This is a genomic window from Bogoriella caseilytica (assembly GCF_003752405.1).
GTDB lineage: Bacteria > Actinomycetota > Actinomycetes > Actinomycetales > Actinomycetaceae > Allobogoriella > Allobogoriella caseilytica.
Genome location: NZ_RKHK01000001.1, coordinates 2,338,796 through 2,393,811, shown reverse-complemented (window position 1 = coordinate 2,393,811; position 55,016 = coordinate 2,338,796). Strand labels below are relative to the sequence as shown.

General features: G+C 69.6%; 56 protein-coding genes (2 of these 56 running past the window's edge). 20 read left to right on the top strand and 36 right to left on the bottom strand.

The window, feature by feature from the left end:
- The 3 genes in view from moaA to EDD31_RS10730 are tightly spaced (at most 59 nt apart) and all read right to left on the bottom strand, a layout consistent with a single transcriptional unit that may run on beyond the window.
- A protein-coding gene (gene moaA / locus EDD31_RS10740) for a GTP 3',8-cyclase MoaA (RefSeq protein WP_123304150.1) crosses the window boundary here: on the bottom strand, positions 1–45 show its start. 1,098 nt of this gene lie to the left of the window's left edge; the window shows 45 of its 1,143 coding nt (coding positions 1–45); its start codon is at positions 43–45; the stop codon falls past the left edge of the window.
- A 59-nt stretch (positions 46–104) separates the two neighbouring features.
- Complete coding sequence (locus EDD31_RS10735; protein WP_342768045.1) at positions 105–767, bottom strand: GDSL-type esterase/lipase family protein; 663 nt, start codon at positions 765–767, stop codon at positions 105–107.
- Positions 764–4,564 carry a multifunctional oxoglutarate decarboxylase/oxoglutarate dehydrogenase thiamine pyrophosphate-binding subunit/dihydrolipoyllysine-residue succinyltransferase subunit gene (locus EDD31_RS10730; RefSeq protein ID WP_211336192.1) on the bottom strand — a complete coding sequence of 1,267 codons (3,801 nt, stop codon included), beginning with the start codon at positions 4,562–4,564 and terminating at the stop codon, positions 764–766. The genes EDD31_RS10735 and EDD31_RS10730 overlap by 4 nt, the downstream gene beginning before the upstream one ends.
- Positions 4,565–5,008: 444 nt before the next feature.
- Between EDD31_RS10730 and EDD31_RS10725 the strand changes: the two genes are divergently transcribed.
- Together EDD31_RS10725 and EDD31_RS10720 are read left to right on the top strand one after the other, a co-directional pair.
- Entirely contained in the window at positions 5,009–5,926 is a 918-nt protein-coding gene (locus tag EDD31_RS10725; RefSeq protein ID WP_170163276.1) for a M23 family metallopeptidase, read from the top strand.
- Positions 5,927–5,929: 3 nt separating this feature from the next.
- Complete coding sequence (locus EDD31_RS10720) at positions 5,930–6,730, top strand: glycerophosphodiester phosphodiesterase family protein (RefSeq protein WP_148058931.1); 801 nt, start codon at positions 5,930–5,932, stop codon at positions 6,728–6,730.
- On the opposite strand, the gene EDD31_RS10715 is transcribed toward EDD31_RS10720, so the two are convergent.
- The 4 genes from EDD31_RS10715 to EDD31_RS10705 form a co-directional block, all read right to left on the bottom strand.
- Positions 6,722–7,165, bottom strand: a complete 444-nt coding sequence (locus EDD31_RS10715; RefSeq protein ID WP_123304146.1) for a molybdenum cofactor biosynthesis protein MoaE — start codon at positions 7,163–7,165, stop codon at positions 6,722–6,724. The two genes, EDD31_RS10720 and EDD31_RS10715, sit on opposite strands and share 9 nt — an antisense overlap.
- A 95-nt stretch (positions 7,166–7,260) precedes the next feature.
- Entirely contained in the window at positions 7,261–7,338 is a 78-nt protein-coding gene (locus EDD31_RS15130) for a 50S ribosomal protein bL37 (RefSeq protein WP_425453727.1), read from the bottom strand.
- Between the two features lie 80 nt (positions 7,339–7,418).
- On the bottom strand, positions 7,419–7,757 hold the full coding sequence (rsrA, locus tag EDD31_RS10710) for a mycothiol system anti-sigma-R factor (RefSeq protein ID WP_123304145.1): 339 nt from the start codon (positions 7,755–7,757) through the stop codon (positions 7,419–7,421).
- Positions 7,754–8,410: a sigma-70 family RNA polymerase sigma factor gene (locus EDD31_RS10705; protein WP_123304144.1), complete on the bottom strand. Its 657-nt coding sequence runs from the start codon at positions 8,408–8,410 to the stop codon at positions 7,754–7,756. The genes rsrA and EDD31_RS10705 overlap by 4 nt, the downstream gene beginning before the upstream one ends.
- Before the next feature lie 198 nt (positions 8,411–8,608).
- Between EDD31_RS10705 and EDD31_RS10700 the strand changes: the two genes are divergently transcribed.
- Genes EDD31_RS10700 through hisN form a run of 4 tightly spaced genes read left to right on the top strand, consistent with a single transcriptional unit; the run spans position 8,609 to position 12,346 of the window.
- Entirely contained in the window at positions 8,609–9,142 is a 534-nt protein-coding gene (locus EDD31_RS10700; protein WP_123304143.1) for a DoxX family protein, read from the top strand.
- Entirely contained in the window at positions 9,139–10,431 is a 1,293-nt protein-coding gene (gene aroA / locus EDD31_RS10695) for a 3-phosphoshikimate 1-carboxyvinyltransferase (RefSeq protein WP_123304142.1), read from the top strand. The genes EDD31_RS10700 and aroA overlap by 4 nt, the downstream gene beginning before the upstream one ends.
- Positions 10,432–10,433: 2 nt before the next feature.
- A complete protein-coding gene (gene rsgA, locus EDD31_RS10690) occupies positions 10,434–11,510 on the top strand; it encodes a ribosome small subunit-dependent GTPase A (protein ID WP_123304141.1) in 1,077 nt (358 codons plus the stop codon).
- A 23-nt stretch (positions 11,511–11,533) separates the two neighbouring features.
- Positions 11,534–12,346 carry a histidinol-phosphatase gene (gene hisN / locus EDD31_RS10685; protein ID WP_123304140.1) on the top strand — a complete coding sequence of 271 codons (813 nt, stop codon included), beginning with the start codon at positions 11,534–11,536 and terminating at the stop codon, positions 12,344–12,346.
- 48 nt (positions 12,347–12,394) lie between these two features.
- Here the strand turns inward: hisN and EDD31_RS10680 are convergent, their stop codons facing one another.
- On the bottom strand, positions 12,395–13,363 hold the full coding sequence (locus tag EDD31_RS10680) for a hypothetical protein (protein WP_123304139.1): 969 nt from the start codon (positions 13,361–13,363) through the stop codon (positions 12,395–12,397).
- 165 nt (positions 13,364–13,528) lie between these two features.
- On the opposite strand from EDD31_RS10680, the gene EDD31_RS10675 reads away from it, so the two are divergent.
- Together EDD31_RS10675 and EDD31_RS10670 are read left to right on the top strand one after the other, a co-directional pair.
- A complete protein-coding gene (locus EDD31_RS10675) occupies positions 13,529–14,716 on the top strand; it encodes an exonuclease SbcCD subunit D (protein WP_123305429.1) in 1,188 nt (395 codons plus the stop codon).
- Positions 14,716–17,865 carry an AAA family ATPase gene (locus tag EDD31_RS10670; protein ID WP_123304138.1) on the top strand — a complete coding sequence of 1,050 codons (3,150 nt, stop codon included), beginning with the start codon at positions 14,716–14,718 and terminating at the stop codon, positions 17,863–17,865. Before EDD31_RS10675 ends, EDD31_RS10670 begins: the two co-directional genes overlap by 1 nt.
- A gap of 18 nt (positions 17,866–17,883) precedes the next feature.
- Here EDD31_RS10670 and EDD31_RS10665 read toward each other — a convergent pair whose 3' ends face one another.
- From EDD31_RS10665 to EDD31_RS10655, 3 genes are all read right to left on the bottom strand, one after another.
- Positions 17,884–18,345: a DUF6912 family protein gene (locus EDD31_RS10665; protein ID WP_123304137.1), complete on the bottom strand. Its 462-nt coding sequence runs from the start codon at positions 18,343–18,345 to the stop codon at positions 17,884–17,886.
- Positions 18,346–18,425: 80 nt separating this feature from the next.
- A complete protein-coding gene (locus tag EDD31_RS10660; protein WP_123304136.1) occupies positions 18,426–19,712 on the bottom strand; it encodes a CpaE/TadZ family protein in 1,287 nt (428 codons plus the stop codon).
- Positions 19,709–20,425, bottom strand: a complete 717-nt coding sequence (locus EDD31_RS10655; RefSeq protein WP_148058930.1) for an SAF domain-containing protein — start codon at positions 20,423–20,425, stop codon at positions 19,709–19,711. Before EDD31_RS10655 ends, EDD31_RS10660 begins: the two co-directional genes overlap by 4 nt.
- Positions 20,426–20,556: 131 nt before the next feature.
- Here EDD31_RS10655 and EDD31_RS10650 point away from each other — a divergent pair, with 131 nt between their 5' ends.
- Positions 20,557–20,778, top strand: coding sequence for a helix-turn-helix domain-containing protein (locus EDD31_RS10650; RefSeq protein ID WP_123304134.1), 222 nt, complete (start codon positions 20,557–20,559; stop codon positions 20,776–20,778).
- Positions 20,779–20,796: 18 nt separating this feature from the next.
- Here the strand turns inward: EDD31_RS10650 and EDD31_RS10645 are convergent, their stop codons facing one another.
- Positions 20,797–21,318: a hypothetical protein gene (locus EDD31_RS10645; protein WP_123304133.1), complete on the bottom strand. Its 522-nt coding sequence runs from the start codon at positions 21,316–21,318 to the stop codon at positions 20,797–20,799.
- Between the two features lie 140 nt (positions 21,319–21,458).
- Here EDD31_RS10645 and EDD31_RS10640 point away from each other — a divergent pair, with 140 nt between their 5' ends.
- Positions 21,459–22,265 (top strand): LysM peptidoglycan-binding domain-containing protein, encoded by an 807-nt coding sequence (locus tag EDD31_RS10640; RefSeq protein ID WP_148058929.1) that lies wholly within the window; start codon positions 21,459–21,461, stop codon positions 22,263–22,265.
- Positions 22,262–22,660, top strand: coding sequence for an Rv3235 family protein (locus tag EDD31_RS10635; protein WP_148058928.1), 399 nt, complete (start codon positions 22,262–22,264; stop codon positions 22,658–22,660). The genes EDD31_RS10640 and EDD31_RS10635 overlap by 4 nt, the downstream gene beginning before the upstream one ends.
- Before the next feature lie 2 nt (positions 22,661–22,662).
- Here EDD31_RS10635 and EDD31_RS10630 read toward each other — a convergent pair whose 3' ends face one another.
- The 8 genes from EDD31_RS10630 to mtrA all read right to left on the bottom strand — a co-directional run bounded on the left by EDD31_RS10630 (position 22,663) and on the right by mtrA (position 33,570).
- Positions 22,663–23,340, bottom strand: coding sequence for an FMN reductase (locus tag EDD31_RS10630; protein WP_123304130.1), 678 nt, complete (start codon positions 23,338–23,340; stop codon positions 22,663–22,665).
- On the bottom strand, positions 23,340–24,461 hold the full coding sequence (locus EDD31_RS10625) for an LLM class flavin-dependent oxidoreductase (protein ID WP_123304129.1): 1,122 nt from the start codon (positions 24,459–24,461) through the stop codon (positions 23,340–23,342). The genes EDD31_RS10630 and EDD31_RS10625 overlap by 1 nt, the downstream gene beginning before the upstream one ends.
- A gap of 159 nt (positions 24,462–24,620) precedes the next feature.
- Positions 24,621–27,461: a preprotein translocase subunit SecA gene (gene secA, locus EDD31_RS10620; protein WP_123304128.1), complete on the bottom strand. Its 2,841-nt coding sequence runs from the start codon at positions 27,459–27,461 to the stop codon at positions 24,621–24,623.
- Positions 27,462–27,654: 193 nt separating this feature from the next.
- The gene (hpf, locus tag EDD31_RS10615) at positions 27,655–28,395 is read right to left on the bottom strand and encodes a ribosome hibernation-promoting factor, HPF/YfiA family (RefSeq protein ID WP_123304127.1); all 741 of its coding nucleotides are present in this window, start codon (positions 28,393–28,395) and stop codon (positions 27,655–27,657) included.
- Positions 28,396–28,598: 203 nt separating this feature from the next.
- Positions 28,599–29,333, bottom strand: coding sequence for a ComF family protein (locus tag EDD31_RS10610; RefSeq protein ID WP_170163275.1), 735 nt, complete (start codon positions 29,331–29,333; stop codon positions 28,599–28,601).
- A gap of 96 nt (positions 29,334–29,429) precedes the next feature.
- Positions 29,430–31,151, bottom strand: a complete 1,722-nt coding sequence (locus EDD31_RS10605; RefSeq protein WP_123304125.1) for an LpqB family beta-propeller domain-containing protein — start codon at positions 31,149–31,151, stop codon at positions 29,430–29,432.
- Positions 31,148–32,770 (bottom strand): MtrAB system histidine kinase MtrB, encoded by a 1,623-nt coding sequence (mtrB, locus tag EDD31_RS10600; RefSeq protein ID WP_170163274.1) that lies wholly within the window; start codon positions 32,768–32,770, stop codon positions 31,148–31,150. Before mtrB ends, EDD31_RS10605 begins: the two co-directional genes overlap by 4 nt.
- Positions 32,771–32,886: 116 nt before the next feature.
- Positions 32,887–33,570, bottom strand: a complete 684-nt coding sequence (gene mtrA, locus EDD31_RS10595; RefSeq protein WP_123304123.1) for an MtrAB system response regulator MtrA — start codon at positions 33,568–33,570, stop codon at positions 32,887–32,889.
- Positions 33,571–33,758: 188 nt separating this feature from the next.
- Between mtrA and EDD31_RS10590 the strand changes: the two genes are divergently transcribed.
- The 5 genes from EDD31_RS10590 to EDD31_RS10570 are packed head-to-tail and all read left to right on the top strand — an operon-like array spanning position 33,759 to position 39,338.
- Positions 33,759–35,012, top strand: a complete 1,254-nt coding sequence (locus EDD31_RS10590; protein WP_123304122.1) for a DUF7847 domain-containing protein — start codon at positions 33,759–33,761, stop codon at positions 35,010–35,012.
- Positions 35,013–35,714 (top strand): DUF4129 domain-containing protein, encoded by a 702-nt coding sequence (locus EDD31_RS10585; protein WP_123304121.1) that lies wholly within the window; start codon positions 35,013–35,015, stop codon positions 35,712–35,714.
- Positions 35,711–36,880 (top strand): DUF4350 domain-containing protein, encoded by a 1,170-nt coding sequence (locus tag EDD31_RS10580; protein ID WP_170163273.1) that lies wholly within the window; start codon positions 35,711–35,713, stop codon positions 36,878–36,880. The genes EDD31_RS10585 and EDD31_RS10580 overlap by 4 nt, the downstream gene beginning before the upstream one ends.
- Entirely contained in the window at positions 36,877–38,046 is a 1,170-nt protein-coding gene (locus tag EDD31_RS10575; RefSeq protein WP_245991129.1) for an AAA family ATPase, read from the top strand. The genes EDD31_RS10580 and EDD31_RS10575 overlap by 4 nt, the downstream gene beginning before the upstream one ends.
- A complete protein-coding gene (locus tag EDD31_RS10570; RefSeq protein ID WP_123304119.1) occupies positions 38,046–39,338 on the top strand; it encodes a DUF58 domain-containing protein in 1,293 nt (430 codons plus the stop codon). The genes EDD31_RS10575 and EDD31_RS10570 overlap by 1 nt, the downstream gene beginning before the upstream one ends.
- Positions 39,339–39,344: 6 nt before the next feature.
- Here EDD31_RS10570 and EDD31_RS10565 read toward each other — a convergent pair whose 3' ends face one another.
- From EDD31_RS10565 to EDD31_RS10540, 6 genes are all read right to left on the bottom strand, one after another.
- A complete protein-coding gene (locus tag EDD31_RS10565) occupies positions 39,345–40,865 on the bottom strand; it encodes a M23 family metallopeptidase (RefSeq protein WP_123304118.1) in 1,521 nt (506 codons plus the stop codon).
- Between the two features lie 9 nt (positions 40,866–40,874).
- Positions 40,875–41,789, bottom strand: coding sequence for a permease-like cell division protein FtsX (gene ftsX / locus EDD31_RS10560; RefSeq protein WP_123304117.1), 915 nt, complete (start codon positions 41,787–41,789; stop codon positions 40,875–40,877).
- Between the two features lie 8 nt (positions 41,790–41,797).
- Positions 41,798–42,487, bottom strand: a complete 690-nt coding sequence (ftsE, locus tag EDD31_RS10555; RefSeq protein WP_123304116.1) for a cell division ATP-binding protein FtsE — start codon at positions 42,485–42,487, stop codon at positions 41,798–41,800.
- A 119-nt stretch (positions 42,488–42,606) separates the two neighbouring features.
- Positions 42,607–43,734, bottom strand: a complete 1,128-nt coding sequence (prfB, locus tag EDD31_RS10550; protein WP_123304115.1) for a peptide chain release factor 2 — start codon at positions 43,732–43,734, stop codon at positions 42,607–42,609.
- Between the two features lie 91 nt (positions 43,735–43,825).
- Entirely contained in the window at positions 43,826–45,058 is a 1,233-nt protein-coding gene (locus EDD31_RS10545; protein ID WP_123304114.1) for a multidrug effflux MFS transporter, read from the bottom strand.
- Positions 45,055–45,981: a LysR family transcriptional regulator gene (locus EDD31_RS10540; protein ID WP_123304113.1), complete on the bottom strand. Its 927-nt coding sequence runs from the start codon at positions 45,979–45,981 to the stop codon at positions 45,055–45,057. The genes EDD31_RS10545 and EDD31_RS10540 overlap by 4 nt, the downstream gene beginning before the upstream one ends.
- Positions 45,982–46,248: 267 nt before the next feature.
- Between EDD31_RS10540 and EDD31_RS10535 the strand changes: the two genes are divergently transcribed.
- Together EDD31_RS10535 and EDD31_RS10530 are read left to right on the top strand one after the other, a co-directional pair.
- Positions 46,249–47,010, top strand: coding sequence for a hypothetical protein (locus tag EDD31_RS10535; RefSeq protein ID WP_123304112.1), 762 nt, complete (start codon positions 46,249–46,251; stop codon positions 47,008–47,010).
- 175 nt (positions 47,011–47,185) lie between these two features.
- Positions 47,186–47,518, top strand: coding sequence for a hypothetical protein (locus EDD31_RS10530; RefSeq protein WP_123304111.1), 333 nt, complete (start codon positions 47,186–47,188; stop codon positions 47,516–47,518).
- A 30-nt stretch (positions 47,519–47,548) separates the two neighbouring features.
- On the opposite strand, the gene EDD31_RS10525 is transcribed toward EDD31_RS10530, so the two are convergent.
- The 4 genes from EDD31_RS10525 to EDD31_RS10510 are packed head-to-tail and all read right to left on the bottom strand — an operon-like array spanning position 47,549 to position 50,722.
- Entirely contained in the window at positions 47,549–48,544 is a 996-nt protein-coding gene (locus EDD31_RS10525; RefSeq protein ID WP_123304110.1) for a pirin family protein, read from the bottom strand.
- Positions 48,545–48,568: 24 nt separating this feature from the next.
- Positions 48,569–48,958, bottom strand: a complete 390-nt coding sequence (locus EDD31_RS10520) for a GNAT family N-acetyltransferase (protein ID WP_123304109.1) — start codon at positions 48,956–48,958, stop codon at positions 48,569–48,571.
- Positions 48,959–49,001: 43 nt separating this feature from the next.
- A complete protein-coding gene (locus EDD31_RS10515; RefSeq protein ID WP_123304108.1) occupies positions 49,002–49,655 on the bottom strand; it encodes an NADPH-dependent F420 reductase in 654 nt (217 codons plus the stop codon).
- Complete coding sequence (locus EDD31_RS10510) at positions 49,652–50,722, bottom strand: LLM class flavin-dependent oxidoreductase (RefSeq protein ID WP_123304107.1); 1,071 nt, start codon at positions 50,720–50,722, stop codon at positions 49,652–49,654. Before EDD31_RS10510 ends, EDD31_RS10515 begins: the two co-directional genes overlap by 4 nt.
- A gap of 96 nt (positions 50,723–50,818) precedes the next feature.
- On the opposite strand from EDD31_RS10510, the gene EDD31_RS10505 reads away from it, so the two are divergent.
- Complete coding sequence (locus EDD31_RS10505; RefSeq protein ID WP_123304106.1) at positions 50,819–51,313, top strand: MarR family winged helix-turn-helix transcriptional regulator; 495 nt, start codon at positions 50,819–50,821, stop codon at positions 51,311–51,313.
- Between the two features lie 24 nt (positions 51,314–51,337).
- A complete protein-coding gene (locus EDD31_RS10500; protein WP_123304105.1) occupies positions 51,338–52,195 on the top strand; it encodes a VOC family protein in 858 nt (285 codons plus the stop codon).
- A gap of 24 nt (positions 52,196–52,219) precedes the next feature.
- Here EDD31_RS10500 and EDD31_RS10495 read toward each other — a convergent pair whose 3' ends face one another.
- From EDD31_RS10495 to EDD31_RS10470, 6 genes are all read right to left on the bottom strand, one after another.
- Positions 52,220–52,684 carry a glycosyltransferase gene (locus EDD31_RS10495; protein WP_123304104.1) on the bottom strand — a complete coding sequence of 155 codons (465 nt, stop codon included), beginning with the start codon at positions 52,682–52,684 and terminating at the stop codon, positions 52,220–52,222.
- Positions 52,681–53,181 (bottom strand): pilus assembly protein, encoded by a 501-nt coding sequence (locus tag EDD31_RS10490; RefSeq protein ID WP_245991127.1) that lies wholly within the window; start codon positions 53,179–53,181, stop codon positions 52,681–52,683. The genes EDD31_RS10495 and EDD31_RS10490 overlap by 4 nt, the downstream gene beginning before the upstream one ends.
- A gap of 14 nt (positions 53,182–53,195) precedes the next feature.
- On the bottom strand, positions 53,196–53,588 hold the full coding sequence (locus tag EDD31_RS10485) for a TadE family protein (RefSeq protein ID WP_123304103.1): 393 nt from the start codon (positions 53,586–53,588) through the stop codon (positions 53,196–53,198).
- Complete coding sequence (locus EDD31_RS10480) at positions 53,585–53,794, bottom strand: hypothetical protein (protein ID WP_123304102.1); 210 nt, start codon at positions 53,792–53,794, stop codon at positions 53,585–53,587. The genes EDD31_RS10485 and EDD31_RS10480 overlap by 4 nt, the downstream gene beginning before the upstream one ends.
- A gap of 90 nt (positions 53,795–53,884) precedes the next feature.
- Positions 53,885–54,814 (bottom strand): type II secretion system F family protein, encoded by a 930-nt coding sequence (locus EDD31_RS10475; protein WP_123304101.1) that lies wholly within the window; start codon positions 54,812–54,814, stop codon positions 53,885–53,887.
- Positions 54,811–55,016 carry the 3' portion of a type II secretion system F family protein gene (locus EDD31_RS10470; protein WP_342768043.1) on the bottom strand. Its footprint extends 499 nt past the window's final position, so 206 of the gene's 705 nt are visible here — the last part of the coding sequence; its start codon lies off the right edge, out of view; it ends in the stop codon at positions 54,811–54,813. Before EDD31_RS10470 ends, EDD31_RS10475 begins: the two co-directional genes overlap by 4 nt.

Below are 55,016 nucleotides of genomic sequence, written 5' to 3'. Positions count from 1 at the left end.
ACGGCGGCGCCGGACACGCGGGAGGCCTAGACCGACGACGGGCATACGCCCCACCTTAGGCACGAGGCCCCGTGGACGCAGTCTGGATCCGTGGTTCGACCGCTCTAGGGCATCTCGCCCGGCACGCCGAGCCACTCGTGCCAACCGGAACGCAGGACCAGCCACGCGAGCATGCCGTAACCGGCCTGACCGGGATGGATCCCGTCGCCCGAACTCAGGTCGGAATGCCAATCCTGATGAGCACGCAGCGGCGCGTAGGTCTCCACGTAGGTGATCCCGCGCCGTTCGCACACATCGGCGAAGGCACGCGAGCGCGACGCCTGCAGATCCGCGTCGAGATCTGGGCGCGGCGGCGGACCGACCACGAAGCATCCCAACCGGGCCGATGTCGCAGAATCCACGATGTTCGCCAGGTTCAGGCGCGAGCGCGCCACCGAGAGCCCATGGACGAGGTCCGCGGCACCGAGTCCGATCACCAGCCTGTTGTCGGCATCGTGGGCGAAGCGCCGCTTGGTCTCCTCCTGCCAGCGCGCGGCCAGTGCCGTGGTGGCCTCACCCGGCACGGCCAGCTCCGCGAGCAGAATCGGTTCCTCCGGGCTCGTGCGCGCCATAACCCGGCCCGTCCACCCCAGGGCGCGCCGGTCTCCGACGCCGGCAATGAACTCGTCGCCCACCGCGCAGATCCGCAAGCGCGGACCAGCTGCCGCACTGCCGGCTCCGTCCCGGCGGCCCGTGTGCTCGGCGGGGCTTCCGTTGGCGCTACTCACCGCGCGAAGGCCCGCTCCATCAGATCTGCGTTCTCCTCCTTGTGGCGCTTGGCCGAGCCGGCCGCCGGGGAGGCAGCCGCAGGCCGGGACACCACCCGCATCTGCCGACCATCAAGTGCCGGCGCGAGGTGGTCGGAGACGAAGGTCCACGGGCCTTGGTTCTCCGGCTCGTCCTGGACCCAGATCAGCTCCGCGTCGCCATAGGGAGCGAGCGCGTCATGGACGGCGTCGATCTCCAGCGGGTAGAGCTGCTCGAGACGGATGATTGCGGTGGAGGCGTCGCCGGACTTCGCGCGACGCGCGGCGAGGTCGTAGTACACGCGGCCGGAGCACAACAGCACCCGGTCGACCGTCCCCGACTCACGCACCTCAGCTCTGACCTCGCCGATCACCGGCCGGAAGGTGCCCTCAGTAAAGTCCTCGACCTTGGATGCGGCAGCCTTGAGCCGCAGCAGCTGCTTGGGCGAGGCCACGATCAGCGGCTTGCGCGGCCGGGCATAGGCCTGGCGGCGCAGCAGATGGAAGTGGCTGGCCGGCGTGCTGGGCTGGGCGACGATCATGTTGTCCTCGGCGCACATCTGCAAGAAGCGCTCGATCCGGCTGGAGGAATGGTCAGGCCCCTGGCCCTCGTATCCGTGCGGCAACAGCAACACGAGGGAGGAGTACTGGCCCCACTTCTGCTCGGCCGAGGAGATGAACTCATCGATGACGATCTGGGCCCCGTTGGCGAAGTCGCCGAACTGCGCTTCCCAGAGCACCAGGGAATCCGGCCGTTCCACGGAGTAGCCGTACTCGAAGGCCATGGCGGCGTACTCACTGAGCAGCGAGTCGTACACGAAGAACTTGGCCTGGTCGGGCGTGAGGTAGGCCAGGGGCATCCACTCTTCGCCCGTGCGGCGGTCGTGCAGCACCGCGTGGCGCTGCACGAAGGTGCCGCGGCGCGAGTCCTGCCCGGCGAGGCGCACCGGGGTGCCCTCCATGAGCAGGGTGCCGAAGGCGAGGAGCTCGCCGAAGCCCCAATCGATACCGCCCTCGCGGCTCATGGCCTCGCGGCGCTCCAGGAGCTGAGCCAGCTTGGGGTGGACCGTAAAGCCCTCGGGCACGCGGCTGTGGGCCTCGCCCACCCGCTGCAACAGCTCCGCCGGGACCTTGGTCTGCCAGCCCACCACGGTGCCGGCGTCTTCCTGCTGCGACTCCGGGACCTCCAGGCCGGCCACCTGATCACGCTCGGGCTTCCAGCCTCCCTCGCGGGTCTCGGTGAAGGCTCGTTCGAGTTCGGCCTTGTACTCGGCGAGGGCCTGCTCGGCATCCTCCTCGGTGAGGTCGCCGCGTCCGATGAGTGACTCGGTGTACAGGGTGCGGACCGAGCGCTTGTTCTCGATGAGGGAGTACATCACCGGCTGCGTCATCGAGGGGTCGTCACCCTCGTTGTGACCACGGCGGCGGTAGCACACCATGTCGATGACGACGTCCTTGTGGAAGGCCTGGCGGTAAGCGAAAGCCAGTTCCGCCACGCGCGCCACCGCCTCGGGGTCATCGCCGTTGACGTGGAAGATCGGGACCTGCAGACCCTTGGCGATGTCGGTGGCGTAGTAGCTCGAGCGCGCCGAGGATGGACCGGTGGTGAAGCCGATCTGGTTGTTCACGATGACGTGGACCGTGCCGCCGGTCTTATAGCCGCGCAGCTGCGAGAGGTTGAGGGTCTCCACCACCACGCCCTGTCCGGCGAAGGCGGCGTCACCGTGGATGAGCAGCGGGAGCACGGAGTAGCCGTCCTCGCCGAGGTCGATCCGGTCCTGTTTGGCCCGGACCACGCCTTCGAGGACGCCGTTGGCTGCCTCCAGGTGCGAGGGGTTGGCCGCCATGTAGACCTTGGTGGTCGAGTTGTCGGGCGCGGTGTACTGCCCGGTGGTGCCCAGGTGGTACTTCACGTCACCTGAGCCCTGCACGCTGCGCGGGTCCTGGTTGCCCTCGAACTCGGAGAAGATCTGGCCGTAGGACTTGCCGGCGATGTTCGCCAGCACGTTGAGGCGCCCGCGGTGCGCCATGGCGATACCGACCTCGTCGAGGCCCTCCTGGGCGGCGTTGGTGAGCAGCACATCCAGCAGCGGGATCAGCGATTCCCCGCCCTCGAGGGAGAAGCGTTTCTGACCGACGAACTTCGTCTGCAGGAAGGTCTCGAAGGCCTCGGCGGCGTTCAGCCGGTTCAGGATGCGGCGCTGCTGCTCCGCCGTGGGCTTGGCGTAGGGCTGCTCGAGCTGATCCTGGAACCACCGGCGCTGGTTCGGGTCGGCGATGTGCATGTACTCCACGCCCACGGTGCGGCAGTAGGAGTCACGCAAGGTACCCAGGATGTCGCGCAGCTTGGCGCGATGTGTGCCGCCGAACCCGCCGGTGGGAAAGGTCCGGTCGAGGTCCCACAGCGTCAGACCGTAGGAAGTGACGTCGAGATCCGGGTGACGGCGCTGGCGGTAGGCGAGCGGGTCGGTGTCGGCCATGAGGTGGCCGCGGGAACGATAGGCGTGGATCAGCTCGGCGATGCGTGCCGGCTTGCCGAGCTCGACCAACGGATCGTGCTCGACGTCCTGAGACCAGCGGACCGGTTCGTAGGGCACGCGCATGGCCGCGAAGACGCGGTCGTAGAAGCCGTCCTCGCCGGTGAGCTTGCGGTGCATTTGGCGCAGGAACTCACCCGAGGCCGCGCCCTGGATGATGCGATGGTCGTAGGTGGAGGTCAAGGTCAGCACCTTGGAGATCCCCATCCGGGCCAGCGTCTCCTCGGAGGCGCCGGCGAACTCGGCCGGGTAGTCCATCGCGCCGACACCGACGATCGTCCCCTGCCCCTTCATCAGGCGCGGAATGGAGTGCACAGTGCCGATGCCGCCGGGATTGGTCAGCGTGATGGTGGTGCCCTGGTAGTCCTCGATACCGAGCTTGCCGTTGCGCGCCTTGCGCACGAGCTCCTCGTAGGCGCCCCAGAACTCCGCGAAGTCCATGGTGTCGGCCTTCTTGACCGAGACCACTACGAGGCTGCGGGTGCCATCCGGGCGCGGGAGGTCGATCGCCAGACCGAAGTTCACATGAGCCGGCTTGAGCACCGCCGGCTTGTCGTTCTCCAGGGTGTAGGAGTGGTTCATCTCGGGCATGTCGCCCAGCGCCTCGACCATGGCGTAGCCGATGAGGTGAGTGAAGGAGATCTTGCCGCCGCGCGCCCGCTTGAGGTGGTTGTTGATGACGGTGCGGTTGTCCACCATCACCTTGGCCGGCACGGCCCGCACGGAGGTCGCCGTGGGTAGTTCGAGCGAGACGTCCATGTTCTGGGCCGTGCGCGCACCAACACCTCGCAGCCGTTCGGTGACGTCCTCCTCCGGGAGGTCGGCGCCTTCCAGCCGGGTGACCGGCTCGGGGTACGTCTGAGTGCCGGGCTGAGTGGCGACGGCCGGCGCGGGTGGAAGATCACCGCGCATGGCATCGGTGGCTGGCTGCTCGGATCGGGGGTCCACCCGGTTCACCGCTGGTGACTCGCTCTCTTCAGATTTCTTCTTTGCCGGTGCTGACGAAGCAGCCTCGGCCTGGGCGGCAGGCGCCTTCGCCGGGGACTCCGACCCCGCCTCCGACCGCTGGGGCGCGGCCTTGCCGGAGGTCGATGCCGTCGGGGTACCGTTCCCGGCCCCCTCGCCATCGGGCTGGTGGTCGGCGAAGAACTCGCGCCAGGCGGGTTCCACCGAGGCGGGATCCTGCTGGTACTGCTCATACAGCTCTTCGATGAGCCATTCGTTGGCGCCAAAAGCCGCCATGGGGTCCTGTTCCTGCGTGGACACTCGGAGATCGCCCTCTTCCAGGGGGTGTGACAGATGTCCCGACCACCTTATCCGTCAGGCGGGGGGATCGGCCCGCCAGACGGGGCGCGACACCTGTGGAACATCTCGCTCCCCACCGTCCTGACCAGCAACTTCAAGGGCAGGTCAACCCGGGGTCAGCCACACCTTCACCAGTCGTCCGCACTTGCCCTTCCCGACCTGGAGTTGCGGTTATGGAGATCACGGGTAAGGGAGGGTGGACGCGGCGGCACTCGTGTCGTTATGGTTCTGTGACGTTCGGTCGTCCACGACACGTCCACACGAGCCTGATCCCCCTCCGGAGGTTTCCCGCCCATGCCGCATCCTGCGCCTGCTGCGCCGCCGACCCGGCGCCAGCTGCGGGAGGCTCGCCAACGCGCAGCTGAAGGTCAGGCTCAGGCAGTGGCCACGGTCATCGCCACTGTGCCGGCCCCGAACAGAGAGCACACCGGTCACGCCGATGACACCGCGACTGAGGTCTTTCTCCCCTCACGCCGGGCGATGCGCGCTCAGCGCCAGGCCACAGCAGCCCCGGCCAAGCGCAGTCACGGACAGCTCCTCTCCCGCGGCGCATTGCTCTCGGCGCTCGGCGCACTGACCATCGTGATCCCGGTGGCCGGTCTCCCCACCAGCGGTGACACTGCAGGCGCCCAGACCAATCCCATCCAGGGCGTGGCGGTCACCGCCCTGGAGGCCCTCGGGACGCCATCGAACAACTCCACCCCGGCGCTGCTCGCCGACCCTGCCGCCGCCGGGCGCGCGGCGGCCATGGAGCTCTCCCGCACCGTCGGTGAAGCCCCCTCGCAGTGCGGAAGCGGCACCACGCCTGCCAGTGGCACGCGGGCCGCCTTCGAGACCGAGATCAGCGACCAGGTGGTGATGCCGCTTCAGCAGGGCACCTACCGGCACACCTCCGGGTACGGCACACGCAACGACCCCTTCCGACGCGGGTACAGCTTCCACACCGGCACGGACTTCGCCGCACCGCTCGGCACGCCCATCCACGCGGTGGCCGATGGCGTGGTCGACTACGTGGGCTACGGCCGCGACGGTCGCTCCAACATGCTGGTGATCCTGCGCCACGAGATCCGCGGCGAGACCTTCTGGACCTGGAACGTGCACATGTACGCCCCGGGGATCTTCGTGCACGAAGGTCAAGAGGTACGTGCCGGCGAGGTGATCGCCGAGGTGGGGAACAACGGTTTCTCCACCGGACCGCACCTGCACTTCGAGGTGCACGTGGATGAGGACCTCACCACCGTCGAGCCCTTGGCCTGGCTGGAAGAGCACGGCGCGGTGGACGTCAGCGAAGTCTGCTGACCCGTGCCGGAACCGATGTCCCGGCCGCGCCCCTACCTACGCGGATCAGCGCCGATCGTGCTCGCCCACCGCGGCGGCTCGCTGGAGGCGCCCGAGAACTCCCTCGCTGCCGTCCGGCACGATCTGAGTCTCGGCTTGCACTACTTCGAGACCGATGTGCGCACGACCCGGGACGGCGTCGCCGTCCTCATGCATGACGCCAGTGTCGATCGCACCACCTCGGGGACCGGCCTACTGGCCGACCTGGAATGGGCCGAGGTCGCCACTTTGCGCGACGCCTCAGGCGCTCCCCCGCTCCGCCTGGACGAGTTGCTTGCCCACCACCCGGACCTGCGGCTGAACATCGACGTCAAGGAAGACCGTGCCGTCTCCGCACTGGTGGAGGCGGTCCGCACCGCCGGCGCGGAGGACCGCATCTGCCTGGCCGCCTTCGACCATGACCGCCTGATCGCCCTGCGCCAGGCCTTCGGGCCGGCCGTGCTCTCCAGCACGAGCCAGCGCGAGGCTGTGCGGGTGCTGGTGGCCGCGCATCTGCCCGGCCCCATGCGGCGCAGAGCCCTTCGCCGGCTCGCGAGCAACCGCTCCATCGGCTGCCTGCAAGTGCCCCCGACGTATCGGGGAGTGCGCGTGGTCAGCCGCGCCCTGGTACGAGCCGCGCACGAGCTCGGCTGGCAACTCCACGTGTGGACCATCAACGAGCCGCGTGAGATGAACGATCTGCTCGACCTCGGTGTCGACGGGTTGGTCACCGACCGACCGAGCCTTGCCCAGGAGGTCATCGCGGCCCGAGGGCACTCAGGCTGAGCCGCTCCACTCGTGGCTACCGTCCGGGAAGACCTGCCGCTTCCACACGGGCAGCCGCAGTTTCACCTGGTCGACGAGCTCCTGCAGTGCGGTGAAGGCCTCAGCGCGGTGAGCAGCGGAGACGGCGCAGGCGAGCGCGACCTCACCCACCATGAGGTTGCCGATGCGGTGAGCGACCGCCACCGCCTCAAGGGGATGGCGGCGAGCGATCTCCCCTGCGACCTCGGCAATCACCTCCTCGGCATCCGGGTGTGCAAGGTACTCGATGCCGCTGACCGCGCGACCGCGATCATGGTGACGCACGATGCCGCCGAAGGTCGCCACGGCGCCGGCTGCCGGGTCTTCCACCACGGCGGCCAGCGAGGCGACCTCCAGAGGGTCGCTGTGCATGCCCGCATGTGCCACCCGTCCAGCCGGGCATCGCTCTGCGCTCATCGCGACCTCCCATCCCTGGCGATCACACCACGATCCCGCGCAGCACGCAGAAGCGCCCGGCCACCGCACAGGGGGCCGGGCGCATCGTCATCGCCTCAGTTGGCGTTGGGGCGCTTGCCGTTGTTCGCGCCGTTCTTCTTACGGGCCTTGCGCTTGCGTCCGCGCTTGCTCATAGCGGCTCCTCTCCTCGTCGCGCTCGTTGCACGCGTCTCTCAACCGGCCAGTCTGGCACACCAACGGTCCACGGAACGGTTCAGGGGGATTTCCGGTCGGTGACACGGAGCACGGTGAGCTGGGAGCGGATGCGCACGCGCAGGGAACTGGGCGCCACCTCCGCGCAGGAACGCCGCACGATCTCCCGAATGTGCTGTTCCGCGTCGGCCGCCTGATGGCAGGTGGGGCACTCCTCGGCATGCCGCCGCAAGCGATGGCATTCACTGTCCTCCAGTTCCGCATCGAGGAACTCGAAGAGATGCTCCATCAGTTCCTCGCAGGAGCACGGGCCGACCTCGCCGGCGCGCGCCCGCACCGCCTGCTCCGCGCGTTCGGTGAGCTGGTCGTCGGCGCCCCCGGGAGTCGGGTTCGCGGTCATGGCCGCACCTCCTCGCTCGTCGTCCGGATTCCGTACTCGCGTGCGTGGTCCACCAGACGTTCGCGCAACTGCCGCCGGCCCCGGTGCAACCGGGACATCACCGTGCCGATCGGGGTGCCCATGATCTCGGCGATCTCCTTGTAGGCGAACCCCTCGACGTCAGCGAGGTAGACGGCCAGCCGGAAGTCCTCGGGCAGGTCGTTCATCGCCGCACGGATGTCCGAGTCCGGGAGCAGGTCCAGGGCCTCGGACTCTGCGGAACGCAGACCGCTCGAGGTGTGCGAGGCGGCACGGTGGATCTGCCAGTCCTCGACCTGCTCGGCGTCGGACTGCAGCGGCTCACGCTGCTTCTTGCGATAGGTGTTGATGAAGGAGTTCGTCAGGATCCGGTAGAGCCAGGCCTTCAGGTTCGTGCCGGGCTTGTACTGGTGGAAGGCCCCGAAGGCCTTGGCGAAGGTTTCCTGGACGAGGTCCTCGGCGTCGGCCGGATTGCGCGTCATCCGCAACGCGGCGCCGTAGAGTTGGTCGAGATAGGGCAGCGCATCCTGCTCGAAGCGCATCACGCGCTCGGCCGCGCTCTCCTGGGCAGGCTCGGCTGACGCAGCGACAGTCTCTCGCCCTGGGCTGGGGGTCTCACTCGGGCCGGTACTCATTACCGACGAGGGTAGCCGTGCGGCGCGCGCCGGGCACGGGGCGAGAGTCGTGGCGGACATATCGGCAGCAACGCCGCGGTCTGTGCAGGTATTCCACGTGCGCCGGGCCGGCCTGCGAGGCCCGGTACTCGAGCGATGAGCCCAGATCCCGGCGCGGACAATTCGCAGGAGTCGGTGATCTGAGTCTAGTTTTGTGTCATGAGCCCTGTGCGAACGATCGCCCGCCCCCTGCTGGCCGCTCCCTTCATCATCGACGGCATCGACGCCGCGGTCCGGCCCGCCCGCCACGTGGAGATCATCACCGAGGATCGCTCCGGCGCCATCTCCGCGGCGCGATCCGTGCTGCAGACCCTCGGCGTGCCCGCCTCGGTCATCGACGCCGCCCTGCAGGATCCCACCGTGTTGGTGCGCGTCTCCGGTGGCGTCACCGCTCTGGCCGGCCTCGCCCTGGCACGCGGCAAGCGCGCCAAACTCGCCGGGGTCTTCCTCGCCGGTCTGGCCGTCAAGACGGCCGTGGCCCGCTACCCGGTCTGGGCAGCCGAGGATGCCGAGGAGCGCGCCGAGATGATCTCTGCGCTGCTCAACCGCGCCGCCGTGGTGGGCGGTCTGCTCTTCGCCGCCGCCGACCGCGACGGCAAGCCCTCACTGGGCTGGCGGCTGGAACACTCCCGGCAGCGCCGCGACGAAATCCTCGCCCTGAGGGATCGCATGAAGAAGCGCTACCGCGGATGACCCAGACCGCTTCACCCTGGCCCGCCCCCAGCGCGCAGGCGCCGCTCGACGCCACCGTCGAGGTTCCGGGTTCTAAGTCCCTGACAAATCGCCATCTGCTCCTGGCAGCGCTGGCCGACTCCCCCACCGAGCTGATCCAGCCGCTGCGTTCCCGCGACAGCGCGCTCATGATCTCGGCCCTGCAAGCACTCGGCGTGACGGTCACGGACACCGACGCGGGCCTGCGGCTGGAGACGGCCCCACTGCGCGGGCCCGCCGAGATCGACGCGGGCCTGGCCGGTACCGTGATGCGTTTTGTGCCGGCCCTGGCGGTCCTGGCGGACGGCGAGATCCGCATCGATGGTGATCCGCGCGCCCGCGAGCGCCCCATGGGGCCGGTCATCCGTGCGCTCCGAGACCTCGGCGCCACGATCGAGGCCTCCGGGCCCCACGGCGAGTCCTTGCCGCTGACGATTCACGCCTCCGGTTCCTTCAACGGCGGGGCGGTGGAACTCGATGCCTCGGCCTCCAGCCAGTTCGTCTCGGCGTTGATGCTCGCGGCTCCGGCTTACCGCCGGGGTGTCGACATCCGGCATGTGGGGGGCGCCTTGCCCTCCCTCCCGCATATCGCGATGACCGCCCAGGTGTTGCGGGAGCGCGGCGTCGAGGTCGACGAGGCAGAGGCACGCTGGCGGGTCTCCCCCGGCACGGTCTCGGGCGGCCGCATCGTGGTCGAACCCGATCTGTCCAACGCCGGACCCTTCCTGGCGGCAGCACTGGCAGCGGGAGGAACCGTGCGCGTGCCGCGCTGGCCGGAGCGGACCACGCAGGCGGGCGACCTGTTGCGCGGGATCCTCACCCGGATGGGCGCAACTGTGGAGCGACAGGGAGACACGCTCGCGGTGACCGGTCCGGCCGACGGTGTCATTCGCGGTCTCGACGTCGACCTCACTGAGGGCGGCGAGCTCGCTCCGACGGTTGCGGCGCTCTGCGCCTTGGCCGCCACTCCGTCCCGGCTGCGCGGGATCGCGCACCTGCGCGGACACGAGACCGACCGGCTCGCCGCGCTGGTCACGGAGATCACCCGGCTGGGAGGAGAGGCGCGGGAGACCCCTGACGGCCTCGAGATCGAGCCGGCCACTCTGCGGGGCGCCGCGGTGGAGACCTATCACGATCACCGGATCGCCACCTTCGCCGCCATCGTGGGCCTGCGCGTGCCCGGGGTGGAGGTCGTCAACGTCGCCACCACCGCCAAGACCATGCCCGACTTCCCTGGGATGTGGCAGGGCATGCTCGGGCAGCGAGCCTGAGCATGGCGCGCGACAGCGGCACCGACGATCCACGGGTACGCATCCGCCCGGACAAACGAGGTTCCCGCCCGCGCACCAAGGTGCGCCCGAGCTACGAGGACGCCGAGCCCGCCATGGTGCTGACCGTGGACCGCGGCCGCTACGGGGTGCTCCTCGACGCCGGGCTGCCGTCGCGACGCGAGATCGTGGCGGTCAAAGCCAAGGAACTGGGTCGCGACGGCGGGCACCGGGGGCAGAGCGCCATCGTCGTCGGTGACCGCGTGCGCGTGGTCGGGGACACCTCAGGCAGCGCCGGAAGCCTGGCGCGGATCGTGGGCCGGGATGAACGCAGCTCCGTGCTGCGACGCTCCCTCGAGGAGTCCGCCAGCGGGTACGAACGCGTCATCGTGGCCAACGCCGACCAGCTCGTCATCGTGGTCGCCGCCGCCCAGCCCGAACCCCGGCCACGCCTGGTGGACCGGTGCCTGGTGGCCGCCTACGACGCCGGCATGGACCCCCTGCTCTGCCTGACCAAGGCCGATCTGGCCGATCCCGCCGAGTTCCTGGAGCGCTACGCCGCGCTCGATGTGCCCTGGGTGATCACCAGTTCGATGACCGATGATCCCCAGCACGACGCCGGCCTGTCCGCCCTGCATGAGCGACTGGCCGGCCGCACCTCAGTGCTGGTGGGCCATTCCGGGGTGGGCAAGTCCACCCTGGTCAACGCCCTGGTCCCAGCGGCCTCGCGAGCCACCGGAGAGGTCAACACGGTCACCGGCCGCGGGCGGCACACGTCGTCCTCGGCGGTGGCGCTCGAACTGACCGGCAGCGGCCACCAGGTCAACGCCGGCTGGATCATCGACACACCCGGCGTGCGCTCCTTCGGACTGCAGCACGTCAAGCCCGAGGATCTGCTCGCGGCCTTCGAGGATCTGGCCGAGGCTGCCACGGCCTGCCCGCGCGGCTGCACCCACGGCGAGGGCGCCCCCGACTGCGCCCTGGACCGGTGGGCCGAACAGGCGGATCCGGCCAGCCGCGCACGGCTCGCCTCCTTTCGCCGGCTGCTGGAATCGCGCACCCCGGAGCAACCAGGGCGCTGACAACTCCCGATAGGGTCAGCCCCATGGCAGTCCAGGCACAGCGCGCGAGCAGGTTCACCGACGATCTGCGCCTCGCGCACGTGATCGCCGACCAGGTCGACGCCCAGACCATGTCGCGCTTCGGCGCCCAGGACCTCACCGTCGAGACCAAGCCGGACCTCACCCCCGTCACCGACGCCGACCGCGCCGCCGAGGAGATCGTGCGCGGCCAGCTCTCCCGGGCCCGGCCACGTGATGCCGTCACCGGTGAGGAGTTCGGAAGCACCGGCCGGTCCGCACGCCGCTGGGTGGTCGACCCGATCGACGGGACCAAGAACTTCGTGCGCGGCGTCCCGGTGTGGGCCACCTTGATCGGCTTGATCGAGGACGACGAGGTGGTGCTCGGCGTGGTCTCCGCTCCGGCGCTCGGACGGCGCTGGTGGGCCGCTCAGGGCTCCGGCGCGTGGACGGGGCGCTCCCTCTCGGCTGCACGACGTCTGCACGTCTCGGCCGTCAGTCAGCTCGAGGATGCCTCGCTGAGCTACTCCTCCCTGGGCGGGTGGGCCGAGCGCGGCTCGCTGCGCTCCTTCCTGTCCCTCGCCGAGCGCTGCTGGCGCACCCGCGCCTACGGTGACTTCTGGTCGTACATGCTGGTGGCCGAGGGCGCGGTGGACGTGGCCTGCGAACCGGAACTCGCGCTGTACGACATGGCCGCCCTGGTGCCGATCGTCATCGAAGCGGGGGGTCGGTTCACCGGCCTCGATGGCCAGGACGGCCCGTTCAGTGGTGACGCCGTGGCTACCAACGGGCTCCTGCACGCGAGCACGCTCGCCGCTCTGAGCGACCAGCGCGACTGAGCCACGCGCCGCCTTCGCGCTCGGGGCATGGCGAGCAGGCGTGCGGGCTCAGCCTTCCGGAAGGTAGGGGTCGTGTGGGATAGGCCGGGTGTCTTCCTCCAAGAAGATCCATGCGCAGGGCGTGTAGTCCCCGCCGGGCTTCTCCTCCCCTGGTGCCGTGTCATAGCCGACGTGGACGAGCATCCAGTTCTCCCGGTAGAGCCACAGGTGACTCCAGACGTCCACCTCGGCGAAGATCGCCGGAGCGGGATCGCGGAGCGGGGTCATGCTTTGCCACGGCCCCGGGTGCAGGTCGAAGTCCTCCACCGGCCAGCCGTCGTCGGTTCCCAGGCGCTGAGGGCAGATGCCCCCGTCGCCCTCGAGCTCGCCGGTGAGCACCGGCCAGTTCTCCTCCAGACGGACCTGCCGGGTGATCTCCACCGGCCCGTCGCTCGCGCAGTCCGGCTGCGGACCGTCCTGATAGCGCAGCGCTTCGGTGATGACGAAAGCGTCCTCCTCCGCGGCGATCTCGAGGACGGTATCCCCGCACCGGGCCATGCGCGCGATCGGGCTCTCGACCTGAACGGCGACCTGCTCGTCGGGATCCCAGGTCCAGATGTAGTAGATCTCCTCGTACCACTGCTGCTCGGAGATGACGATCGCGGCCAGGGCGTCCTCGTGGCCATCGCCGTCGACATCGGCGTAGACAGCGTCGGTGACCTCGAGCGTGCGGTGCTCATGCCCCTCGACAGGAGTCAGATACTCCTCGGTGACAGCCTCGCGCCACTCCAGTGCGGCGAGATCGACGTCGCGAATGGTGAGCCCGGGTTCCTCCGGCTCTTCCGTGTCGTCTTCTTCGGGTTCATCCGATTCCTCAGCTACGGGCTCGACGTGAGGCGTACCCGTCGGCTCCGGCGACGGCTCGGCCTCGGCAGGCGGTGCCTCTGCCGAGCAGGCAGTGAGCAGGAGCGCCGCGGCCAGCACCGAGGAGGTCAACAGGACGGTGACCCGAGCACCCTGAGAACGGCGTGCGGTCACGGGAGATCTCCCTTCGTCCCCCATCGATGTTCACCTCGTGGTGTTCCTCACACGGAGGATAGGGCTGACGCATTGTCCGGTCAAGACCGGCCTCCGGTCCGATCTCGCGCCACCGGCCTCCTGGCGATCCCGGCCGGTGTCCGTGCTGGCCGGTACGGTCCGATCATGCGCATCTTGCACACCTCGGACTGGCATCTGGGGCGCACCCTGCACGGAGCGAGTCTGGCAACGGGGCACGAGACCTTCCTCGACCACCTCCTGGAGGTCGTGCGCGAAGAGTCCGTGGACGCCGTGCTCGTGGCGGGGGACGTCTACGACCGTGCCATCCCGCCGGTGGAATCCGTCGAACTGCTCTCGGATGCCCTGGCGCGCCTGACCGCGCTGACCCGGGTGGTAGTGACGCCAGGCAACCACGACTCGGCGACGCGGCTGGGCTTCGGGGCGCACCTCTATCGCGATCGCGTGGCCCTGCGGGCCCGGGTCGCAGACATCGGCGAACCGGTCGAGCTTCCCGATGCCCAGGGCGATCTGGGCGCCTATGTGTACGCGCTGCCCTATCTCGATCCAGACATGTGCCGTGGCGAGCTCACGGACGAGGACAACGTGATGCCCGCCCGTTCGCACGAGGCGGTCACCGCTGCGGCGATGCGCAGGGTGCGGGCGGATCTGTCCGCGCGCCGGGCACCGACCAGCAAGCGCCGGCCCGCGGTGGCGATGGCACACGCCTTCGTCACCGGTGGCGCAGCGAGCGACTCCGAACGCGACATCCGGGTGGGGGGCGTGGACTCCGTTCCCTCGGGAGTCTTCGCTGGAGCCGGGCTGGACTACGCGGCGCTGGGCCACCTCCATGGCCCCCAGCAGCTCGGCCGGCATGCTGACGAACCCTTGATGCGTTACTCAGGCAGCCCGCTGGCTTTCTCCTTCTCCGAGCGCCACCATGTGAAGTCCTCCGCCCTGATCGAGCTAGGCTCGGGAGGGGTCGAGCGGGTGGAGCTCATCGAGACTCCCGTACTGCGCCCGCTCTCGGAACTGCGCGGCACCCTGGCCGAGCTCCTCTCCGCCGAGCACGACGACCGAACCGACGACTGGATCAAGGCGATCGTGACCGATCCGGTCCGCCCCGAAGGGCTGTACTCCACACTGAAGAAGCGCTTCCCGCACCTCCTGGTGGGGCCGCTCCACGAACCCGAGGGGGTGGAGATCTCGCGGGCCGCCGTCGAGATCGCGCGCCAGGCAAGCCCGGACGAGGTGGCCGGAGAATTCCTGGCGGCCGTCGGCGGTCGCCCGGCTGCGGAGGAAGAACTCGCGGTCGTCCGTGAGGTCTACGAGCAGCTCCGGCAGCGGAGCGCCTGATGCGCCTCCATCACCTGCGCCTGCAGGCCATCGGGCCCTTCCCCGGCAGCCACGAGATCGACCTCGAGGCCCTCGGCGCCTCCGGTCTCTTCCTGCTCGAGGGCCCTACTGGTGCCGGCAAGTCCACCATCATCGATGCGATCGTCTTCGCGCTCTACGGGCAACCCGCCGGTGACGGGGCACCCGAGCGGCTGCACTCCCATCACGCAGCCCCAGGTGTCGCCCCTGAAGTGGAGTTGGTGTTCAGCTGCCACGAAGGCACGTTCCGGGTCTTCCGCTCTCCCAAACACGAGCGCCCGAAGTCTCGCGGCACTGGCACCACTATGCAGAACGCGCGAGCCAAGCTGTGGCGGCTCCCCTCACCGGAGGCCGCCCGCGCAACCGCCGCGAGGAGTGGCCCTGCCGGTCCCGGGAAGAGCGACCCGGACGAACTCGGCGAGCCCGTCAGCTCCAACGTGCAGGAAACGGGCATCGAGATCGATCGAATCCTGCCACTGTCCCGCGAACAGTTCACCCAGACGGTGGTGCTGCCGCAGGGGCGCTTCGCCGACTTCCTCCACGCTCGCCCCGAGGACCGCCGCTCCGTACTCCAGGAGATCTTCGGAACGGCCGTCTATCAGGAGCTCCAAGAACTCCTGCGTGAACAGGCCGGCACGGCCGGCAAGGCCGTGGACGAGGCTGCACGTCAGGTACGTACCGTGGCGGAGGAGTTCGCCCGCTGCGCCTACGAGGAGACAGAGCCGGGTTCTGGCTCGCACGGCCAGGCGGTCATCGACCCGGGTTCGGCAGAACACTTAGCGGCGGAGAGGGCCACACCCGCACCGGAGGATCCCCGTGCTGCCCTGCGCCACGCGGCCGAGACGCCGGAACACGACGATCTCCTCCGGTTGGCCAAGGAGGCCCGCGCCACCTGGTCCCAGCGCAGCGAGGAGGCCGCCGCCGCGCACCACAGCGCTCGCGCGGCCGAGGAACAGGCGCGTACCGCATTCGACGCCGCCCGCGCGCTCGCCGACCGGTTGCGACGGCGCGAGGCGCTCCTGGCCGATCAGAAGACGGTCGAGCAGCGCAGCGCCGACATCGCCCAGGACCGTGAGCGCCTCGACGTGGCGCGCCGCGCCGCGCGGGTGGCCCCCGCGTCGGAAGCCCACGCACAGCGCCGCGTCCGCCAGCAGGAGGAGGCGCGCCAGCTGGCGCAGAACCGGGAGGCGGCGGCCAGCCACGGCATCGACGTGGAGGCCGACCATGAAGCACTCCACCAGCGCCTTGACGACCTCCTCGCCCACGGTGGCGGACTCGAGGCCCCGGCACAGCTCGAGGCCGGGATCCCGGAACGCCGCGCTGCGCTCACCGTGCTGCGCGACGAGCTGGACACGGCCGAGCGACAGCAGCGCACACTCGCAGAGCGCCTCGACCAGCGGCCCGCCCAGCGCGACCAGCTCCACGATCAGTGGCGCAAGCTGGCCGGCGCACCCGTCGCGGTCGAACGCGCAGAGGCGGCGCTGGCCGACGCCCGGGAGACCCTGCAGCTCGTCGAGCAGGCCGAAGAGGCCGCTCGGGCGATGACGACTGCCCACGAGGCTGCCACGGCGTGCGCGGAGGCGGACCGGACGGCTGCGGCAGCCGTGGCCGCTGTGCATCAGCGACGCCTCACCGGCATGGCGGGTGAGCTCGCACAGGAGCTGGAAAGCGGTCAGCCCTGCGCCGTCTGCGGCTCCCGCGAGCATCCTGAGCCTGCGCAGCTGACCGCCGAACATCCCGGCGAAGAGGAGATCGACCTCGCCGAGGCCACGGCGCGCCGGGCCAGGGAGGCACACAGCGCGGCCGCTGCGCTACTCGCCGAGCGCCGGGCCACCTACGCCAGCCTGCACGAACGTTCGGCAGGGCAGTCCAGCACGGACGCCGAGCAGCGCGTGGTCGCCGCCCGCGACGAGCTGACCGGGGCACAGCAGCGCGAGGCGGAACGTCGCGCCGCTGAGCGGACGCTGGAGAAGCACGACGAGGGCACGGCTGCGCTGCGCACCGAACTCAGCAGCGCGGAGTCTGCCCTGGGCGCGCTGCGCGCACGCGTCAGTGCTCAGGCAGCGCAGCTGGAACAGGACGAGGCCACCTGTCGTGCGGCGCGGGAAGGGTATGGATCCGTCGCCGAGCGACTCGCCGCCTTGCACGACAGCTCCCAGGCCCTGCGACGCTATCTCCGCACCCTGGATCGCGAGTCGGTGGCGCGGACCGAGCTGCGCCAGGCCGAGTGGGAGTTGGCCGAGCGCCTGAACGAGGAGGGGTTCGACGACGCCAACGCCGCCGCAGCCGCGCAGCTGCCCGAGCCGCAGATCGCGGCCCTCGAGACTGCGATCGGTGAGCACCACAGCGAGGTGCGGCGCATCGAGCAAGGTCTGGCCGACCCGGAGATCCAGGCCGTCGCCGAGGCTCCCGAACCGGATGTCGAGGCGGCGGGCCGCGCTCATACCGCCGCGCTGGCTGCGGCCGATGAAGGCTCCGGGCAGGCCCAACTCGCGGCCGAGCGCTGCCGCCAGGTGCATGAGACGGCGGACCGATTGGTCTCAGCCCTCACGGAGTTCCGGCGCGCCGAGCGGGAGGCCGGGCCGGTGCGCCGGGTGGCCGCCCTCGCCACGGCCGGGGAGGGGAACCTCCGCGGTCTCACGCTGGCCACCTACGTCCTGCTGCATCGCTTCGAGGATGTGGTTGCCGAGGCGAACGAGCAGTTGCGCGCCATCTCTGCCGGCCGCTACGCACTGGAGCGGATCGATGAGCGAGAAGGGGGGCAGCGCACCCGCCGCACCGGGCTGGGCCTGCAGATCATGGATTACCGCACCGATGAGGCGCGTAACCCGCGCACCCTCTCCGGCGGAGAGACCTTCTATGTCTCCCTCTGCCTCGCGTTGGGGCTGGCGACCGTGGTGCTCAAGGAGCGCGGTGGTGTGGAGCTGGGCACGCTGTTCATCGACGAGGGCTTCGGTTCTCTGGACCCGGACACTCTCGACTCGGTCATGAGCGTCCTGCATTCGTTGCGCGAGAACGGCCGGACGGTGGGGGTGATCTCGCATGTGAGCGAGATGAAGAGCCGGATTCCTGATCGGGTGACCATCCGGCGGAAGCCAGACGGCTCCTCCACGCTGGACCTCACGGGTTGAGGTGGTCTCGGGCGACTGCTAGGAACGGAGTTCGGCGAGCAGCGCGGCGCGCTCGCTGACGTCGAACCACAGCAGGTCGTGCTCCGCTGCCCGGTCCAGAGCGGCCTCGTCCCCGGTGATCGCCGCGGTGACGTCAGCCTCGGCCTCCGGTGCGTCGAGCAGAATCGCCACCACCAGGTTCCAGGCGACCGGCACCTGCACCTCCACGGCCGTCTCGAGATGGTCGGGGCCTTCGGCGCGCTGGCAGACCGCGGCCGGCAGATCAGCAGCGATCACCAGGCGTCGCGGCGGCTCGTTCTCGGCGCGAGCGAGCAGGCGCACCGAATCATCGGCTGCGGCCAGCGTGGCGGTCAGCTCCAGGCCTTCCTCGTCCTCCTCGGGCAGGGCCCGGGCCAGATCGTCGGTGACCGAGTGCGCCAGGCGAGGCGTCAGGTGATCGCTGGCGAGATCGGCTGCGATGGCCGGGAGGTAGACGCGCATGCCGCCAGTCTGTCAGCCGCCAGGCGTGGAGCGCAGCATCTGGCGCGACGCGGCCACGCGCGGGACGACTCCTCCCGATGTCACGGCTGGGCGCGAGCCAGAAGGCCGCGCCGACGACGTCGGCGCCTCCGCTCGCCGGCAAGCCGTGCGGCCAGGAGTTCGATCCCCTGCCAGGCCGCGGAGTCCGGCGCCACCTCGCTCAGTGCGCGCCCTTCGAGCATCGCTCTGTCGTAAACGGGCCCGTCCTCGGGGACCAGGATCGCGTCCTCCACGCCGGCGAAACGTGCCAGCGCCTCGTGCACGGTGCGTTTCGGCGGGCCGCCACTGGCACTCGCACGGACCCGGTTGACCACCACCACCCGCTCGTCGAAGGCCAGCCCGGCGTCTTCGGCCTCTGCCAGGGCGGCGACCAGTCGTCTCACCCCGGTCGGGTCGCCTGCGCCCACGATCACCACGGTGTCGGCTCCTTCGAGCGCCGACATCGTGGCCTCGTGGCGCTTGCCTCCGTAGCTGGGCATCCCCTCGTCCGGCTCATCCAGGGCGGATCCGATGTCGATCACGGTCCAGGCCGCAGCCGCGCGGGCGACCTCCCACACCGTGTCCAGTGCGGCGGCGGGCAGCTCTCGCCATCGCGCCGCGCGAGTCAGTCCCGTCATGACATGGAGCCGCTCCCCCAGGCTGGGACAGGCACGCAGGAGGCTCTGTGGCTCCAGCCGCCCCGTGCCGGCCAGGCGGGACACGGCCGCGATGGCGGAGGAGTCGGCGAGAATGCCGAGGGTCTGCGCCACCGATGGTGCTTGGGTGTCGGCGTCGGCCAGGATCACCGGTGCAGCGCTTTCCCCGATATCGGCCAGCGCGTGCGCCAGGTTCACGGCCACACTCGTGCGCCCCGGAGCGCCCGGAGGACCCCACACCGCAATCACCCGCCCGCTGACACTCCCGGGTTCCTCAGCCACGAGTGTCTCGTCCTCACCCGCAACCAGGGCCGGCGGTTCTGCTGGCAACTCAGCACCCTGCTCACCTTCCGGGCCGGCGAGCCGCTCAATGGTCTCAGCCAGAGCGGTGGCAGATCCGGCCGGTTCGGCTGCTGCGGCCCCCAGGGCGCTGCTGCGCGTGAGAGCGGGAGGGTCGGCAGCCACCACGAGGGTGCGGCATCCGAGGTCACGCAACTGAGCGACCAGCTGGCGGTCGGCCAGCTCATCGCGGATCACGGCCAGGGTGGCGATTCCGGCGCCGGCTGCGGCGAGCACTTCGGGAATGTCCGCGCAGCGGCGCACCACCTCGGCAGAGGAGCCCGGTGCACTGAGCTGGCGGATCAGCGCCACCTCGAGCTTCTCCGGCAGGGCGAGGAGCACGCCGGTCTTCATGGCGCGCCCGCCGCACCCTCGTCGGCCTCGGAAACGGTGTCGACGTCGCCACGCTCCTCGAGCTCGATACCTCCACCTGAGGGCGCCACCGGGACCACCACGAGGCTGCCCTCGGCCGCCACCGCCGCGAGCGCGTCGGCGAGCGACTCACCCGGGATCAGCAGTTCCACGGCAGTGGCCCGTCCGCTGAGGAACATCCCGTCATCGTCGAGGACCTCGGCGATGATGACATCCTCGACGACCAGGGCCGGATGCTCCGCCTCCTCGCGCGCGGAGGAGGCGGACGGGAGGCGCCACAGGTCCACGCTGGTGCCCGGGGGCAGCTGAGTGGGCAAGGCGCCGTCGAGCTCGACGACCAGGGGCCGCATGCCGGTGGCGCCGGGCTGCCCGACCGCGCCGCGTGGCAACAGCTCACCTGGGCCGATCGCGCGCAGCATGGTGGCCGCGCCCTCGAGTTCGCCCGGGCGTAGGTAGTGGTCGCCCACCTCACCCAGGCGCACCTCGCGCAGCACAAGATCCTCCGCCTGGACCACTGCGCCGGGCATCACCGCCTCGGCGGTGGCGTAGACCGGTTCGGTGGCACCGGCATCGCGCACGGCCCAGACACCAAGAGCGACCGAGGCGGCCACGAGGGCCACGCCCACGCCCAGTCGTGGATCGCGCCAGCCCGGCCGGCGCATGCGACGCGCGGTCGGCGGTTCGTTGGCCGTCATCATCCCCCCAGATGGTTCATGTGGTGAGCACATGGTGCCGTGGGATGGGAGTTTCGCCAAGCTCGCACCGAGTTTTCCACAAGAGGACCTGCGGGTGCCGGGCTCAGCGGTGAGGGTGCGATCATGGGACCATGCCGGGACGCTTCCTCACCCTCGCCGACGTCGCCGAGACCTTGGCCGTGTCCGTGACTCAAGCCCGCGCACTGGTGCGCTCCGGAGAGCTCCGTGCCATTCAGGTGGGCGGACGTGGGCAGTGGCGCGTGGAGGATGCCGCGCTGGAGGAGTACATCGCGCAGCAGTATCAGCGCACCCGTGAGCGGATCGACGCCGGCGGGGATCTGGACTCCAACTGACTCGGGCGCCCGTTGCCCTCAGAGTGAACTGACCACGGCCAGCGCACCGAAGGCCACCGTCAGCACGCCCGCCTCGGTGCGTAGGTCAAGGTGGTCCCGGCCCACGCGCACGATCCGCCCGGAGTAGCTCCCGGCCTCGCATGCCACGCTCACGGTGGCGCCTTCTCGGGCGATGGCACGTACCACCCTGGCCAGGCCCAGGCGCCGATCCACCTCGCCCGGAGGTGGGGCGACCGCGCCGAGAGGCTGCGCCATCTGGATCGCTGTGATCGGCACCAGCGAGCGCCGCCTTCCGGCACCGAGGAGCACCCAGTGCGGTCCGGCGTCCAGCACGATTCCGGCGACGTCGTCGCCGGAGCGCAACCGCAAGCGCAGCTGATCACCACGCCGCGCGCGGAGCCGATCAGCGAGCTCAGTGCTCGCTGTCTCCGCCTCGAGCAACTCGGCTGCCACCACCGCGTGTTCTGCACGCTCAGCCGCCTCCAGGCCAGCCGACAGCTCCTCGATCAGCGATTCCCACTCCTGCGCATGTTCTCCCACAGCACCACGCTATCGAGCAGCCGCCACCGTCCACACCCCTTGCCTGTCCGTCGTTCATGCACTACAAATGCTCTCAACAAGAGTTAAACATCATCAAATGACATCAAACGCCATCGGAGACGCACATGCAGGGGGTCCAGATGCCGCACGACAGAGGACGAGCCGCCATCGGCACCGTGGCCGGGCTGGGCCTCTCCGGCTGCTTCGCCCTGATCACCCACGGGCAGATCGCCACACTCGGCGCAGCCCCCGCGCCCGCCGACGTCATCGCGGTAGCCATCGTGGGCCTGGGCGCCGCGCTCGCCGCATGGCACGGCCTCACCTACGCAGCGCTCCTGACGCTGCGGAGGGTGCAGCGCGGGCGACTGCGCCCCTCACCCGCGACCGGGCGCAACTGCGTGACACCTCACCCGCGGTTCGCCGAACGGTGCCTCCGCGCCGGTGTCCTCCGCTGGGGCTTCCCCGTGGCGCGCCGAGCGATCCTTGGTGCGGCCATGGCTGGCACGGGAGCAAGTCTGACGGCGCTTCCTGCCCATGCCACGCCAGAGGTCGACGAGGACCTCGGCTGGACAGCGATGGTCACCGAGACCGCGGCAGACAGCCACGAGGCCGTGGCGGCCGACCACACTGCGGGCCCGGCAGACGAGCCCGTAGAGGACCCTTCCGACCAGCCTGCCGACGATCTGGCACCCCCAGGAACTGACCACGCCTCATCTGAGGAGACCGCGGGGCCCAGCTCCCACGCCACGCACGACGTGCAGCCCGGCGAGAGCCTGTGGAGCATCGCTGCCACACATCTGGGCGACGACGCCGGCGAGGCCGAGATCGCTGCGGCCTGGCCGCAGTGGTACGCGGAGAACCGCGCGGCCATCGGAGACGACCCCGATCTCATCCACCCCGGCCTGGTGCTCGACAGGCCGGCCGTCAACCCCGAGGAGCACGCATGAGCACAGCAGTCATCGCCCCCGCCCAGCCAATCCCACCGGCGCCGACGTCTCCGGCAACCGCGGCGGAGCTGCCCGACCCGGCCCCCTGGGCAGGAACACTGGTGCGCAACACGGTGGAGGTGCTGCAGGGCCTGAGGCCGGCCGGCCAGCTGATGCGCTGGCTCACGCCACCGCTCTACGATCGCGTGGCCCACCAGGCCGCCCCACCGGAACGCAGGCCCCGGCACCGGCTACCGCGGCGCGCGACGGTGCGACGCGTCCGGGTCTGCGAGGTGAGCCCCGGGGTGGTCGAGGCCGCCGTCATCCTGCACGACGGCGCCCACCTCCGCGCGGCAGCCGTGCGTCTGGAGGCGCGCCGCACCCGATGGTGCGTGACCGCCTTGCAGATCGGCTGAGCTCAATGCCCGAGCTGGCCCAGCATCTGACCGAAATCGGGCGTCCCGTCGAAAAGGTCACCCGACTGGCGCACGGGGTTCGCCGCAACCCTGTCCGCCAGTTCGCGACCGGCACGGTGGATTCGCCGCGGCAACCCTTCGGTCTGGGCCGCATCGTGGTGGGACTTCGGCGAGGGGCCGGCGTCCGTACCGGCCCAGTCCTCGGTGGCAGCAAAAACCGAGGTCGTCACCACCTCGGCCCGCAGATAGGTCAGCAGCGGCCGCAGGGAGTACTCCAGTGCCAGCGAGTGGCGGGCCGTACCACCGGTGGCGCCGAGCACCACGGGCACGCCCCGGAGTGCGTCGTGATCGAGGATGTCCAGGAAGGACTTGAACAGGCCGGAGTAGGTGGTGGTGAACACCGGGGTGACCAGAATCAGACCGTCAGCCGCGGTGACGCGCCCGAGCACCTCGTCCAGCTCACCGGAGGCGAAGCCCGTGAGCATCGCATCCACGATGGCGTGGGCATGCCCGCGCAGCTCCACGATCTCGGTGTCGACGCCCACCCCCTGCTCTGCCAGAGCATCGCTGGTGCCACCGAGCAGCCGCTCAGCCAGCATCCGCGTGCTGGACGGCTGCCCGAGACCGGCTGACACGGCCACTAGCGAGCGGCGCGTGGCACCCGACTCTCCAGCGACCATCAGGACTCATCCCGATTGACCGGCGCGGCCCCCACCGTGGCCAGATCCCGACCAGCGGCGACCCGCTCGGTATGGCTCGGCGGATTCGCCGGCACCCCTTCAGGCCGCTTGGCGTCGAACTCCTGCCGGAGGGCGGGGACGATCTCCCCGGCCAGGATGTCGATCTGCTCCAGCACGGTCTTCAGCGGCAGGCCGGCGTGGTCGATCAGGAACAGCTGGCGCTGGTAGTCGCCGACGTGCTCCCGCATGGCCGCGTACCGGTCGATCACCTGCTGGGGGGATCCCACGGTGAGCGGGGTCTGAGAGGTGAAGTCCTCCATCGAGGGCCCGTGACCGTACACCGGCGCGTTGTCGAAGTACGGGCGGAACTCGTCCCAGGCCTGCTGAGAGTTCTTCCGCGCGAAGAACTGTCCGCCCAGGCCCACAATGGCCTGGTCCGCACGGCCGTGCCCGTAGTGCTCGAAGCGTTCGCGGTAGTACTGCACCATCCGGCTGGTGTGAGTGGTGGGCCAGAAGATGTTGTTGTGGAAGAAACCGTCGCCGTAGAAGGCAGCCTGCTCGGCGATCTCCGGCGAGCGGATCGAGCCGTGCCAGACGAAGGGCGCCACCCCGTCGAGAGGGCGGGGCGTCGCCGTGAAGCCCTGCAGCGGGGTACGGAAACGGCCCTCCCAGTCCACGACGTCCTCGGTCCACAACCGGCGCAGCAGCGCATAGTTCTCGATCGCGAGGTTGATGCCCTGCCGGATGTCCTGACCGAACCAGGGATAGACCGGGCCGGTGTTCCCGCGGCCCATCATCAGATCCATGCGGCCCTTCGCGAGCACCTGGAGCATCGCGTAATCCTCGGCGATCTTCACCGGGTCGTTGGTGGTGATCAGCGTGGTGGAGGTCGAGAGCAGGATGTTCTCGGTCGTCCCGGCGAGGTAGCCCAGCAAGGTGGTCGGCGAAGAGGCGACGAATGGCGGGTTGTGGTGCTCCCCCGTGGCGAACACATCGAGCCCGGCCTGGTCGGCGTGCTGAGCGATGGTGACCATCGAGCGCACCCGCTCGGTGTCATCGGGGGCGCGCCCGGTACGGGGATCCGGGGTGATGTCACTGACGGAGAAGATGCCGAATTGCACGAGGGCTCCAGACGAAGGTTGCTCAGTGATCGATGCGTTTGCATCGATCATGCTATCGCAGTCAACGCGGTGCCCCCTCAGGCTATTCCCGCTCGAGCTCACGCGCGCGGGCCCGGGGCTGGTTGCCCCGGGCCCGCGCGCCCCGTGGTCATGGGCGGTTCAGCGGTTCTTCTTCGCTGCCTTGGCTGCGGCCCGGCGCTGTTCGCGGTTCCCCCCGGCCGCGCCCCCGGCCTCGTCGTCCCCACCCGAGGCGGAGGCGGAGTAGCTGAGCTTGGTGGGCTTGACAGGAGCTTCCAGGCCGAGCAGCGCGTCGATCTCCTCGGGAGTGCGCTCCTTCTTGGCCGGGCTCTGCGCGCCTTCTCCCGTGCCGGCCTCGGCTGCACCGCCCGCGCCCGCTTGGGCGGCACCAGCCGCGACTGCTGTGGCTGCGGCCGAGGCCGCGGTCACCTGGGGGCCATCGGCGCTCTCCGCGGTCTGCTTCTTGAGTTCCACCTTGAAGAGCCGCTGGACGGCGTCTTCCTTGATGGCTCCGCTCATGGCCTTGAACAGCTCGTAGCCTTCGCGCTGGTACTCCACAAGCGGGTCACGCTGCGCCATGGCACGCAGGCCGATGCCGTTCTTGAGGTAGTCCATTTCATAGAGGTGGTCACGCCACTTGCGGTCCACCACCGAGAGCAGCACCCGCCGTTCGAGCTGGCGCATCACCTCGGGGCTCAGCTCCTCCTCGCGACTCTCGAAGGCGACCTTCACGTCCGAGGTGAGCTCCCGCTCGAGCATCTCCACACTGAGCCGGGTCACTGAGCCTGCCTCTTCCACCAGATCCTCGATGGTCACCGACACCGGGTAGGTGTCCTCCAGGTCTCGCCAGAGCGCGTCGAGGTCCCATTCCTCGGGAGCCCCGGTGGCGTAGGAGGACACCAAGCCGGTGACGACCTCGCGGCCGAAGCGCTGGAAGGTCTCGGAGATGTCCGCACCCTCGAGTACGCGGCGCCGCTCGGCGTAGACCGTCAGCCGCTGCTTGTTGAGCACGTCGTCGTACTTGAGCACGTTCTTGCGCGACTCCTGGTTGCGCGCCTCGATCTGCGCCTGCGCGTTCGCGATGGTGCGGCTGACCACCTTGAACTCCAGCGGAGTGTCATCGGGGGCCGAATCCATGACCCGGGCGGCCATGCCGGAGTTGAAGACCCGCATCAAGTCGTCCTCGAAGGACAGGTAGAAGCGGGACTCACCGGGGTCGCCCTGACGCCCGGAACGACCACGCAACTGGTTGTCGATCCGCCGCGACTCGTGACGCTCGGTGCCCAGCACGTAGAGGCCGCCGAGCTCGACGACCTCCTCGTGCTCGGCGGCCACCGCCTGCTGGGCCTTCTCCAGCACCCCGTCCCAGTGCGCCTCGTATTCCTCGGGCGCCTCCACCGGGTCAAAACCACGCTCACGCATCTCGGCGATGGCGAGGTGCTCGGCGTTGCCACCGAGCATGATGTCGGTACCGCGGCCGGCCATGTTGGTGGCCACGGTGACCGCGCCCTTGCGCCCTGCCATCGCCACGATCGCCGCCTCGCGCTCGTGCTGCTTGGCGTTGAGCACCTCGTGGGGCACTCCCTTCTTGCGCAGCAGCTTGGAGAGCGTCTCGGACTTCTCGACGCTGGTGGTGCCCACCAGCACCGGCTGGCCCGCGGCATGACGCTCGGCGATGTCCTCGACGATGGCGTTGAACTTCTGGCTCACGCCCTTGTAGATCACATCGGACTGGTCGACGCGCGCCATGGGCTTGTTGGTGGGTATGGGCACCACGCCCATCTTGTAGGTGTTCTGGAACTCCGCAGCCTCGGTCTCCGCGGTGCCGGTCATGCCGCCGAGCTTGTCGTAGAGCCGGAAGTAGTTCTGCAGGGTCACGGTGGCCAGGGTCTGGTTCTCGGCCTTGATGGCCACACCCTCCTTGGCCTCGATGGCCTGGTGCAGCCCCTCGGAGTAGCGCCGGCCGGAAAGCACACGCCCGGTGTGCTCGTCCACGATGAGGACCTCGCCGTTCTTGACGATGTAGTCCTTGTCGCGCCGGTAGAGCTCCTTGACCTTGATGGCATTGTTCAGGAAGCCGATCAAGGGGGTGTTGAGCGACTCGTAGAGGTTGTCGATGCCGAGGTGGTCCTCGACCTTCTCGATGCCGGCTTCGAGCACGCCCACGGTCCGCTTCTTCTCGTCGACCTCGTAGTCGACATCGCGTTCCATCCGCAGCACGAGCTTGGCGAACTCGGGGTACCACTTGTTCTGGTCGCCCTGCGCGGGCCCGGAGATGATCAGCGGCGTCCTGGCCTCGTCGATGAGGATCGAGTCCACCTCGTCGACGATCGCGAAGTGATGGCCGCGCTGGACCAGGTCTTCCATGGCCGAGGCCATGTTGTCGCGCAGGTAGTCGAAGCCGAACTCGTTGTTCGTGCCGTAGGTGATGTCGGCGGCGTACTGCTCGCGTCGCTCGGCCGGCTTCTGGCCGTTGAGCACGGTGCCGGTACTCATGCCGAGGAAGCGGAAGACACGGCCCATCAGCTCGCTCTGATAGCTGGCGAGATAGTCGTTGACGGTCACGACGTGAACGCCCTTGCCGGTCAGGGCGTTGAGGTAGGCCGGCAGAGTGGCCACCAGGGTCTTTCCCTCACCGGTCTTCATCTCGGCGATGTTGCCCAGATGCAGCGCGGCCCCACCCATGACCTGCACGCGGTAGTGGCGCTGGCCCAGCGTGCGCGAGGCGGCTTCCCGGACGACGGCGAAGGCCTCCGGGAGGAGGTCGTCGAGCGACTCCCCGTCCGCGTGGCGCCCCTTGAGGATGTCGGTCTGCTCGCGCAGCTCCTCGTCGGTCAGGTCCGCGACCGTCTCCTCGAGTTGGTCGACCTGGTCAGCGATGGCAGTGAGCTTCTTGAGCACCCGCCCCTCACCCATCCGGAGGATCTTGCTGAGGATGGACACTCGGACTCCTTGCGTCTTGGGCAACTGGGCCTGCGGCATCGCACATGCGGTGCCCGACCCATGGTAGGCCGCACTCCGGCGCCTCGTGGTACGGAGGTGCTGCGCTGAGCGCGAACCGCTGCGGTCGGCCGGCTCACTGCGGAGTGACAGCACACGGCCGGGCGCTGATGCCGCGCCCGGCCGTGTGGCGGCCGCTTCGGGCCGCTCGAGGTGGAGACCCCGCGATCGTTGTTCAGCCGAGAATCGAGGCCGGGTCGCGTTCCACGGTGGAATGGGCCTGGCTGTCCTGGGACAGCAACCCTTCACTGCCGGCCACCACGGTATTGAGGCGGATAACGCCGTAGGTATAGCCGCGGCGGTGATAGACCGCGCAGGGCTGGCCGGTGTCGGCGTCGATGAAGAGGAAGAAGGGATGCCCGACCAGCTCCATCTCATACAGGGCCTGATCGACCGTCATCGGTTCGGCGTCATGGAGCTTGTGCCGCACCAGGACGGGCGAGTCGCCCAGCTGCGTCTCGATGGCCTCCCCGGGCTGAGTGGGCGCGGACCGTACATCCGGGGCGATGGCGTCACCGGCGGCCTCGGGCACGCCATTGCTCTGCGGCAACGGCACGATCGCCTCGGCGGGCACGGGCTCCATCTGTCGGCGGCCGCGGGAGCGGGGGCGGTGACGGTCCTTCTGACGGTCACGCACGCGACGTAGTCGCTCGAGGAGCTTTCCAGTGGCCAGGTCCAGCGCTCCGTAGCGATCGGAGCTCCGCGCCTCAGCGCGCACCACCGGCCCACGATCCCGGACGGTGATCTCCACCCGGTCGGAGGTCTCGGACTGGCGTGGATTGGGCTCGTGGGTCAACTCGACCTCGATGCGCTGGGCCTTCGGGGCGAGCTGCTCGACCTTGGACAACTTCGTCTCGACGGTCTCAGTGAAGCGTTCACTGATCTCGGCATTGCGGCCGGTGACGACGATCTCCATGGATGTCCTCCTCATTGCGGACGGGGAAGCGGCTTCCCCGCGGTTAGTGTTCCCGGCTCGCCTCTGCACGGCGAGCGAGCGGCGTAACAAACCACCTCCTTCTCGAGGACAACAAAGCCCGGCTCACTCTCGCGCGAGCCGGGCTTACTGGGTCATTGCCCTCCATGACGTCACGCTACAGCGTGTGCTGCGACACAACCAACTCAGGGCGACAGGCCGGCTCCCGAGGCCGGGGTGGCGACCAGAGTGAAGGCGCCCATCGCCTGGACGCCGGCCTCCTGGAGCGCTGCAGCACTGGCGGCAAGGGTGGCTCCGGTGGTGACGACGTCGTCGATCAGGAGTGCCGCGGTGCCCGCCGGGAGGAGGTGGGTGAGGTGCATCCGGCCTGCGCGTTGCGCGGCACGCTCGCGCCGGCCGGCGCCGGCAAGGTGGTGCCGACCGCCGGTACGCCGCAGCACATCGGCCGTCAGGATCTCGCCCACGTCCGTCAGTCCGGCCTCGCGCAGACCGGTGGCCAATCCGCTGGCCACCGCATCGGCCAGGTCGGCCACCACCAGTCGGCGCGCCCAGCGTCGGCGCCATCCCGAGGGGGCGGGCAGCACCAGCAGAGGTCCCGTGACTCCGTGGAGCAGGGCACGCAGATCGAGGTCCTCGGCCCAGTGCTCGGCGCTCACCTCCGCAGCCTGCAGCAGAGGCGCCGCACAGTCGCGGCGGTGGTTCTTCCATGCCAGCACCGCGGCCCGGCGCGCGCCGCGGTACGGGCCTGCCGACCAGGTGGGCAGCGACGGGTTCGGTAGGTCCAGGCAGCGACGCGGCGGGCCGGCAAACAGCGCAGCGCAGTCCTCACAGAGTGTCTGGTCCCATCGGCCACAACCCACGCACTCCCGCGGCAACACCAGGTCCAGCAGCGCCTGAACCCGCCCCCCGGTGCCGTTCACCCTCCGAGCGTGGCTCATCTCGCCACCCCACCGGCCGGCACCACGGCCCGGATGGGGACGGGGCGGAGACTCACAGCCTCTGTGGGGGCGGCGAGGCTACCCGGGAAGTGCCGGGTCTTCCAGGCCCACGTGGGCCGCGCGCCAGGTGGCGCCATTGCGCTCGAAGATCGTGCCCTCCTCGGTGGTCACGAGCAGGGAGGTGTCCCCGCGGCCCGCGGTGATCCGCACGGCACCCTCGACCACCGGCAGCGCCGCGTGGGGCGCTCCCAGGGGCACGGTGTGCACGGCACGAGAGGGCTCAAGATCGGAGGTGGCGAGCACGGCCAGCGTGGTGGGCCCGACCCAGGCGAGATCGCTGGGATCCTCGAGCCGTTGTGCGACCGCGACCGGGTCGGCCAGCTGGCTCGGGCGGCCCTCGGTGTCACGCTGCACGGCGGCCACCTCGACCACGGCTTCGCCGGCCACCTCACGGATGAGGCCGGCCCGCGAGCCATCACGAGAAATCCGCAAGGCCAGCACCTCTCCCTCGGCGAGCCACGGCGCGGTGATGTCGACCCGCTCCCCGGTGGCCTGGATCGCGATCATCTGCGGATCCTGGTCCTCCTCCTGGCTGATCGTCCAGATCCACCCGAAGCGATCGATCGAGGGCGCCAGGAGGTCTCGTCCTTCCACCAGGACCGAGGGCGGGGATTGGAAGTCCGGCACGGTCACCAGATTGTCTCCGCCATCGATCACCACCGAGGGGGGATCCTCGCCATAACCGGTCGCCGGCGAGCTCAGCTCGTCGCCGAGCAGGTCGGCTCCGGGGTGCATGGTGGCCTCGCCCTCGCTGACCTGCATCAACTCGCCATCGGCGATGGCGAGCCAGCTCGACGGCGTGCTGTAGGGATACACGGAGAGTTCGGGCAGGCTGCTGCCGGTGTCGAAGGCCTGCTGCCCGACTGCCAGACGCACCTCTCGCACATCACCGGCCGTGGCGAGGGTGGCCTCGATCTGGGCCCGCAGCAGAGCGCGATCATTGACCTCGGCTTCCAGGACGGCGCTGGTGAGATCCACCGTGGCCACTCCGTCGGTCCCCACCGGCACCGAATCGACCCGCAGGCGGGTGCCACTGGGCGCGGCCGTGCGTACGCCCGGTTCGAGCCACTCGGAGGGGCCGGCGAGCAGGGCGTTCGTCGCGGCAGTCGCCAGGTTCTCCCGGGGGAACCAGCGCGTCTCGAGCACGAAGTACTGGTCGTCGGGCGTCAGGAAGTGCAGGTAAGTGGAGGAATAGGCCAAGGAGAAGCTGGCCTCGGGCAACAGGATGCCGTTCGGGAGATCCACGATGCGCCACTCCCCGGCCGCATTGCGGGCCAGCGACATCTCGGCATCGAAAACGGCATCGACTGGTGCCTGGATGTAGCGGCCCCTCTCGTCGACGGTCGCCACGGCGTCCACCGAGACCTCCACGGCGCCCGTGGCGGTGCGCTCAACCCGCGGGGCGCTGCTGACGTGGATCTGGGTACTCTCGCCCGGGCGCCAGTCCTCGACCGCCGGGCCCGCGAGGAAATCACGCGCTACCCCGAAGTCATCGCCGAAACCTGCCGTGACCGCGTCGAGGAAGCCCTGCACGATTTCTTCCGGCTCGGCTCCTGGGCTGGGGCCCGGGACGAAGAGCGAGACCTCACTGCCGGCGGGGAGCTCGGTATCGGCCGAAGTGACCGGCCCCGATTGCGGCAGCCCGGCACAGGCACCGACCGCTACGGCAAGGGCCAGGAGCAGGGCCAGGGCACCGAGCACGCGGCGCGGCTGCGGCCGGTGCGGCACGGACGCGGTCATGAGCCCTCCGAGGTGACCAGGATCGGTGCACCCGCGTCGTCGGGTTCGAGCGGCAGTGGCCCGTCCTCAGCACTGACCACGCCGCCGGCTCTGCGCGGCACGGTCACGAGGAAGGAGGCGCCCTCACCCGGCCGAGACCAGGCTGCCAGGATCCCTCCGTGCAAGCGCACGTCTTCCATGGAGATCGCCAGGCCCAATCCGGTCCCGCCCGTGGTCCGGGCGCGGGCGGGGTCAGCTCGCCAGAAACGGTCGAAGACCCGCTCGGCTGAGGCTGCGTCCATGCCCACGCCGTGATCGCGGACCCGGACGGCGAGGGCTTCCTCGTTCACAGCCACAGCGATGTCGATGGGTCGCCCGTCCGAGTGCTCGATGGCGTTGGAGATGAGATTGCGCAGCACCCGTTCGATCCGGCGGGAGTCCACGTCGGCGGTGGCCGGCTCCTCGGGCAGGTGCATCCGCACCGCAGAGCCCTTGGCATCGGCCAGCAGGGCGGTCAGTTCCACCACGTAGCTCACCAGATCACGGATATCGCGCTTCTCCACCTCAAGTACGGCGGCACCGGCGTCGAAACGCGAGATTTCCAGCAGGTCGGCGAGCATCTGCTCGAAGCGGTCGAGCTGGGTCTGCAGCAGCTCGGCGGACCTGCGGGTGGCCGGGTCGAAGTCGTCCTTGGCGTCGTGCAGCACCTCGCCGGCCATGCGAATGGTCGTCAGGGGGGTGCGTAGCTCGTGGGAGACGTCGGAGACGAAGCGCTGCTGCAAGCGTGAGAGCTCCTCCATGCGTTCGATCTGCTGCTGGAGGGAGGCAGCCATCTCGTTGAACGACTGGGCCAGCACCGCGAGCTCGTCCTTGCCACGTACGTCCATGCGCTGCTCAAGGTGGCCGGTGGCCAGTTGCTCGGCCGCCCGCACTGCCTCGGTGACCGGGCGCAGCACCCAACCGGTGATGGCACCGGCCAGCACACCAAGCAGGATCACCACAGCCAGGGCAGCCACGATGAGGATGCCCATGACCATTGAGATCGTGTTCTGTTCCGAGCCGAGGGAGTAGAAGATGTAGAGCTCGTACGAACCGGCCACTGGCAAGGTGATCGGCGAACCCACCACCACGCCGGGCACCTCACCCTCGCCGCTGGGCAGGGCCACAGGCTGCCAGTGCTGCCCGCCCTCGCTCGCCACGGCGTCGCGCATCTCATCGGTGACGAGGTCACGGAGCTCCTCATTGATCAAGGGCTCGATGATGGACAGGCCATCCGGGTCCGGTGACCGCCGCACCACGACGCCCTCGGAGTCCGGAGAGCGGGACTGGTGATCCTCCATCCACTGGATCAGGACGTTCCTGGCTTCCTCCGCGGTGGTGGCGGTAGAGGCATCGAAGACCTCCTGAGCGTAGGTGGTCTGCACCAGGGCGTCCCCGAGGGCTTGCTCGACGCGCTCGTCGTACAGACTGTCGCGGATCTCGCTGGAGACGAAGGTCCCCACCACCACGATGGCCGCCAACCCACCGAACACCGTGATCACCACCACCCGGAACGTCAGCGAGGTGCGCCAGCTGCGCACCAGACCGACGAGCCTGCGCCGAGCGCGACGGCGCAGGCGCCGCGGCGGGGGCGCCTCCATGCTCGGCCCCGCCGTCTCGCCTGGGACCATCACCTGCGCAGGCGGCTCGGAGCTCTTCTCAGCCGTCGGGCTGCCGGCACCCGAGCCCGGAGCCGGGGCCGGAGTCGGCACCCTGATCACGTCTGCGGGGCCCCCGCGCGATAACCCACGCCACGAACCGTCACGACAACCTCGGGATTCTCCGGGTCCTTCTCCACCTTGGCGCGTAGGCGCTGCACGTGGACGTTGACCAAGCGGGTGTCGGCGGAGTGGCGGTAACCCCAGACGTGCTCGAGCAGGATCTCGCGGCTGAAGACCTGCCAGGGCTTCCGGGCGAGGGCCACGAGGAGATCGAACTCCAGCGGGGTGAGGGCGATGAGGTGCCCCTCGCGCCACACCTGGTGCCCGGCGACGTCGATCTCGAGGTCGGCGACCTGGAGGCGCTCGGGCTCGGGCTCGTCCTGACGGCGCAGGCGTGCCCGCACCCGGGCCACAAGCTCCTTGGGCTTGAAGGGCTTGGGGATGTAGTCGTCGGCGCCGGCTTCCAGACCGGTGACCACATCCAGGGTGTCGGACTTGGCGGTGAGCATCACGATGGGCACGTCGGACTCGGCTCGGATGATGCGGCAGATCTCCACTCCGTCGAGCCCAGGGAGCATCAGGTCCAAGAGCACCAGATCGGGCTGCACGGCGCGGAAAACGTCCGGGGCCTCGGCACCGTCGGCGCAGAAGGCCGCCTCGAAGCCTTCAGCTTCGAGCACGATGCCGATCATCTCGGCCAGGGCGGTGTCGTCGTCGATCACGAGCAGCTTGGCACTCATAGAGCACATGATCCCATTAGTGGCCGTTCTCTGGGTGCTTCCGCGCCCACGCACCGCCACAATTGCCGGGCTACGGGGCGACCGTGACACGATAGGAAGCCACAGCGGCCCGCGGCGGGCGGCCGAGGAGTCCTCACGCGTCTGAAAGGGTGTGCGGTGAAAGCGATCCGGTCAGGGGGTAGTGGCGTATGAGTGAGCAGCAGGGCCAGTACGGGCAGTACGGCAGCTCCCGGCCTACGCCGGGGCAACCGGGCCAGTACGGGCAGTACGGCAACCCGCCGTCGCAGCCGCAGCCCGGAGCCCCCTCGGGCGGTCAACCCGGCTGGAGCCAAGGTCAGAACTCCTGGGGCCAGTCCCAGTGGGCACCCGCACCCGGTGCCCCGGGCGGCTCCGGTTACGGTCAGTACGGCCCCGCCCAGGGCAGTGGAGCGCCCGCGGGCTTCGGCGGCCCGCCCAAGCCCGGCATCATCCCGCTGCGCCCCTTGAGCGTCGGTGAAGTGCTCGACGGCGCCTTCCGGGCCATTCGTGCCAATCCGAAGGCCACTTTCGGCCTCTCACTGCTCATCATGGGTGTCGCTGCCCTGCTGACCACCGTGGTCACAGCTGCGATGACCTACGCCTTCGCGCTACCGGCCATTGATCCCCTTCTCACTGGTGGCCCCTTCGCCGATCCCTTCGGAGACCCGGCAGCCTCCGCGAGCCAGGTGGGCCCGGCACTCCTGGCACTGGGCCTGACGCTGCTGATCTCCCTGCTCTTCACGTGGATCGCCTCGACGATCCTGACCGGCCTGCTCATGCACTCCACGAGCCAGGCGGTCATCGGGCGCACCGCCAGCATCTCCGAGATCTGGCGCCTCGCCCGCGGCCAGCTCCTGCGGCTCTTCGCCCTGACCATCGTCGAGGCAGTGATCCTCTTCACCGTCTACGTGGTGGTGATCGCAGCGGCAGCGGGCGCGATCGGAGGCGCGGCGGTGGTGCTGGGCGACGGGCCCTGGAGCATCGTGGCGATCCTGCTGCTGGTCTTCGTGGCGATCCTGGCCGTGGTGGTGGTGCTGGGCTTCTTCGTCATCCGGCTCGCACTGGCCACCCCCTCGCTGATGCTGGAGCGCCTCGGCCCCCTCGCGGCGATCAAGCGCGGATGGCAGGTCTCGCGCAAGCACTTCTGGCGCCTGCTCGGCATCCTGCTCCTCGCCGGGATCATCGTGGCGATCATCAGCTACGCGGTGGCCATCCCGTTCTCGGCGGCGTTCATGTTCGTCGAATCCGCCGAGGCTCTCACCATTCTGCTACTGGTCCAGACGGCGTTCTCCGTGCTCGCCATGGCGCTGACCACGCCCTACTTCGCCGCCGTGACGGCGTTGGCCTACATCGATTTGCGGATGCGCAAGGAGGGCCTGGACGTCACCTTGGCCCAGAGCGCGGAAGCACAGGCAGGCGAGTAGGTGCACGCGCTGCTGCCCGCCTGGCGTTCCGGATCGCTACCGCTCTCCGTGCCGGTCGAGCCGGATGCCGAGACGGCCCGAGAGTGGGCCGAGGACGAGCTCTCCCGTTCGGTGTACCAGGAGGGCACGTCCTTCTTCGACATGATCCTGAACTGGCTGTCCGAGCTCTGGGACTACCTGGCGGGCTTGGGCACCGGTGTCAGCGCACCGATCGTGCCCATCATCGTGGCGGTCATCCTCGCCGGGGTTGTGGCCCTGTCGCTGTTGCTGGCCGGCCGGGTGCAACGCCAGGCCCAACGGGCCGCCGGTGGCTCTCACGAACTCTTCGAGGACTCCCGGAACTCCGATGCCCTCTTCGCTGCGGCCGGGGCCGCCGCGGATACCGGTGACTGGCCGCTGGCTGTCCTGGAACAGTTCCGGGCCATCATCAGGTCGCTCGACGAGCGCACCATCGTGGACGACCGCGCCGGCCTGACCGCGCACGAAGCGGCCACCGAGGCCTCCGCCGCCCTGCCGCCGCTCAGCTCCGATCTGACCGGGGCTGCATCGCTCTTCGACGACGTCGCGTACGGCGAGGCCGTACCGGGGAGCGAGGAGTACGCGCAACTCCGGCAGCTCGCCGCGGCCGTGGGCGAGGCCACGCCGGTGCCACCTGACCAGCGTGGCCACGCCCCCGTCGCAGGATGGGCCCGGGTGCGATGACGGCACCACCGATTCCCGCCCAGGCGGCGGACAGCGCGGCGCCTGCGGCTCCGGTCAGCAGGCGCCGCCGACGCCTGATGCTGACGCTCTTCATCGTGGTGGTCGTTACGCTCTTCGCTCTCACTGCCCTGCTGGAGCCGCGCACCTCGACTCGACCCCTGGCCCCGGACAACCCCGGGGGCAACGGCGCGATGGCTACGGCGCGCATCCTGGAAGAGCAGGGCGTGGACGTCCGCGAGGTCCGCGCCTGGAGCGAACTGCAGCGCCAGGCCGAGAGCGGCAGCACCGTCTTCGTCCCGCACGCCCGGATGCTGCGATCCGGCCAGGTGGAGCAACTGCTGGGCACCGGCGCGGATGTGGTGCTGGCCGGGCAGCTGCGCGTCGGGGATCCGCTGATGGAGGAGCTCCCACTGAGCACGAGCAGGGTGAGCACCCAGACGGCGAGCGCATCCTGCCCCGAACGGCACGCGGCCGCTGCCGGCGAGATCGAGGTCTCGCAGGTGGTGGTGCCCGACGGTGCTCCGGACGAGCTGGAACTCTGCTTCCCCGCGGGCGACGGCGGGGCCTGGGCCACCTGGCCTCAGGATGGCGGCACAGTCACCTACCTGGCCTCGCCCGAGGTGGTCTCGAACGGCATGCTCGCGGAGTACGGCCACGCCGCTCTGACGTTCCGCACTCTCGGAGCCCACGAGACCCTGCTGTGGTACCTCCCGCCCGATCTCGAGGCTGCCGGGGCCGTGGATGACTCCGTTCCCATGGTTCCCCCGGCGCTGTGGACGATCGGCGCCGTGCTCGCCGCCGCCGTGGCACTGCTCGGTCTGGCCCAGGGGCGGGGCATGGGCCCAGTGGTGGTCGAGGTGATGCCGGTGACGGTGCCCTCGGCGGAGACCACCTTCGGGAGGGGGCGCCTCTACCGGCGCAGTGGCGCTCGGGACCACTCTGCCGCCGCCTTGCGTGCCGGGAGCATCTCCCGGATGGCCACGTCCCTCGGCCTGCCCCGCTCAGCCGGGCGGGACAGCATCATCGACGCCGTCGTGCGCGCCTCGGGGCACCCCCGTGAGGATGTCGCCGGCACGCTGTACGGGCCGCCGCCGCCGGACGACGGCAGCCTGCTTCATCTGTCCACCACGCTCGATGCCCTGGAGAAAGAGGTCCGACGCCCATGAGCCAGTACCCCCACACGCCCGCCGGCCCGCCTGCGGGGGGCCAGCCGAGCGGCGACGAGCGCTTCCAGCCCCACGGTCCGCACCAGCAGCAGCCAGGAGTGCCGCACCAGTCGCAGCCTGAGCCGCACCAGCCCGAGCACCAGGGCGCGCCGCTCGGCCCTCCCGCGGAGCACGATCCGGTAGCGCCGTCAGCCCCCTCAGGGCCGGCAGCGGAAGAGTCCCCCGCGCGGGCCAAGCTCGCAGCGCTGCGAACCGAGATCGGCAAGGCGGTGGTGGGCCAGGATGCCGCCGTGACCGGTCTGGTCATCGGGCTGCTCTGCCAGGGACATGTGCTGCTCGAAGGGGTACCCGGGGTGGCCAAAACCCTCCTGGTGCGCACCCTCGCGGCCACCCTCAAGCTCGGCACGAAGCGCGTGCAGTTCACCCCCGACCTCATGCCGGGCGATGTCACCGGCTCCCTGGTCTACGACGCGCGGACCGCCGAGTTCCACTTCCGGGAGGGCCCGGTCTTCACCAACCTGATGCTCGCCGATGAGATCAACCGCACCCCTCCCAAGACCCAGGCGGCGCTGTTGGAGGCCATGGAGGAACGCCAGGTCTCGGTCGAGGGCGACCCCAAGCCGGTGCCGGACCCCTTCATGGTGATCGCCACCCAGAACCCCATCGAGTACGAGGGCACCTATCCACTGCCTGAGGCGCAGCTGGACCGCTTCTTGCTGAAGGTCTTGCTCCCGATCCCCGAGCGCGAGCAGGAGATCGAGGTGCTGAACCGGCACACGCACGGTTTCGACCCTCGGGATCTCCAGGCCGCCGGGGTGTCCGTGGTCGCGGGGCCGGAGGACTTGGCCGACGCCCGAGCGGAGATCGCCCAGGTGCAGATCTCCCGCGAGGTGATCGGCTACGCGGTGGACATCGTTCGCGCCACCCGCACGTCTCCGTCACTGGCTCAGGGCGTCTCGCCGCGAGGTGCCACGGCCCTGCTGCGCACGGCACGGGCCTGGGCCTGGCTCTCCGGGCGTAGCTACGTGACTCCGGACGACGTCAAGGCACTGACCCACACCACGTTGCGCCACCGGGTCCAGCTCCAGGCCGAGGCGGAGTTGGAGGGCGTGACCGCCGAGTCCGTGCTGGATGGCATCCTCGCCACCGTGCCGGTGCCTCGCTGATGCTCCCCACGGTCCGCGCCGCGGCCGTGATGGCCGCAGGGGCCCTCCCGGCGCTGCTGTGGCCGCGCCCGGCCACCGTGCTGAGCTGGATCCTGCTGGTGGTGCTGGCCGTGCTCGTCGACGCGCTCCTGGCGGCCTCACCCCGGCGCATCGAACTGGACCGCACTCCTCCGCTCTCGGTGCGCCCGGGCGAGCCGACCTCGAGTGCCCTCCTGCTCACGAATGCCGGCACTCGCACCCTGCGCGGCCTGGTGCGCGATGCCTGGCCTCCCTCGGCGGGCGCTGCCACCAATCGCCACCGGGTGCAGGTCCCGGCCGGGGAACGCCGCCGCGTGCGCACCGGTCTGCTCGCGACCCGGCGCGGGCGGCTGGAGGCCGATCTGGTCACCATCCGGTCAGTGGGCCCGCTCGGATTGGGGTTCCGGCAGCGCTCCCTCGAGGCGCCGGCCTCGATCGTGGTGCTGCCGCCGTTCCGGTCGCGCCGCCACCTCCCCTCGAAGCTCGCACGATTGCGCGAGATCGACGGCCAGACCACCCTGCTCTCGCGCGGCCAGGGCACGGAGTTCGACTCGCTGCGCGAGTACGTCGACGGCGATGACGTCCGCTCCATCGACTGGCGTGCCTCGGCTCGTGGCGCCGACGTCGTGGTGCGCACCTGGAGGCCCGAGCGCGACCGCCGCGTGCTGATCGTGATCGACGTGGCGCGCCTGTCCGCGGCGCGGCTGGGTGAAGCCCCGCGCCTGGACGCCCAGATCGAGGCGGCCCTCCTGCTCGCGGCCCTGGCCACCAAGGCCGGCGATCGGGTGGATCTGGTGGCGGTGGACACGCGGCTGCGTGCCCGCGTCAGTGGGCAGGCCGGCCCACAGCTCATGAGCGCCCTGGCCCACTCCCTGGCCACGGTGGAGCCTTCACTCGTCGCCCTGGACACGGTGACCGTGACCCAGGCGGCGCGCGACATGCTCTCTCAGCGTTCCCTGGTGGTGCTGATGACGGCCCTGGATCCCTCCAGTACCGTCTCGGGCTTACTTCCCGCAGCAGCTGCGCTCGCCCGGGATCACACCGTGGTCCTCGCCTCAGCCTCGGACCCCGAGACAGCGGCGCTGCGCGCCGACCGCACCTCACCTGAGCGGATCTACGATGCCGCGGCCGCCGAGCGTGAGGCTCTGGAGCGCCGCGCCACCGCCGAGCGGCTCCGCCGCCGCCGGGTGGAGGTCGTCGAGGCCGAACCTGAGGATCTCGCGCCCGCACTGGCGGACAAGTACCTGGCGCTCAAGGCGGCCGGCCGGCTCTGAACGGCTCTACAGCTGGGTCATGGGATCGATCGCGGTCCCGTTCCGCCAGATCTCCAGGTGCACGTGGCAGCCGGTGACCATGCCGGTGGCGCCGGTGTAGCCGACCACCTGCCCCTGGGAGACGCGCTGGCCTGCCCGGACCGCGAAGCCCGAGAGGTGGTTGGTCACCGAGATGTAGGAGTTCCCATCCGACATCACGCCGTGGTTGATGAGCACCTGGTTCCCGGAGGTGGGCGTGGATCCCACCGGGCGCACCTCGGCGACCACGCCGTCGGCGATCGCCACCTGCTCCTGACCGCAGGCTGAACGTAGGTCGACTCCGGCGTGCAGGGCCCGCTGACCGGTGATGGGGTAGATGCGCCAGCCGAAGCCGGAGGTGATGGTGACCGGTCGTGGCACCGGGGTGATGAACCGGGAGCCGTTCGGTGCCGAACTCGCCGGCGGCGGGGGCGGAGGCGGGGCCGGTGGAGCCGCGGTGCCACTGGAGCCGGACTGCCGTTGTGCTTGCTCTGCCTGACGCGCCCGCTCTGCCTCGCGTTCGCGCTCCCGTTCACGTTGCCGCTCGCGCTCGCGGCGGTTCTCTTCGTCGATCTGGGCGATCCGTTCGGAGAGGTCGGCCTGGTCGGACTCGATCCGGGCGATCTGATCCTGGTACTCGCCCTGCTGGTTCTCCAGCTGCTCGGCCAATGCCGTGGCATCGGCCTGGGCTGTTTCGATGGCGGTCTTCGCGGCCTCGGCGTCGTCGCGGGCCTGGTCAGCGGCCGCCACGGCCGTGTCGGCATCGGCACGGGCCTGGTCAGCGTCGGCGACGGCGGCGTCGGCTGCATCGCGCAGTTCCCCGACGCGGTCGGTCACCGCATCGAGGCGCTCCTGCTGGTTGCGCTGGACCGCCTCGGCCTCTTCGAGGTCACGCAGCACCTGGGTCTGGGAGCTCACGGCGGTGTTGGTGACCGAGTAGCTGCGCAGGAAGTCGGCCGAGCTGGCTGAGCCGAGCACGACGTCGAGGGTGGAGGTGGTGTGGTCGCCGCGGTAGACCGAGCGGGCAAGATCCCCCAGGGCGGCCTGGGTGCCGCCGATCATGTCTGCGGTCTCCGCGATCTGTTCTCTCATGCCTGCGGCCTCGCTCTCGGCGAGCTCCAGGCGGCTTGCGACCTGCTCTTGGCGGCTCTCGGCCGCGGCGAGGTCACGTTCGGCCTCGATCAGCGCTGCCTCGGCCGCGGCGAGGTCGTCCTCGGCGTCGGCGAGTTCCTGCTGCGCGATCGGGAGGCGCTGGCGGGCGGCCTCCAGATCGAGGTACGTCTCGGCCAGCTCAGTCTCGACGCCTTCGAGAGAGGATTGCAGCTCCGCCTGGCGGCGCTCGTTCTCCTCCTGCTCGCGCACCAGTTCACTACGGTCATCGGCGGTGGCGAAGGGGACGGTGAGCGCCAGCGCGAGGAGTGCGACCAGGGTGGCGAGTGTGCCGCGCCTGGCCGGTGTCCGGCTGCGCTGGGTGGAAGGGCGTGTGCGGCGGGGGGAAGAGCTGCGCACGAGTTCACCTCAGACTTTCGTATATCGGCCGAGCGTGACCATGGACGTGAGACCCGCCACGAGGATCGCGGCGAGCAGGAGGAAGGGGGCGACGAGCAGGACGTCGCCGCCGGAAATGAACTGCACCCAGGGGGTGTCGGAGGCCAGCCAGCCGCCCACAAGATGCTCCACACCGAGGTAGAGCCCGCCGACGGCCAGGCCAGCGCCCACCAGGGCGGCGATGGCACCTTCGAGCATGAAGGGCAGTTGGATGAAGATGTTCGAGGCCCCCACCAGGCGCATGATGCCGGTCTCGCGGCGCCGGGACATGGCCGAGAGCCGGATGGTGGTGGTGATCAGCAGCACCGCGGTGAGGATCATGACGCCGGCCAGGCCCGCGGAAAGCAAGGTCGCGCGGTTGAGGATGAGGAAGAGCGGTTCCAGTTGCTCCCGCTGGTCACGCACGTCCTCCACTCCGGGGCGGCCGGAGAGCTCGTCGGCGACGATCTGGTACTGCTCGGGGTCGACCAGGGAGATGCGGAAGGAGACCTGCATCTGCTCCACGCTGACGGTCTGTGCCCAGACGGTGCCCTCCATCTGCTGCTGGAAGGCGGCGAAGGCCTCCTCCTTGGTCTCGAAGAAGACTTCGTCCACGTAAGGAGCCAGCGCCTCGGATTCGAGCAGTTCCTCGATCTCCTCGATCTGCTCCTCGGTGGCCTCACCGCCGGCACAGTTGAGAGTGGCTGATTCGTCCGCGCACATGAAGGCCGAGACCTCCACGCGGTCGTACCAGTCGTCCTTGAGCTTCTCGACCTGGATCTGCAGCAGGGCTGCGGCGCCGACGAACATCAGGGACACGAAGGTCACCAGAGCGACGGAGACGCTCATGGCGAAGTTGCGAGAGATGCCCTGGAAGGTCTGGCTGAGGACGAATCGCAGTCTCATACCGGCCCTTATCGCTTCGCGCCGTAGACGCCGCGGGACTGGTCACGCACGAGCGCACCGTCGGCGAGTTCGACCACGCGCTTGCGCATCTGGTCGACGATCTCGTCGTCGTGGGTGGCCATGACCACGGTGGTTCCGGTGCGGTTGATCCGGTCGAGGAGGCGCATGATGCCGATCGAGGTGGTGGGGTCGAGGTTGCCGGTCGGTTCGTCCGCCAGGAGGACAGCGGGGCGGTTGACCATGGCGCGGGCGATCGCCACGCGCTGCTGCTCACCGCCGGAGAGTTCATGCGGGAGGCGCTTCTCCTTGCCGTCGAGCCCCACGAGCTCGAGCACTTCGGGCACGGCCGTATGCACGTAGTGCCTGGGCCTGCCGGTCACCTGCGGGGCGATGGCCACGTTCTCGAAGACGTTCTTGGAGCTCAGAAGGCGGAAGTCCTGGAAGACCGTGCCGATACGACGCCGGTAGTGGGGAACCTTCCAGCGGGAGAGCTGGCCGAGATCCTTGCCCAGGGCGTGGATCTGCCCGGCAGTGGGGCGCTCCTCGCGCATGATCAGCCGGATGAAGGTCGACTTCCCCGAGCCGGAGGAGCCGACGAGAAAGACGAACTCGCCTCGCTCGACCTCGAGAGAGACCTCATCCAAAGCGGGCCTGGCGCCGCGCGCGTAGACCTTCGTGACGTTCTCGAACCTGATCACAACAACCACCGGCCGGCACTCGACGATGGGGGAAGATGCAACGCCGGCCTGGCGGCGAGGCTATCCGTGACCGTGCTGTGACCCGGCGCGACACGCCGAGGCGCGCCCTGCGTGGCGGCTCACTCGGCTGCGGCAGCCGCCTGCTCGTACTTGCGCCAGCGGATCCCGGCATCGATGAAGCCGTCGATCTCACCGTCGAAGATCGCCTGGGTGTTCCCGGACTCGAACTCGGTGCGCAGGTCCTTGACCATCTGGTACGGCTGGAGCACGTAGGAGCGCATCTGATCGCCCCAGGAGGCCTTGACGTCGCCGGCCATCTCCTTCTTCATCGCCTTCTCCTCCTGCTGGCGCTGCAACAGCAGCCGTGACTGGAGGACTCGCATGGCGGCGGCCCGGTTCTGGATCTGCGATTTCTCGTTCTGCATGGAGACCACGATGCCGGTGGGGATGTGGGTCATGCGCACCGCCGAGTCGGTGGTGTTGACCGACTGCCCGCCCGGGCCCGAGGAGCGGAAGACATCCACCTTGATCTCGTTCTCCGGGATCTCGACATGATCGGTCTGCTCGATGAGCGGGATGACCTCGACGGCGGCGAAGGAGGTCTGGCGCCGGCCCTGGTTGTCGAAGGGCGAGATGCGCACCAGGCGGTGCGTTCCGGCCTCTACGGAGAGGTTGCCGAAGGCGTAGGGCACGTTCACCTCGAAGGTCGCGGACTTCAGCCCGGCCTCCTCGGCGTAGGAGGTGTCCAGCACCTTGATGGGGTAGTCGTGGCGCTCGGCCCAGCGGGAGTACATGCGCAACAGCATTTCTGCGAAGTCGGCGGCGTCCACTCCCCCGGCCCCGGCGCGGATGGTGACCACCGCTTCGCGCTCGTCGTACTCGCCGTCCAGCAGGGTGCGGACCTCGAGCTGACCGAGGGCTTGGCGCACAGAGGCGAGTTCGGCGCTGGCGTCCTCCATGAAGGCGTCGGCATCGTCGCCGGTTTCTTCCTGCCCGAGCTCGACGAGCGCCTCGAGATCCGCGATCCGCTCCCCCATCTGCTCCACGCGCTTGAGATCGGACTGGGCGTGGGAGAGGCGGGTGTTCAGCTTCTGGGCGGCCTCGGGGTCATCCCAGAGGCCCGGATCGGCCGCCTGCTCGGAGAGCTCGGCGACGGTGGCTTTCAGCGCCTCGGGGTCGGTGACGGCCCGGATCGATTCGTAGGTGCTGCGGAGCTGGGAGATCTCAGCGGAGAAGTCAATGGCCACAAGGATCGAGACTACCTGCTGGATGCGAGGCGCTGCCGAGGAGTGGCCACTCCGTGGCGTGGCGGGCTGCCGCGGAGCCCGGCGGCTGAGGCTAGACCCGCCTGCGGCGGTAGGCGGGGGTGGCGATCGCCAGGATGACCAGGGCGACCACGGAGGAGCCCAGCATCACCACGGCCATGTCAGCGGCGCCAGCATGCCCGCCCCCGACGGCGCCGACCAGCAGCGCGATGCCGCCGGCAAGCCCGGCCTGCAAGGAACCGACCACCGATGCGGCCGATCCGGCCCGCTCTCCGTAGCGCGAGAGAGCGAGCGCCACGGTGTTGGGCATGAGCATCGAGGCCGAGGAGAGCATCAGGAACAGCGGCACCATGAGGGTGAGCATGGCGCCGAGATCGAACTCCCCGGGCGCTTCGGCACCGGCCGCGATCAGCAGCCAGATGCCCAGGGCCACGGTCAGCGGTGCGGTCACGCGGATGATGGCGAGTGGGCTGACCCGGTTGGCCAGGGAGGCGTTGAGCTGCGAGGCGATGATCAGCCCGGCACCGTTGGCGGCGAAGGCCAGGGCGAACTGGGTCTCACTCAGCCCGAAGTCCTGCTGCATCACGAAGGGCGAGGCGGCCACGTAGGCAATGATCACGGCCATACCCAGGCCCGGCATCACCGCGAGGGCCATGAACCGGCCGTCGGTGACCAGCCGCTTGTATCCGCCCAGGGCGGGGCGGAGCCCTCCGGGTTGGCGGCGTTCGGGCGGGAGGGATTCGCGCAGCCCGAAGAAGATGAAGACCATGAGCAGGACGCCCATGATTGCCAGGGCCACGAAAGTGGCGCGCCAGTGCCAGATGTCGGCGATGAGCCCGCCGGCAGTGGGGGCCAGCAGGGGGGCGACGCCGATGACCAGCATCAGCCGGGACATCAACACCGAGGCTCCGGCGCCGGTGTAGCGGTCACGGATGACGGCCATGGCGGTCACGGTGGCCGTGGCGTTGCCGATGCCCTGAATGACCCGCAGCGCCAGCAGGGAGAAGATTTCGGGGGCGAAGACGCACAGCAGGGAGGCCACGCAGTGAATGGCCACGCCGACCATCACCGGCCGGCGACGGCCGTAGCGGTCCGAGATCGGGCCGGTGATGAGCTGCCCGATGGCCCCGCCGATGAGCACGCCGGTGATGGTGGCGTGCACGAGGGTCTCGGTGGTCTCGAGCTCGCGGACCACCTCGGGCATCGAGGGCAGGTAGAGGTCGGTGGTCACCGCCGGGAGGGCGGCCATGGAACCGAGGATGAGGATCAGGCCGATGGGTGGCCGTACCCGCGCAGGGAAGCTCATGCGGTCACTCGCACCGGAGTGAGAGGGCCGAGTGCGGCGGCCACGGCGATCATCTGTTCCAGCACGGCGGAGGTGGCCACGCGCGGTTCGGTCCGGGTCACGCGGTGACTGACCACGAGGCGGCGCTGCCCGAGCCCGGGGAGCGCGGCCCACTGCACGCCTGCGGGCAGGATGCGTCGGACGGCCAGGGCCGGGAGCAAAGCGATGCCGAGCCCAGCCTCCACCATCGAGAGCGCGACGTCGAAGTCGTGGTAGGTGTGCCGGGCCTTCCCGCGCAGCGGAACCTCGCGAGTGAGCCGGGCCAGGGCGTCAGCGGTGGCGCCGCGGTGCTCGGGGAAGATCCAGGTGCGCTCGGCGAAGTCCTCCAGCACGGTGGGGGCGGCATCACCGGCCGGCAGGGCCACCACCCACGGTTCGTCGAGGAAGGGCACGTCTTTGACTCCGGCGGGTGGGGAATCGGGCGGAGAGACGTCGTGGTCGGTCACGAGCAGATCGAGCTCACCGCGGCGCAGCCCGCGCAGCCCGGCTTCTGAGCCCACCTCGTGCACCACGAGTTCGATGCCGGGCAGCGTCTGGTCCAGTTCGGCGAGCAGAGGCACCAGCACCGCGCGAATAACGGTCTGGAAGGCGCCGACGGTGACCACACCGGAGACGTCGCCCTCGAGTTCGGCGAGGCTGCGGCGAGCGTCGCCGAGATCGTTCTCGATGCGTTCTGCGGTCTCGGCGAGGACCCGCCCCGCCGGGGTGAGAATCGCGCCGGCGGGCTGCCGGTCGAGAACCTTCACGCCCGTCTCGAGTTCGAGGCGGGCGATCTGCTGAGAGACGGCTGAGGGACTGACGGCGAGCGCCTCGGCTGCGGCCAGCACGCCTCCGGAACGGCTGACGGCCAGGAGGAAGGCCAGTCGCCGGGGGTCGATATCCATACACCTCTACTGTATACGGAAGGCGGGACCCCTTCGTGTTGACTACATGCTGACCGAGCGGGCCGACCGCTAGCCGCCTCCTGACCCGCCCTTGACCTCCGGTATGGCCACACTATGCCGACGTGACACAAGACGCACGTCTATGTGCCGCTGGCCGCCCGATGGACCGTCGGCACGTCCTACCGTGAGGAATGGTCCGCCTCGGACCGCCTCACATTCGTGCGTCGCCGAACCAGGCGAACGTCGACCTCAGGAGCCCAACCCACCATGCCTCTCTCCATCACCCGTTTCACTGCCCCGGCTGTGCTGGCCACCGCCTCACTCCTTCTCGCCGCGTGCGGGGACGACGCCGAGGGCCCCGAGTCGGCTGAGGACGACGCCCCTGCGGTCGAGGAGACCGACGACGCCGAGGATGCCCCGGACGAGACCGAGCCCGAGGAGGAAACCGAGGATGCGGAGGACGAGGCCGAGGTCGACGAGGCCGGAGACGACGGCGCCTCCGCAGACGGCGAACCGGACTGGGCCAACCCGGTCACCACGGTCGGGGAGTCGATCGGCACCGCCGAACTTGGTGACGTGACCGTCGAGGTCTTCCAGGTGGCCGTGGACCAGGCCACGCGCTCGAGCATCTGGGCCGACCCGGAGACCGATGAGCCGATCGTGTCCGAAGGCGATGACGTGGTGGTACTGAACTACGTCGTCACCAACCACGGAGAGCCGGTCAACCTCTCCTATGGACTGGTGGAGGCGAGCCTGCGCTATGACAGCTGGCCCTACATGCAGCAGCCTTCGGTGGCGGATTCATCGCTGATGGAGACGCACGAGGTGAACACCAATGCGGTCAACACCGACTCGCTCAGCCAGGAAGTCTTCGAGCTGGGCACCGGTGAGCAGTACTCGTTCGGCGAGGTCGTGTTGCACCAGCCCGGTGAGGCCTACACCGTGGTGGCACGGTTCACCGCGCGCGACGAGGACGGCGAACGGGTGGGCGAGGAACTGGCCGGCGAGTTCACCGGAACCATGGAGTGATCGCTCAGCACTGAGACTGCGCTGAATGATGCCGACCGTGGGCGGGCCCGTCACTGGCGGGCGCCGCCCACGCCCGGTGCCACCGGATGGGCAGACGGCTGCGGGCGGAACTCGCGAATCACAGGAGGGCGTGCCCTAGAGTCGGAACCACTAGCGGATCGACGGCGGAGGCACCATGCTCTTCACGTTCTTCTTCCAGCCCGTGGAAGACCTGGTCGCAGCGGTGCAGCACTACCGCAATCTCGGATGGGACGAGGCCTGGCGGGAGGGTGAGCACACCGTCGCCCTGCAGATGCCGGGCGTGGCGTCGCAGCTGATGCTCGATAGCACGGTGGGTTTCGGCAGCGCGGGCCCGATGTACCTCGTGGAGGATCTGGGCCAGTGGCTGGGGGCGCACCCGGACCTGCGTGCGGGCTCTCCGGTGCCGATCCCGGGAGGCCGGGTGGCCGAAGTCTCCGCGCCGGGCCACACCTACTACGTGTTCGCCATGGACGACGTTCCTGAGTAGCATCCCGCCAGCTCCTCGGCCCCCGAGCGTTCAGGCGCGTGGCCGCAGCCTGATGTTTGGCAAGGGCGGGGCCGGCAGCGGGGCGGGTTGGCCGTCGGGGAAGTCTCCGAACAGGGCGGGCAAGCCGGCGTCTGCCGGGTCGGGAGCCTCGAAGCCGAGCTCGGCCTGATAGCGGCGGCGGAAGGCGGCGATCTCGTCATGGTCGCGGCCGACGAAGTTCCACCACATCACGATCTGCTCCCCCAGCGGCACGCCGCCGATCAGGATGACGCGCGCCCGAGCGCCACGTGAGGCAATCACCAGGGTGGTGGAGCCGGGAGGGATGTACGCCAGTGAGCGGTGCTCGACGGTGGCCGCATTGACCTCGACCTCATCGTTCTCCGCCAGCACCGCGTACTCGAAATCGGCACGGACGTCCAGCACTACGGAGGCGCCGGGTTCGAGGATGAGCTCCGCGCCGAGCAGGTCGGGGGTGCGGGTGCGGACCGGGGATGCCGAGCCGAGGAGTTCACCGAGGAAGATCCGCGCCGTGGCCCCGGGCAGGTGCACCGGCTCGGGCCGGTAGTGCACGAACTCGTTCTCACCGAAGCGTGCCTCGTCCGGCAGGGCGTACCAGAGCTGGACGCCGTGCAGGCGAGTGCTGCCGGTGTCGCTGATTTCCTGGTGGGTGATGCCGCGGCCGGCGATCATGAGGTTGAGCTCCCCGGGCACCACCGTGGCCGCATGGTCGCCGGAGTCGAGATGCTCGATGCGCCCGTCGAAGAGCCAGGACACCGTGGCCAGGCCCGTATGCGGATGCCGCGGCACCTGCATCCCGCCGGTGGTCGCGACGTCGTCGGGGCCGTAGTGGTCCAGGAAGCACCAGGCCCCCACCAGCGACCGTCCTCGCTGGGGCAGCGTGCGGTAGACCGTCATCGCACGCGGGCCGCCGAGCGGGACCAGGCGCGGTTCAAGCGCTTGCACGGCGGCGCCAGCCCGGCCCGACTCCAGGACGTCCACCTCGGGGTCTTTCTCCAGGTTCGTCATCGCAGAATCCTCCGTCGGGCACGCTCAGGCACGGCCGGTCACCTGCTTGAGGAGGGCGATGTCCGCTGCGGTCGGCTCGCGGTAGTTTCCACCCGCTTCGAGGAACTCCGCGCCGTGCTGCTCCAGATATCGGGCGAACAGCGCGCACACGGGCACGACCGGGACGCCGTCACGAATGCTGTCTGCGAGGGCCTGGCGCACGAGGATCGCCCCCAGCCCGCGACCGCGGGAGGCCGGGTCAACCTCGGTGTGGAAGAAGATCCGGGCCTGGCCTGGCATACCGGATTCGAGGAACTCGGCCCTGCCCTCCTGCTCTCCGCCGGCAGTGCTCACGATGTAGGCGCTGATGGGCTCGGCGCTATCGAGGCTCACCGTCACGGGTGTGCCGGGGGTGTCCTGGTGTTCTTCGCTCATGTACGTCGTCCTCCTCTGTGCTCCTGGGTTGCGGCCGGGCGGTTCAGGCTCGTGAAGTGTCGCGAGATGCTGCGGCCGAGAGCAGCTCGCGGAGCTGGTCGGCCTCGAGGTTCGCGCCGAAGGCCGGGTTGCCGGGCTCGAGGTGGGCTCCCGCGGCGAGATCACCGATGGGCAGTGGATCAAAGCCGAGTGCGTCCACCAGCTCGGCCACGGCGGCGAGATCCTCGGGGAGGTCACCGGCCACGGCGATCGCCTTGCGCCCTGCGCTGCCGGCGGGCCGAGCCCCGTCTTCGAAGTCGTGGTAGCCCACGTGATTGAGGGCTTTGACCACTCGCGCGCCCAGGAATTCCTGCACCGCCTCGCTCGAGGAGAGCCCCGGAGCGAGGATCGTCTCGCGCGGGCCGTCGACCTCCCACCAGTGGTTCATGGCGTCGACCACGAGCTTCCCCGCCAGTTCCTGGGCCGGGAGCGTGCGGTACTTGCCCAGCGGCAACGCAAGAATGACCACGTCGGCAGCTTGGGCGGCCTCGGCGGGCCAGGCGGCGGTGGCTCCGGGGGTGAGTACCTCGGTGGTCAGTTCGATCCGGGCAGGATCGCCGGACCCGGCAATGAGCACCCGGTAGCCGGCCGCCACGGCCAGCCGTGCCAGGACGGTGCCGAACTTCCCCGCGCCGAGGATGCCGAGGGTGGCGGTCATCGCGCGCCGGCCGCCGGGGCCACGAGCTCCTCGGCCAGGAGCTCGCGCACTCGCGGGATGACCTGGGTGCCGTACAGCTCGACCGAGCGCATCCGGGCGGTGGCGGAGATCGCGCCGGCGGTGGAGTAGATCATGTCGAAGCGTCCCACGCCGAGCGCCCGGATGGCACGCGCGATCTTTGCCGCGACTGTCTCCACCGAGCCCACGTACAGCGAGCCGTGCTTGACCTCGGCCTCGAAGGTGCTGCGCTGGACCGGCGGCCAGCCGCGTTCGGCGCCGATGCGGTCGTGCAGCTCCTTGTAGCCGGGATAGTAGACCTCTTTGGCTTCCTCGTCGGTGGCGGCGATCAAGCCGGGTGAGTGCATGCCTACCGGCTGGGCTGCGGTGCCGAGCTGCTCGTGCGCCCGGCGGTACAGATCCACGTAGGGGGCGAAGCGGTCGGGTGTGCCGCCGATGATCGCGAGCATGAGCCGGAAGCCGTACTTCGCGGTCCGGATAACCGACTGCGGCGATCCACCCACGCCCACCCAGGTGTTCAGCCGCCCCGATTCGGTCTTGGGGAACACGTCCGCCTCGTGCAGGGGTGCGCGGGTGGTGCCGGACCACGTCACGGGCTTCTCGTCCAGCAGGTGATGGAAGAGGTCGATCTTCTCGTCGAAGAGCAGCTCGTAGTCCTTGAGGTCATATCCGAACAGCGGGAACGACTCGGTGAAGGACCCCCGGCCGAGGATGACCTCGGCACGACCGTGGGAGAGCGCGTCCACGGTGGCGAACCGCTGGAAAACCCGCACCGGATCGTCGGAGGACAGCACCGTCACGCCCGAGGCGAGACGAATGCGCTCGGTGGCCGTGGCGATGCCGGCCAGCACGGTTTCCGGGCTGGAGATGGCGAACTCCGATCGGTGGTGCTCCCCCAGGGCCACCACATCGATCCCGATCTGATCGGCGAGCACGGCCTCGGCGACCACGGCGCGGATCGCCTCCGCGTGCGAGTACAGCTCCCCGCGATCGTCGCGCGGCAGATCCCCGAAGCTGTCGATCCCGAACTCGATCTGCGAAACGTCCATGTGCGTTGCTCCCGCCTTCGATAACACCGGTGTCATGTGATTGACACGTGAATCATCCCGCCATATGGTTCACATGTCAACTACCATGGAGGCGTGATGGGAACAACCCGACGTCGGCAGCTCCCCACCAGCGAGGAACTCGCGGTCTGGCGGGCACACCTGGAGGCCTTCGAGGCCGTGCGCGCACGCATCGAGACGCGGCTGCAGCAGAGCTCGCAGCTCTCGAGCGGGGACTACAAGGTGCTCCTCGCACTCGCCGAGACCGAGGGGGGTGCGCTGCGCTCGTCGGAGCTCGCGGCGCACATCGAGTGGGAGCGCAGCCGCCTCTCCGGCCAGCTCGGCCGGATGGAGAAGCGCGGGCTAGTGCGCCGGGAGGCCTGCGCAGAGGACGCCCGCGGCTCGCGGGTGGTGCTCACCGAGGAGGGCTCCCGGGCCTTCCACGCCAGCACCCGCCCCCACCTGGAGGCGGTCAAGGAGCTGTTCCTCGACGCTTTCACCCCCCAGCAGCTCGCCAGCCTGGGCGAGGCCGCCGCAGCGATGCGGGCGCATCTGAACGAGCAGGCCGCCGAGCGTCCGCAGCGAAACACCTGAACCCAGAGGACGATGAACATACCCATGAGCACGACACTCGCCGCCAGCACCACGATGGGCGCGGTCACGCTCAACGTCGCGGACCTGGACGGCATGACCGCCTACTACCGCGACGGGGTGGGACTGACCGTGTTGGAGCAGCGCGGACCGGTGGTGACCCTCGGACGGCCCGGCCGCCCGGTGGTGGTGCTCGTTAACACTCCGAGCCTGCGGCATGCCTCGCCCAGTGACGCAGGCCTGTTCCACAACGCGATTGTCTTCGACACGGAGGCCGACCTGGCTGCCGCGGTGGCTTCCGTGGCGCAACTGCGCCCGGGATCCTTCACCGGTTCCGCCGACCACCTGGTCAGCAAAGCCTTCTACTTCGATGACCCCGAGGGCAACGGCGTGGAGTTGTACTGGGACCGCGACCGCACACAATGGAGCTGGACGCACGGTCAGCTAGAGATGGGCACACTCTTCCTCGACCCCCACGAGTTCCTGCGCCAGCATTGGGATCAGGGAGCGCAGCCAGGAACGGGAGATGCGCGTGTGGGCCACATTCATCTCTCGGTGGGCGATGTGACCACGGCGCGTGACTTCTATGCCACGAAGCTGGGCTTCGACGTCACCCTCGCGCTGGGCGACCAAGCCGTGTTCGTCAGTGCCGGCGGTTACCACCACCACATGGCGATGAACGTCTGGCGCAGCCGCGGGGCGGGCCCGCGGGCCCAGACACTGGGCCTGGGCCGCGTCGATATCGAGGTGCCCAGCGACGACGACGCCGGAGCGCTGGCCGAGCGGCTGGAGCACTACCGCGTGCCGGTGCGCGACGACGGCCGGGCGGTGAGTTTCGAGGACCCGTGGGCCAATGCGGTGAGTGTGCGGGTGCGCGCGGGCTGATCGGGCCGGGATCGGCCGCTCACCTCACGGGGCGGCGCGCGCGGTGGCAGTGACCTCGAGGGCGAAGCCCTCACGCCCCGGGACCAGGCCGAAGGGGAGAAAGGCCGGCGAGGTGACCGCGCCCAGGCTCACCTGGGCGCTGGAGCCGTCCGGGCTCCCCGTGGGGCTGACGATGGTCAGGTGGTCGAAGCGCTCGAGCAGGGCCGGCGGTTGCGCGGCGAGGTGCTCTTCCACGGCGGCGAGCACACTCGCATCGGACAGGGGCAGCTCGGCACCGCGCACCTCGAAGTAGGACTCATCGAGCGCGTCGGCGGCCGCAACAGCGGCACTGTCAGCCAGGGCCAGAAGCCGTTTGTGTTCGATATGTAGTGCCGAGACGGAAGCGACCACCAGAATCAGACCGGCGGCGATCGCCATGAGTCCCATGGTGAGGACCAGGATCCCGCCGTCCTCGCCCGAGCCCGGCCGCCGGGAGCGGCGGGCATTCATCGGGCACCGCGCAGCTCAGGTACCGCGACGACATGGCTGGCGTTGACGGGCACCGCTACCGGCACTGCTCCGCTCAGGAAGTCAGGCACGGGCAGCGGCACCTCAATGCCGACGTCGATACCCAGATGCGCCCCTGGCTCCAAGCAGGGGTCTGCCAGGCAGTGCACGTCAAGTGCGTGGGAGGCGTCGACGACTAAACCATGATCGGCGAAGGCTGTCACGACGGCGATCTGCGCCGAGCGTAGTCCTTGCTCCATGCTGGGCGCCGTGGCGAGATGGCGGCCGGCTTCGCGAGCGGCCCCTTCAGCGGCGAAGGCCGCCGCCTGCACCTGACTGAGCGTGAGCACCAGATACACCAGCGGGACAAGAAGCACGACCATGCCGCCCAGGAACTCGACCAGTGCGCCGCCCTGCTCGCCATGGGTGGTGCGCGTGCCGCCCTGAGGATCAGTCGGGTGGCGAAACGCGCCGCGCGCGCCGATCTGCCGGTGAGACACACCCATCCTTTCGGTCATGTCGTCCCTTCCACGACCGCGTGACCGCGCACCTCCAGCACGCCGGCCGGGCCGACGAGTCCCACGAGAGGCAGCGGGGCGCTGACCTCCACGCGGCGCAGTTCGACGCCCTCGCTGATGATGGTCGACGTCCGGATGTTCTCCGCGTAGCTGACGGTCAGTGTCGCCGTGATGAGATCGCGGGTGCGTTGAGTGCCCGCGTCCTCCGCGGCCCCTTCGAGCGCGGCATGGCGAGCCCCCTCAGCTGCGGCATCGGTGAGCACATTGCGTACGTGCAGGGCCAGAGCAAGCTGCATGACGGTCAGAGCCACCAGCACGAGCAGCCCGGCAACGAGGGTGAACTCTGCGACCGCCGAGCCCCGCTCACCGTCCGTACGAGCGCCCGTCACCGGGAAAGCACGGTCTCCATGGCACTGGAGAACAGATCGGTCAGGGCCCCCTCCGCGAGGACCCAGAGCACGGCCACCAGTCCGGCGGACATCAGGGTGATCAGCACCCAGCCGGGGACGTCGCCACGCTCGTCCCTCGATCGTTCTCGAGTTATCGCAGCGAGCGTGCTCAGGGTGTTCATCAGAAGCAGGACGAGTCGAAGCATGGAGCTTTCCCTTTCTTGCGGTGGCGGGGTGGTCGAGCGCGGACGGAGCGAGAGGGGTGCACCCACAGAGGCGTGCTGCTGCGGGAGGGTTCATAGGCCGAGCTCCAGCACTGCGAGGCCGGGGAAGAGAGCGAAGACGATCGTGGTGGGCAGGACGAGGAAGACGATCGGGATCATCATGGTGACCTCCTTGCGTCCCCCGGATTCGAGCAAGGCCCGACGGCCGGCATCTCGCGCATCCTGAGCCTGAGCACGCAGCACGTCGGCGAGCGGGGTGCCTCGCTCCAAGGCGGTGGACACTCCCTCGGCGAACCGCGCCACAGAGGGCTCATCGGTGCGGGCGGCCATCCGCTCCAGTGCTTCGGACAAGGGAATACCGGAGCGAGCATCAGCCAGCGCGGCGCGCACATCCGCTGTGAGTTCGCCTCGCGCGGTGCGGGAGACGCGCTCGAGTGCGCCGATCGGTCCTTCGCCCGCAGCCACGGCCAGTGAGAGCAGTTCGGCGACGTCGGGCAGTTCGGTGGCCATGCGGCTCTGGCGGCTTCGCGCCTGCTCCCCTAGCCGCCAATCGCGGGCGAGAGCTCCGGCAGCGCCAAAGAGTAGGACGAGCGCGATCGCCGGCACGAGCGCGAGTGAGCGCACCGACCCGAGGACGACGGTCAACACGAGGCCAATGGCCAAGCCGAGCACGGCCCACATGAGCTGCTCGATGCGGAACTGCTCCACGCTCATCGGCGAACCGAGCAGCTGCAGCCTACGACGTACGCTCGCAGAGGTGGACCCGAGCCGCTCCAGGACACCCGCGGCGTCACGGGCAACCGGAACGAGCAGTCGCTCCACTGTGGGGAAGGGAGTGTGCGCGGCGCGTTCGGTCAGCAGTCGGGAGGTGCGGGGGCGTTCTCGCACATACGGGGCGACCCGGTCCACCAGGCTCGGCCGACGGTGGGCCAACAGATGCAGGATGAGGCACAGGCCTGTGCCCAGTAGCAGACCGGCGGTGACGCCTGCGGCGAGGTTCATCGCAAGATCCGCCCTTCCTCCGGCAGCCGGCCCAGTCGCACCATGAGCGCGTAGGCGAGCAGGCAGCTCAGCCCACCACCGGCGAGAACCATCAATCCCCGGGCACTGCCATATGCGCTCGCGCCGTCGGAACGCATCGAGACCAGCAGCAGCACCGCCCAGGGCGCGGCAACAGCCAGGCGCGCTCCGGCAACGGTCCAGG

What these genes read in the sequence shown, in the direction of transcription:
- rsrA (WP_123304145.1), bottom strand. Translation starts at nt 7,757, where the DNA reads ATGACCGCGAACCCGACTCCCGGGGGCGCCGACGACCAGCTCACCGAA.
- rsgA (WP_123304141.1), top strand. Translation starts at nt 10,434, where the DNA reads ATGGCGCGCGACAGCGGCACCGACGATCCACGGGTACGCATCCGCCCG.
- EDD31_RS10660 (WP_123304136.1), bottom strand. Translation starts at nt 19,712, where the DNA reads ATGAAGACCGGCGTGCTCCTCGCCCTGCCGGAGAAGCTCGAGGTGGCG.
- EDD31_RS10730 (WP_211336192.1), bottom strand. Translation starts at nt 4,564, where the DNA reads ATGGCGGCTTTTGGCGCCAACGAATGGCTCATCGAAGAGCTGTATGAG.
- EDD31_RS10545 (WP_123304114.1), bottom strand. Translation starts at nt 45,058, where the DNA reads ATGAGCTTCCCTGCGCGGGTACGGCCACCCATCGGCCTGATCCTCATC.
- mtrB (WP_170163274.1), bottom strand. Translation starts at nt 32,770, where the DNA reads ATGGAGGCGCCCCCGCCGCGGCGCCTGCGCCGTCGCGCTCGGCGCAGG.
- hisN (WP_123304140.1), top strand. Translation starts at nt 11,534, where the DNA reads ATGGCAGTCCAGGCACAGCGCGCGAGCAGGTTCACCGACGATCTGCGC.
- EDD31_RS10475 (WP_123304101.1), bottom strand. Translation starts at nt 54,814, where the DNA reads ATGAACCTCGCCGCAGGCGTCACCGCCGGTCTGCTACTGGGCACAGGC.
- EDD31_RS15130 (WP_425453727.1), bottom strand. Translation starts at nt 7,338, where the DNA reads ATGAGCAAGCGCGGACGCAAGCGCAAGGCCCGTAAGAAGAACGGCGCG.
- EDD31_RS10510 (WP_123304107.1), bottom strand. Translation starts at nt 50,722, where the DNA reads ATGGACGTTTCGCAGATCGAGTTCGGGATCGACAGCTTCGGGGATCTG.
- EDD31_RS10570 (WP_123304119.1), top strand. Translation starts at nt 38,046, where the DNA reads ATGCTCCCCACGGTCCGCGCCGCGGCCGTGATGGCCGCAGGGGCCCTC.
- mtrA (WP_123304123.1), bottom strand. Translation starts at nt 33,570, where the DNA reads ATGAGTGCCAAGCTGCTCGTGATCGACGACGACACCGCCCTGGCCGAG.
- EDD31_RS10635 (WP_148058928.1), top strand. Translation starts at nt 22,262, where the DNA reads ATGAGCACAGCAGTCATCGCCCCCGCCCAGCCAATCCCACCGGCGCCG.
- EDD31_RS10665 (WP_123304137.1), bottom strand. Translation starts at nt 18,345, where the DNA reads ATGCGCGTCTACCTCCCGGCCATCGCAGCCGATCTCGCCAGCGATCAC.
- hpf (WP_123304127.1), bottom strand. Translation starts at nt 28,395, where the DNA reads ATGGAGATCGTCGTCACCGGCCGCAATGCCGAGATCAGTGAACGCTTC.
- EDD31_RS10670 (WP_123304138.1), top strand. Translation starts at nt 14,716, where the DNA reads ATGCGCCTCCATCACCTGCGCCTGCAGGCCATCGGGCCCTTCCCCGGC.
- EDD31_RS10530 (WP_123304111.1), top strand. Translation starts at nt 47,186, where the DNA reads ATGCTCTTCACGTTCTTCTTCCAGCCCGTGGAAGACCTGGTCGCAGCG.
- EDD31_RS10590 (WP_123304122.1), top strand. Translation starts at nt 33,759, where the DNA reads ATGAGTGAGCAGCAGGGCCAGTACGGGCAGTACGGCAGCTCCCGGCCT.
- EDD31_RS10495 (WP_123304104.1), bottom strand. Translation starts at nt 52,684, where the DNA reads ATGAATGCCCGCCGCTCCCGGCGGCCGGGCTCGGGCGAGGACGGCGGG.
- EDD31_RS10505 (WP_123304106.1), top strand. Translation starts at nt 50,819, where the DNA reads ATGGGAACAACCCGACGTCGGCAGCTCCCCACCAGCGAGGAACTCGCG.
- EDD31_RS10715 (WP_123304146.1), bottom strand. Translation starts at nt 7,165, where the DNA reads ATGAGCGCAGAGCGATGCCCGGCTGGACGGGTGGCACATGCGGGCATG.
- EDD31_RS10580 (WP_170163273.1), top strand. Translation starts at nt 35,711, where the DNA reads ATGACGGCACCACCGATTCCCGCCCAGGCGGCGGACAGCGCGGCGCCT.
- EDD31_RS10675 (WP_123305429.1), top strand. Translation starts at nt 13,529, where the DNA reads ATGCGCATCTTGCACACCTCGGACTGGCATCTGGGGCGCACCCTGCAC.
- EDD31_RS10575 (WP_245991129.1), top strand. Translation starts at nt 36,877, where the DNA reads ATGAGCCAGTACCCCCACACGCCCGCCGGCCCGCCTGCGGGGGGCCAG.
- EDD31_RS10515 (WP_123304108.1), bottom strand. Translation starts at nt 49,655, where the DNA reads ATGACCGCCACCCTCGGCATCCTCGGCGCGGGGAAGTTCGGCACCGTC.
- EDD31_RS10525 (WP_123304110.1), bottom strand. Translation starts at nt 48,544, where the DNA reads ATGACGAACCTGGAGAAAGACCCCGAGGTGGACGTCCTGGAGTCGGGC.
- EDD31_RS10655 (WP_148058930.1), bottom strand. Translation starts at nt 20,425, where the DNA reads ATGACGGCCAACGAACCGCCGACCGCGCGTCGCATGCGCCGGCCGGGC.
- EDD31_RS10700 (WP_123304143.1), top strand. Translation starts at nt 8,609, where the DNA reads ATGAGCCCTGTGCGAACGATCGCCCGCCCCCTGCTGGCCGCTCCCTTC.
- secA (WP_123304128.1), bottom strand. Translation starts at nt 27,461, where the DNA reads ATGCCGCAGGCCCAGTTGCCCAAGACGCAAGGAGTCCGAGTGTCCATC.
- EDD31_RS10480 (WP_123304102.1), bottom strand. Translation starts at nt 53,794, where the DNA reads ATGCTTCGACTCGTCCTGCTTCTGATGAACACCCTGAGCACGCTCGCT.
- EDD31_RS10540 (WP_123304113.1), bottom strand. Translation starts at nt 45,981, where the DNA reads ATGGATATCGACCCCCGGCGACTGGCCTTCCTCCTGGCCGTCAGCCGT.
- EDD31_RS10650 (WP_123304134.1), top strand. Translation starts at nt 20,557, where the DNA reads ATGCCGGGACGCTTCCTCACCCTCGCCGACGTCGCCGAGACCTTGGCC.
- EDD31_RS10535 (WP_123304112.1), top strand. Translation starts at nt 46,249, where the DNA reads ATGCCTCTCTCCATCACCCGTTTCACTGCCCCGGCTGTGCTGGCCACC.
- EDD31_RS10640 (WP_148058929.1), top strand. Translation starts at nt 21,459, where the DNA reads ATGCCGCACGACAGAGGACGAGCCGCCATCGGCACCGTGGCCGGGCTG.
- EDD31_RS10500 (WP_123304105.1), top strand. Translation starts at nt 51,338, where the DNA reads ATGAGCACGACACTCGCCGCCAGCACCACGATGGGCGCGGTCACGCTC.
- EDD31_RS10630 (WP_123304130.1), bottom strand. Translation starts at nt 23,340, where the DNA reads ATGGTCGCTGGAGAGTCGGGTGCCACGCGCCGCTCGCTAGTGGCCGTG.
- EDD31_RS10705 (WP_123304144.1), bottom strand. Translation starts at nt 8,410, where the DNA reads ATGAGTACCGGCCCGAGTGAGACCCCCAGCCCAGGGCGAGAGACTGTC.
- ftsX (WP_123304117.1), bottom strand. Translation starts at nt 41,789, where the DNA reads ATGAGACTGCGATTCGTCCTCAGCCAGACCTTCCAGGGCATCTCTCGC.
- EDD31_RS10520 (WP_123304109.1), bottom strand. Translation starts at nt 48,958, where the DNA reads ATGAGCGAAGAACACCAGGACACCCCCGGCACACCCGTGACGGTGAGC.
- EDD31_RS10605 (WP_123304125.1), bottom strand. Translation starts at nt 31,151, where the DNA reads ATGACCGCGTCCGTGCCGCACCGGCCGCAGCCGCGCCGCGTGCTCGGT.
- aroA (WP_123304142.1), top strand. Translation starts at nt 9,139, where the DNA reads ATGACCCAGACCGCTTCACCCTGGCCCGCCCCCAGCGCGCAGGCGCCG.